The organism is Parasphingorhabdus marina DSM 22363 (assembly GCF_900128895.1).
GTDB lineage: Bacteria > Pseudomonadota > Alphaproteobacteria > Sphingomonadales > Sphingomonadaceae > Parasphingorhabdus > Parasphingorhabdus marina.
Genome location: NZ_FSQW01000001.1, coordinates 1,872,267 through 1,929,093, shown reverse-complemented (window position 1 = coordinate 1,929,093; position 56,827 = coordinate 1,872,267). Strand labels below are relative to the sequence as shown.

The 56,827-nt window shown below is 57.9% G+C and carries 55 protein-coding genes and 1 tRNA gene (1 of these 56 running past the window's edge); 23 read left to right on the top strand and 33 right to left on the bottom strand.

Annotation, left to right across the window (positions count from 1 at the left end; translation table 11 throughout):
- On the bottom strand, positions 1-534 hold the 5' portion of the coding sequence (locus tag BUQ90_RS09440) for a LysR family transcriptional regulator (protein WP_074204735.1). It extends 456 nt beyond the left edge of the window; 534 of the gene's 990 nt are visible here — the first part of the coding sequence; the start codon lies at positions 532-534; its stop codon lies off the left edge, out of view.
- Between the two features lie 118 nt (positions 535-652).
- On the opposite strand from BUQ90_RS09440, the gene BUQ90_RS09435 reads away from it, so the two are divergent.
- Positions 653-1,147: a hypothetical protein gene (locus BUQ90_RS09435; RefSeq protein WP_074204734.1), complete on the top strand. Its 495-nt coding sequence runs from the start codon at positions 653-655 to the stop codon at positions 1,145-1,147.
- A gap of 52 nt (positions 1,148-1,199) precedes the next feature.
- A complete protein-coding gene (locus BUQ90_RS09430; protein WP_159437082.1) occupies positions 1,200-2,042 on the top strand; it encodes an alpha/beta fold hydrolase in 843 nt (280 codons plus the stop codon).
- Positions 2,043-2,052: 10 nt separating this feature from the next.
- Here the strand turns inward: BUQ90_RS09430 and BUQ90_RS09425 are convergent, their stop codons facing one another.
- Positions 2,053-3,840, bottom strand: a complete 1,788-nt coding sequence (locus BUQ90_RS09425; protein ID WP_074204733.1) for a long-chain-acyl-CoA synthetase — start codon at positions 3,838-3,840, stop codon at positions 2,053-2,055.
- Positions 3,841-3,990: 150 nt separating this feature from the next.
- Between BUQ90_RS09425 and BUQ90_RS09420 the strand changes: the two genes are divergently transcribed.
- A complete protein-coding gene (locus BUQ90_RS09420; protein ID WP_074204732.1) occupies positions 3,991-4,989 on the top strand; it encodes a glutathione S-transferase N-terminal domain-containing protein in 999 nt (332 codons plus the stop codon).
- Positions 4,990-5,112: 123 nt separating this feature from the next.
- The gene (locus BUQ90_RS09415) at positions 5,113-5,901 is read left to right on the top strand and encodes an SDR family oxidoreductase (RefSeq protein WP_074204731.1); all 789 of its coding nucleotides are present in this window, start codon (positions 5,113-5,115) and stop codon (positions 5,899-5,901) included.
- A gap of 92 nt (positions 5,902-5,993) precedes the next feature.
- On the opposite strand, the gene BUQ90_RS09410 is transcribed toward BUQ90_RS09415, so the two are convergent.
- Positions 5,994-6,068, bottom strand: a tRNA-Gly gene (locus BUQ90_RS09410).
- Positions 6,069-6,290: 222 nt separating this feature from the next.
- On the opposite strand from BUQ90_RS09410, the gene BUQ90_RS09405 reads away from it, so the two are divergent.
- Genes BUQ90_RS09405 through BUQ90_RS09395 form a run of 3 tightly spaced genes read left to right on the top strand, consistent with a single transcriptional unit; the run spans position 6,291 to position 8,004 of the window.
- Positions 6,291-7,202 (top strand): tetratricopeptide repeat protein, encoded by a 912-nt coding sequence (locus BUQ90_RS09405; protein ID WP_074204730.1) that lies wholly within the window; start codon positions 6,291-6,293, stop codon positions 7,200-7,202.
- 2 nt (positions 7,203-7,204) lie between these two features.
- Complete coding sequence (locus tag BUQ90_RS09400) at positions 7,205-7,825, top strand: LON peptidase substrate-binding domain-containing protein (RefSeq protein ID WP_074204729.1); 621 nt, start codon at positions 7,205-7,207, stop codon at positions 7,823-7,825.
- Positions 7,822-8,004: a Trm112 family protein gene (locus tag BUQ90_RS09395; protein ID WP_074204728.1), complete on the top strand. Its 183-nt coding sequence runs from the start codon at positions 7,822-7,824 to the stop codon at positions 8,002-8,004. Before BUQ90_RS09400 ends, BUQ90_RS09395 begins: the two co-directional genes overlap by 4 nt.
- Here the strand turns inward: BUQ90_RS09395 and BUQ90_RS09390 are convergent.
- The 6 genes from BUQ90_RS09390 to mutS all read right to left on the bottom strand — a co-directional run bounded on the left by BUQ90_RS09390 (position 8,001) and on the right by mutS (position 14,241).
- Positions 8,001-8,618 (bottom strand): MarC family protein, encoded by a 618-nt coding sequence (locus BUQ90_RS09390; RefSeq protein WP_074204727.1) that lies wholly within the window; start codon positions 8,616-8,618, stop codon positions 8,001-8,003. The two genes, BUQ90_RS09395 and BUQ90_RS09390, sit on opposite strands and share 4 nt — an antisense overlap.
- Positions 8,615-9,334 carry an META domain-containing protein gene (locus tag BUQ90_RS09385; RefSeq protein WP_074204726.1) on the bottom strand — a complete coding sequence of 240 codons (720 nt, stop codon included), beginning with the start codon at positions 9,332-9,334 and terminating at the stop codon, positions 8,615-8,617. The genes BUQ90_RS09390 and BUQ90_RS09385 overlap by 4 nt, the downstream gene beginning before the upstream one ends.
- A 4-nt stretch (positions 9,335-9,338) precedes the next feature.
- Positions 9,339-10,253, bottom strand: coding sequence for a bifunctional methylenetetrahydrofolate dehydrogenase/methenyltetrahydrofolate cyclohydrolase FolD (gene folD, locus BUQ90_RS09380; protein ID WP_074204725.1), 915 nt, complete (start codon positions 10,251-10,253; stop codon positions 9,339-9,341).
- A 2-nt stretch (positions 10,254-10,255) separates the two neighbouring features.
- Positions 10,256-10,552 (bottom strand): YggT family protein, encoded by a 297-nt coding sequence (locus tag BUQ90_RS09375; RefSeq protein ID WP_074204724.1) that lies wholly within the window; start codon positions 10,550-10,552, stop codon positions 10,256-10,258.
- Positions 10,553-10,682: 130 nt separating this feature from the next.
- Positions 10,683-11,594, bottom strand: coding sequence for an acetylglutamate kinase (gene argB, locus BUQ90_RS09370; protein WP_074204723.1), 912 nt, complete (start codon positions 11,592-11,594; stop codon positions 10,683-10,685).
- Positions 11,595-11,658: 64 nt separating this feature from the next.
- A complete protein-coding gene (gene mutS / locus BUQ90_RS09365; protein ID WP_074205015.1) occupies positions 11,659-14,241 on the bottom strand; it encodes a DNA mismatch repair protein MutS in 2,583 nt (860 codons plus the stop codon).
- 275 nt (positions 14,242-14,516) lie between these two features.
- On the opposite strand from mutS, the gene BUQ90_RS09360 reads away from it, so the two are divergent.
- On the top strand, positions 14,517-16,787 hold the full coding sequence (locus BUQ90_RS09360; RefSeq protein WP_074204722.1) for an NADP-dependent malic enzyme: 2,271 nt from the start codon (positions 14,517-14,519) through the stop codon (positions 16,785-16,787).
- 38 nt (positions 16,788-16,825) lie between these two features.
- Here the strand turns inward: BUQ90_RS09360 and BUQ90_RS09355 are convergent, their stop codons facing one another.
- Positions 16,826-17,320 carry an outer membrane protein assembly factor BamE gene (locus BUQ90_RS09355; protein WP_074204721.1) on the bottom strand — a complete coding sequence of 165 codons (495 nt, stop codon included), beginning with the start codon at positions 17,318-17,320 and terminating at the stop codon, positions 16,826-16,828.
- A 198-nt stretch (positions 17,321-17,518) separates the two neighbouring features.
- Here BUQ90_RS09355 and BUQ90_RS09350 point away from each other — a divergent pair, with 198 nt between their 5' ends.
- Both BUQ90_RS09350 and BUQ90_RS09345 read left to right on the top strand, forming a co-directional pair.
- Entirely contained in the window at positions 17,519-18,049 is a 531-nt protein-coding gene (locus BUQ90_RS09350; RefSeq protein ID WP_074204720.1) for a ubiquinol-cytochrome C chaperone family protein, read from the top strand.
- Entirely contained in the window at positions 18,046-18,582 is a 537-nt protein-coding gene (locus BUQ90_RS09345; RefSeq protein WP_074204719.1) for a YceD family protein, read from the top strand. The genes BUQ90_RS09350 and BUQ90_RS09345 overlap by 4 nt, the downstream gene beginning before the upstream one ends.
- On the opposite strand, the gene BUQ90_RS09340 is transcribed toward BUQ90_RS09345, so the two are convergent.
- Both BUQ90_RS09340 and BUQ90_RS09335 read right to left on the bottom strand, forming a co-directional pair.
- Positions 18,579-21,362 (bottom strand): [protein-PII] uridylyltransferase, encoded by a 2,784-nt coding sequence (locus BUQ90_RS09340; protein WP_074204718.1) that lies wholly within the window; start codon positions 21,360-21,362, stop codon positions 18,579-18,581. The two genes, BUQ90_RS09345 and BUQ90_RS09340, sit on opposite strands and share 4 nt — an antisense overlap.
- Positions 21,359-23,065: a class I adenylate-forming enzyme family protein gene (locus BUQ90_RS09335; RefSeq protein WP_074204717.1), complete on the bottom strand. Its 1,707-nt coding sequence runs from the start codon at positions 23,063-23,065 to the stop codon at positions 21,359-21,361. The genes BUQ90_RS09340 and BUQ90_RS09335 overlap by 4 nt, the downstream gene beginning before the upstream one ends.
- A gap of 103 nt (positions 23,066-23,168) precedes the next feature.
- Between BUQ90_RS09335 and lgt the strand changes: the two genes are divergently transcribed.
- Both lgt and BUQ90_RS09325 read left to right on the top strand, forming a co-directional pair.
- On the top strand, positions 23,169-24,029 hold the full coding sequence (gene lgt / locus BUQ90_RS09330; protein WP_074204716.1) for a prolipoprotein diacylglyceryl transferase: 861 nt from the start codon (positions 23,169-23,171) through the stop codon (positions 24,027-24,029).
- Positions 24,022-25,098 (top strand): class I SAM-dependent methyltransferase, encoded by a 1,077-nt coding sequence (locus tag BUQ90_RS09325; RefSeq protein WP_074204715.1) that lies wholly within the window; start codon positions 24,022-24,024, stop codon positions 25,096-25,098. Before lgt ends, BUQ90_RS09325 begins: the two co-directional genes overlap by 8 nt.
- 6 nt (positions 25,099-25,104) lie before the next feature.
- On the opposite strand, the gene BUQ90_RS09320 is transcribed toward BUQ90_RS09325, so the two are convergent.
- The 4 genes from BUQ90_RS09320 to BUQ90_RS09305 all read right to left on the bottom strand — a co-directional run bounded on the left by BUQ90_RS09320 (position 25,105) and on the right by BUQ90_RS09305 (position 28,650).
- Positions 25,105-25,698, bottom strand: a complete 594-nt coding sequence (locus BUQ90_RS09320) for an ABC-type transport auxiliary lipoprotein family protein (RefSeq protein ID WP_074204714.1) — start codon at positions 25,696-25,698, stop codon at positions 25,105-25,107.
- A gap of 12 nt (positions 25,699-25,710) precedes the next feature.
- Entirely contained in the window at positions 25,711-26,658 is a 948-nt protein-coding gene (locus BUQ90_RS09315) for an MlaD family protein (protein ID WP_074204713.1), read from the bottom strand.
- A gap of 73 nt (positions 26,659-26,731) precedes the next feature.
- Positions 26,732-27,538, bottom strand: coding sequence for an ABC transporter ATP-binding protein (locus tag BUQ90_RS09310; protein ID WP_239447376.1), 807 nt, complete (start codon positions 27,536-27,538; stop codon positions 26,732-26,734).
- Positions 27,538-28,650, bottom strand: coding sequence for an ABC transporter permease (locus BUQ90_RS09305; protein WP_074205014.1), 1,113 nt, complete (start codon positions 28,648-28,650; stop codon positions 27,538-27,540). The genes BUQ90_RS09310 and BUQ90_RS09305 overlap by 1 nt, the downstream gene beginning before the upstream one ends.
- A 112-nt stretch (positions 28,651-28,762) precedes the next feature.
- Between BUQ90_RS09305 and BUQ90_RS09300 the strand changes: the two genes are divergently transcribed.
- Positions 28,763-29,458: an HAD family hydrolase gene (locus tag BUQ90_RS09300; RefSeq protein WP_239447375.1), complete on the top strand. Its 696-nt coding sequence runs from the start codon at positions 28,763-28,765 to the stop codon at positions 29,456-29,458.
- Here BUQ90_RS09300 and BUQ90_RS09295 read toward each other — a convergent pair.
- Genes BUQ90_RS09295 through pepN form a run of 4 tightly spaced genes read right to left on the bottom strand, consistent with a single transcriptional unit; the run spans position 29,437 to position 35,629 of the window.
- On the bottom strand, positions 29,437-30,762 hold the full coding sequence (locus tag BUQ90_RS09295; protein WP_074204711.1) for a cystathionine gamma-synthase family protein: 1,326 nt from the start codon (positions 30,760-30,762) through the stop codon (positions 29,437-29,439). The two genes, BUQ90_RS09300 and BUQ90_RS09295, sit on opposite strands and share 22 nt — an antisense overlap.
- Positions 30,763-30,809: 47 nt before the next feature.
- A complete protein-coding gene (locus BUQ90_RS09290) occupies positions 30,810-32,216 on the bottom strand; it encodes an SLC13 family permease (protein WP_074204710.1) in 1,407 nt (468 codons plus the stop codon).
- A gap of 7 nt (positions 32,217-32,223) precedes the next feature.
- Positions 32,224-32,973 (bottom strand): peptidoglycan editing factor PgeF, encoded by a 750-nt coding sequence (gene pgeF, locus BUQ90_RS09285; protein ID WP_074205012.1) that lies wholly within the window; start codon positions 32,971-32,973, stop codon positions 32,224-32,226.
- 25 nt (positions 32,974-32,998) lie between these two features.
- The gene (gene pepN / locus BUQ90_RS09280; RefSeq protein ID WP_074204709.1) at positions 32,999-35,629 is read right to left on the bottom strand and encodes an aminopeptidase N; all 2,631 of its coding nucleotides are present in this window, start codon (positions 35,627-35,629) and stop codon (positions 32,999-33,001) included.
- 58 nt (positions 35,630-35,687) lie between these two features.
- Between pepN and BUQ90_RS09275 the strand changes: the two genes are divergently transcribed.
- Positions 35,688-36,491, top strand: a complete 804-nt coding sequence (locus BUQ90_RS09275; RefSeq protein ID WP_074205011.1) for an SDR family oxidoreductase — start codon at positions 35,688-35,690, stop codon at positions 36,489-36,491.
- Here BUQ90_RS09275 and BUQ90_RS09270 read toward each other — a convergent pair.
- Complete coding sequence (locus tag BUQ90_RS09270) at positions 36,455-37,420, bottom strand: DMT family transporter (protein ID WP_074204708.1); 966 nt, start codon at positions 37,418-37,420, stop codon at positions 36,455-36,457. The two genes, BUQ90_RS09275 and BUQ90_RS09270, sit on opposite strands and share 37 nt — an antisense overlap.
- Positions 37,417-38,418, bottom strand: coding sequence for a threonine aldolase family protein (locus BUQ90_RS09265; protein WP_074204707.1), 1,002 nt, complete (start codon positions 38,416-38,418; stop codon positions 37,417-37,419). Before BUQ90_RS09265 ends, BUQ90_RS09270 begins: the two co-directional genes overlap by 4 nt.
- A 168-nt stretch (positions 38,419-38,586) precedes the next feature.
- Here BUQ90_RS09265 and BUQ90_RS09260 point away from each other — a divergent pair, with 168 nt between their 5' ends.
- Positions 38,587-38,982, top strand: coding sequence for a hypothetical protein (locus tag BUQ90_RS09260; RefSeq protein WP_084192588.1), 396 nt, complete (start codon positions 38,587-38,589; stop codon positions 38,980-38,982).
- Positions 38,983-39,136: 154 nt separating this feature from the next.
- On the opposite strand, the gene BUQ90_RS09255 is transcribed toward BUQ90_RS09260, so the two are convergent.
- The 3 genes from BUQ90_RS09255 to BUQ90_RS09245 form a co-directional block, all read right to left on the bottom strand.
- Entirely contained in the window at positions 39,137-39,706 is a 570-nt protein-coding gene (locus tag BUQ90_RS09255; RefSeq protein WP_074204706.1) for a hypothetical protein, read from the bottom strand.
- 98 nt (positions 39,707-39,804) lie between these two features.
- A complete protein-coding gene (locus BUQ90_RS09250; RefSeq protein ID WP_074204705.1) occupies positions 39,805-40,926 on the bottom strand; it encodes a hypothetical protein in 1,122 nt (373 codons plus the stop codon).
- Complete coding sequence (locus BUQ90_RS09245; RefSeq protein WP_074205009.1) at positions 40,923-41,510, bottom strand: sigma-70 family RNA polymerase sigma factor; 588 nt, start codon at positions 41,508-41,510, stop codon at positions 40,923-40,925. The genes BUQ90_RS09250 and BUQ90_RS09245 overlap by 4 nt, the downstream gene beginning before the upstream one ends.
- Before the next feature lie 158 nt (positions 41,511-41,668).
- Here BUQ90_RS09245 and BUQ90_RS09240 point away from each other — a divergent pair, with 158 nt between their 5' ends.
- The 5 genes from BUQ90_RS09240 to BUQ90_RS09220 all read left to right on the top strand — a co-directional run bounded on the left by BUQ90_RS09240 (position 41,669) and on the right by BUQ90_RS09220 (position 47,103).
- Complete coding sequence (locus BUQ90_RS09240; protein ID WP_074204704.1) at positions 41,669-42,535, top strand: autotransporter outer membrane beta-barrel domain-containing protein; 867 nt, start codon at positions 41,669-41,671, stop codon at positions 42,533-42,535.
- Between the two features lie 112 nt (positions 42,536-42,647).
- Positions 42,648-44,114, top strand: coding sequence for a sodium:solute symporter family transporter (locus tag BUQ90_RS09235; RefSeq protein WP_074204703.1), 1,467 nt, complete (start codon positions 42,648-42,650; stop codon positions 44,112-44,114).
- A gap of 4 nt (positions 44,115-44,118) precedes the next feature.
- Positions 44,119-45,162 (top strand): UDP-glucose--hexose-1-phosphate uridylyltransferase, encoded by a 1,044-nt coding sequence (locus tag BUQ90_RS09230; protein WP_074204702.1) that lies wholly within the window; start codon positions 44,119-44,121, stop codon positions 45,160-45,162.
- Positions 45,159-46,325, top strand: a complete 1,167-nt coding sequence (galK, locus tag BUQ90_RS09225; RefSeq protein WP_074204701.1) for a galactokinase — start codon at positions 45,159-45,161, stop codon at positions 46,323-46,325. Before BUQ90_RS09230 ends, galK begins: the two co-directional genes overlap by 4 nt.
- A 4-nt stretch (positions 46,326-46,329) precedes the next feature.
- Complete coding sequence (locus BUQ90_RS09220) at positions 46,330-47,103, top strand: NRDE family protein (protein WP_074204700.1); 774 nt, start codon at positions 46,330-46,332, stop codon at positions 47,101-47,103.
- On the opposite strand, the gene BUQ90_RS09215 is transcribed toward BUQ90_RS09220, so the two are convergent.
- The 7 genes from BUQ90_RS09215 to BUQ90_RS09185 form a co-directional block, all read right to left on the bottom strand.
- Positions 47,100-47,813 carry an SOS response-associated peptidase gene (locus BUQ90_RS09215; RefSeq protein ID WP_074204699.1) on the bottom strand — a complete coding sequence of 238 codons (714 nt, stop codon included), beginning with the start codon at positions 47,811-47,813 and terminating at the stop codon, positions 47,100-47,102. The two genes, BUQ90_RS09220 and BUQ90_RS09215, sit on opposite strands and share 4 nt — an antisense overlap.
- 77 nt (positions 47,814-47,890) lie before the next feature.
- The gene (locus tag BUQ90_RS09210) at positions 47,891-48,397 is read right to left on the bottom strand and encodes a DUF3617 domain-containing protein (protein ID WP_074204698.1); all 507 of its coding nucleotides are present in this window, start codon (positions 48,395-48,397) and stop codon (positions 47,891-47,893) included.
- A gap of 69 nt (positions 48,398-48,466) precedes the next feature.
- A complete protein-coding gene (locus tag BUQ90_RS09205; protein WP_074204697.1) occupies positions 48,467-49,261 on the bottom strand; it encodes a tetratricopeptide repeat protein in 795 nt (264 codons plus the stop codon).
- Positions 49,262-49,286: 25 nt separating this feature from the next.
- Entirely contained in the window at positions 49,287-50,033 is a 747-nt protein-coding gene (locus tag BUQ90_RS09200; RefSeq protein WP_074204696.1) for an alpha/beta hydrolase, read from the bottom strand.
- A 36-nt stretch (positions 50,034-50,069) separates the two neighbouring features.
- Positions 50,070-50,417: a hypothetical protein gene (locus BUQ90_RS09195; protein WP_074204695.1), complete on the bottom strand. Its 348-nt coding sequence runs from the start codon at positions 50,415-50,417 to the stop codon at positions 50,070-50,072.
- 53 nt (positions 50,418-50,470) lie between these two features.
- The gene (locus BUQ90_RS09190; RefSeq protein ID WP_074204694.1) at positions 50,471-50,662 is read right to left on the bottom strand and encodes a helix-turn-helix transcriptional regulator; all 192 of its coding nucleotides are present in this window, start codon (positions 50,660-50,662) and stop codon (positions 50,471-50,473) included.
- Positions 50,659-51,093, bottom strand: coding sequence for a hypothetical protein (locus BUQ90_RS09185; protein ID WP_074204693.1), 435 nt, complete (start codon positions 51,091-51,093; stop codon positions 50,659-50,661). Before BUQ90_RS09185 ends, BUQ90_RS09190 begins: the two co-directional genes overlap by 4 nt.
- A gap of 298 nt (positions 51,094-51,391) precedes the next feature.
- Between BUQ90_RS09185 and thrS the strand changes: the two genes are divergently transcribed.
- The 3 genes from thrS to infC all read left to right on the top strand — a co-directional run bounded on the left by thrS (position 51,392) and on the right by infC (position 54,512).
- Complete coding sequence (gene thrS, locus BUQ90_RS09180; RefSeq protein ID WP_074204692.1) at positions 51,392-53,395, top strand: threonine--tRNA ligase; 2,004 nt, start codon at positions 51,392-51,394, stop codon at positions 53,393-53,395.
- 2 nt (positions 53,396-53,397) lie between these two features.
- Complete coding sequence (gene copM / locus BUQ90_RS09175; RefSeq protein ID WP_074204691.1) at positions 53,398-53,874, top strand: CopM family metallochaperone; 477 nt, start codon at positions 53,398-53,400, stop codon at positions 53,872-53,874.
- Positions 53,875-53,972: 98 nt separating this feature from the next.
- Positions 53,973-54,512, top strand: coding sequence for a translation initiation factor IF-3 (gene infC, locus BUQ90_RS09170; RefSeq protein ID WP_074205008.1), 540 nt, complete (start codon positions 53,973-53,975; stop codon positions 54,510-54,512).
- A gap of 85 nt (positions 54,513-54,597) precedes the next feature.
- On the opposite strand, the gene BUQ90_RS09165 is transcribed toward infC, so the two are convergent.
- Positions 54,598-56,652 (bottom strand): alpha/beta hydrolase family protein, encoded by a 2,055-nt coding sequence (locus BUQ90_RS09165; protein WP_074204690.1) that lies wholly within the window; start codon positions 56,650-56,652, stop codon positions 54,598-54,600.
- Positions 56,653-56,827: the final 175 nt, after the last annotated feature.

Sequence of the window (56,827 nt, the reverse complement as noted above, 5' to 3'; positions counted from 1 at the left end):
GAACAGTTCCTCGGTCTCGATCGCGTCATCAATATTCATGTCGGCCGGCGGTGCGCTGGCGACAAATTCAACATCCCCCTGAAGGAGTTTCTGGTGGAGGGATTTGGAATCCCCTGATGTGATACTCAGCGTAATGCCCGGCTGCCGTTCGCTGAACCGGTCGATCAGCATAGGGGCGATTCGGGGCAGGAAAGACCAGCCCAGTCCGATCCGCACATAACCGCGGTCGGCACCGCGCAGCGCGCTGATCTCGGCAGCAGCGAGCCGGGCTTCCGCCGTAATCACCTTCGCACGGCGGGCCAGCGCATGGCCGAAACTGTTCGGCTCGGCACCAAAAGCGCCCCTTTCAAACAGCCGAACCGCCAGACTCTCTTCAAGTTTGGCCACGCTTTTCGACACCGCCTGCTGACTGACATTATTCAGGGCTGCGGCCCGGGAGAAACTCCCGGTGTCATAAACCGACAGGAAATGCTGCAGTTTCTGAGGATCCATGGAGGGTCTGATGAAACGCTGGCGCAAATTCGGGTCTTTCATGGTTTCTCCTCGCAGACTGCCCACAATCAATGGATGTGAATTAGGAATAATCGGTTGTTATTCGAATAATATCAAGTGATTTACGTCAGCCTCGTCACGCATTCACTGAGGAAACACCATGACAATCACGGACCAGCCGCTGCTTGCCGGGGTCATGCCCGCCATGCTGCGCCACCAGGGCAAATGGTCGGGAATCTACCGTCATGTGGATCCGGGGAACAATGAACTCGATCGCCACCGGGCCACCGTCGAATGTATTTTCCCGTCATCGGGCCCCTACGCCTATGTCCAGAAAAATCATTTCACCTGGCCGGACGGCCGCGAATATCAGGCGACGCTGAATGGTGTTCTGCGCGACGGAAAATTATGGTGGGATACCGAGACATTTGATGGATGCGGCTGGGAAACCGAATTTGGGCTGATATTGCTCAACCTCAATCGCAAGGACGAACCGGGAGCAAATTTCTATGAAATTATCTGCATGGGAGACGACGGCAACCACCGCGCACGTACCTGGCACTGGTTCAAGGATGGCCAGTTGATCAAGCGCACATTATGCGATGAACAGCGGGTGCAGCCCGTGACAGAACCGACAGTGGATGAAAAAGCATGATGGGCGTATCGCGACGGAACATTCAACGTCAGGCTCAGGAGATCGACAGAACATGATCACCCGCAGACACATGATTTCCGCCGCTGCCAGCATCTCCGCTGCGGTGCTTGCCAGCCCGGCATGGGCGAAGAGTGCCACCGGTGAAACGTCAGGCAAAGCGATGAGGAAGACTCGATTTCTGCTGGTCCATGGAGCCTGGCACGGAGGATGGTGCTGGCGCGATGTGGCTGCCGGCTTGCGTGAAGCCGGGCATGAGGTGTTCACACCCACGCTGACCGGCCTGGGCGAAAGAGCCCATTTGCTGTCACCCGAAATCGGCCTGCAGACACATGTGGACGACATTCTGGCCGTGATCCGGTTCAACGAACTGGAAGATTTCATTCTCGTCGGTCATTCCTATGGCGGCATGGTGATTTCGGGTGTGGCAGACAAGGTGCGGGACAAAATCCGGCATATTGTCTATCTCGACGCCGCCCTGCCCCGCGATGGCGAGACGATGATATCCCAGGGCGCTCCGCGATCGGCGGACATGCTGGCCGCCACCGAGCAGCAACTCCGGGCGCTCGCCCCTGAAGGCATTGCGATGCAGGCCTTCCCGCCAGAATTTCTGGGCATTCCAAAGAACCATCCCGGCTATCGATGGGTCGCGCGTCACATGACGCCGCATCCGCTCAAGACCTGGCTCGATCCGATTGCCTTGCCAAACGGCGGATCAGCGGGTTTGCCGCGGACCTATATCCACTGCAATGCGCCGGTCCTGCCCAATAGCAGTTTTGGCTGGCATTATGACCAGACCAGCAAGGATATCGAATGGACCAGCCTGACGCTGGCGACCGGTCATGACGCCATGGTTACGGCCCCGCACGCATTGACCAGGATTCTGCGGTCGCTCTGAACCTTTCGGATCAGAACTGAATGGACCGGTCCCGGATCTGACCGTGCTGTTCCAAAGTCAGCTCTTCATAAGCGTCCTGACCGGACCGGACAAACCAGATGGTATCGCTGATCTGCGACACGTCAAAACCCTGTTTGACCAGATCCACCTTCCGGTATTTGAACGTTCCGGTCGTTTCCGCTTCCGGTTGATGGCGAATGAAAACCGGAATGGCATAGGGCGGCAGGTTTTCAGACAGAAAGCTCCTCAGTCCCGCTATGTCAAAACCATCCTTGAGGGTGACGGAGGCCATGCCTGCACGCCCGTCGGTGCCGGGAATTTCGACCCCGTAGACGTTGGCGGTCGCGATACCGGGATATTGTGAGAGCGCTTCCGCAACTTCATTTGTCGCGACATTTTCGCCTTTCCAGCGGAACGTGTCCCCGATCCGGTCCTTGAAATAGATATAGCCTTCGCGGTCCCGGCTCATCAGGTCACCGCTGCGGAACCAGGCATCCCCTTTTTCAAAGACATCGCGCAGGATTTTTTTCTCGGTAGCTTCCTTGTCGTGATAGCCGGAAAAATCCGATGGTCCATTCTCGTCAATCTTCCCAAGCAATTCCCCGGCTTCGTCAAATTCAGCGGCAATGCAAAATCCGTCCGATCCGCGTATCGGGGCTTCGGAAACGATGTCAAACTTGACGATCCGCACATCCCCGAATTTTTTCTCGAGATATTTGGGGATCCGGCCGACGGCACCGATTTTGCCATCGAAATTCATCAGGAAGACATTGCCTTCGGTCGAACCGTAAATCTCGAGCAATTTGCCAATGCGGAACCGCTCGACAAACTCCTGCCAGATATCCGGACGCAAACCATTGCCAATGCCGACACGAATACGATGCTCGTTCTGGCGCGGGTGATCGGGCTGGTTCAGCAAATAGCGGCACAATTCGCCAATATAGACCACCGCTGTCGCCTGATAGTCGGCGGCGTCATCCCAGAAATGCGACGCCGAGAATTTCTTGCGCAAAATCGTCGAGGCCCCGCTGAGCAGCGCGCCACCGAGCCCCAGGAATCCGCCGGTGACATGATAGAGCGGCAGCACATTGTAGATCCGGTCGGCGGGTGTCAGGTCACAGGTGGTGATGGCGATACGAAAGCTCCGGCGTGCGCGCGTATGAGAAATCCGCGCTGCTTTGGGAAGCCCTGTCGTTCCCGAGGTATAAACATAAAACAGGATATCCGCGCCTCTCAGGTCCTGACGATGTTCTCTCGAAGGGCGCTCCGCTGACTGTGCAGACAGAGCCTCGTTGAGATTTGCGCCAACCGTGCCGTCCCAGTCCCACAGCGCCGGTTCACCGTTCAGCATCGCTTCGACCGCTTTCACGCGATCGGCAAGATGCGAACTGGCAATAATCGCCTTTGCCGACCCGATATTCAGGCAATGGGCGAGTCCCTTGCCTTCGAGATTATTGTTGATCAGCGCCGCGATGATGCCGACTTTCGACAGTCCGAACCAGGCCGCGACAAAATCGGGATGGTTTTCCATGACCAGCGCGACCGCATCGCCGCTTTTCAGCCCCTGAGCCAGCGCCCAGTTTGCGATGCGATTGGCGCGTTCATCGAACTCCCCATAGCTCACGGATTCCCCTTCGAACCAGAATACGGGGCGGTCCCGATAGGCGTCGACGCTGGCCTCGATATCGTCCGTCAGCAGGGTCGGGGCTTCCTTGTCGATCCCCTCCATCTGGTTCATCAGCCGCTTGAGCGAACGGGTAAACCCGACCTCGCGCTTGATCACTTGCAACAGACCCACGTCGCACCTCTTCCTGAATTGTTGTTTGACCGCACATTAGCGCGATTTCGCTGATGCGCAAATGCTCAAACCGGCTTTGGCGCGATAGAATTAATCACTTCTTTATCACCCTATTCTGACCTAGGCTGCACGAGCAGGAGGAAATTGCACATGTACACCATATATGGCGCGCTCGGATCACCCTATTCGATGAAATTGCGCGCGGTGATGCGCTACCGCCGGATCACCCATATCTGGCAACATGGCATGACTGCACAGGCCGCCGCACTCGCAAATGTCAAGGCGCCTGTCATTCCGGTGGTGGAATATCCTGACGGAAGTTTTCACAATGACTCCACACCGGTGGTGCTTGATCTCGAAGACAAGCACACCGGCCGCCACATTGTTCCCCCTCGGTCAGGTCCCGCGTTTCTCGCCCATTTGATCGAGGATTTTGCCGACGAATGGCTGACCAAGGCGATGTTCGGATATCGCTGGCTGGCCGAAGTCGATCAGATTCAGATGAGCCGATGGCTCGCCTTCGATGCGGCCAAGGGCGGCGGCCGTGACCAAAGCGAGAGCTTTGCCGAACAATTTCGCGCGCGGCAGGTGGGCCGAATGGCAATTGTCGGATGTACCGAAGAAAATTTTCCGCTGATCGAAAAATCGACCCGCGCCATTTTGCAGGCGCTGGAAGAGCATGTCGTCAACCGCCACTTCCTGTTTGGCTCGCGACCATCGCTGGCCGAGTTTGCGATTTATGGCCAGCTGTCCCAGCTCGGGGTCGATCCCACACCGCAGGCCATGATGCGCGCCGATTATCCCTACAGTTTCCGGTGGCTGGCCCATATTGATGACCTGTCCGGCATTGATGGTCAGTGGGACAACCCTGATCAACCACTTGCTCCGGTCATTTCCGTGATTCTCGGCCAGATTGGCAGGATCTACGCCCCATTCCTCCTCGCCAACGCTGCCGCCCTGGCGGCTGGGAAAGACAGTTTTGCGTTCGAAGCGGGCGGGCTGCCCTATTCCCAGGGCACTTTCAAATATCAGGCCAGGTGCCTGGCGGAACTGCGCCACCGATATGAGGGACTGGATGCGGAGGCGCGGCAGTTTGTGGACCCGGTTCTGGCGGCACATGACTGCCTCGCATTTCTGCAGCCCAGCTAGGCGAAAAAGGACTTTTGGCGGGCCACGGCGCAGCAAATCGCACGGCACCTAGCGCAATAGTGAGGGGATTCTGCCCCCCGTTGGCTTTAGACTTTTGCCCCCGATCATAAAACGGAGGCGGACATGGATCTCGGCATCAGGGGACGAAAAGCATTGGTGAACGGCGGCAGCGCCGGCATGGGTCGCAGTTCTGCGCTGGCTCTGGCCCGCGAAGGGGCAGAGCTGTTCATTTCCGCCCGCGGTGCGGAACGGCTCGAAGCCACATGCCACTCAATCGCCCAGGAAACCGGGGCGAATGTGCATCCGATCGTGGCTGATCACAGCAGCGACGAAGGACGGGACAAGATTTTGAGTGTCTGCCCCGATCCCGATATTCTGGTGGCGACCTGCGCACCCCCACCATTTACGGAAGATTTTCGCGATGTGCCGCGAGAAGAAATGGAAACAGCATTGCGCGTCGCGCTGCTCAGCCCGATCGACTATATCAAGGCCGTGATCGATCCGATGGTCGAGCGCAAATGGGGCCGCATCGTGAACATCAGCACCGGTGCGGCCAAATATCCCGCTGCGATGCGGGTACTGTCCGGCCCACCCCGGGCAGCCCTGGCCAATTACTGCCATGCCATCGCGAAAGATGTGGCCAAATACAATGTCACCATCAACTCGGTTTTGCCCGGGATGCACCACACACCGGGAATCGAGGAAGCCTTCGCTCCGCGCGCCGCTGCCGAAGGGCGCAGCTATGACGAAGAAGTAGCCGCCTTTGTCAAAGCCATCCGCATCCCCGCTGGACGTTTTGGCGAAGCAGATGATCTCGGTGCCCTCGTCGCCATGTTCTGTAGCGACATGGCCAGCTATGTGACGGGCCAGTCCCTGGTTGTCGACGGCGGAATCGGGACCTCGACATTCTGAGTGTGGGCGAGAATCTGGCGGTTGAATTTCGATCGGGCGCATGACCTTCGCCACCGCGAAGGCACCGTACCAGTCATTGTTGTCGAAAAAACTGGAGCGGGCGAAGAGATTCGAACTCTCGACCCCAACCTTGGCAAGGTTGTGCTCTACCCCTGAGCTACGCCCGCTCGGCGGCTGTGACATGGGTATCGTCATCAGCAGGTGAGGCGCGCGGTTAGCATGGGATATACACCCCCGCAAGCCCCATTTTCATATCTCTGGCATCTAAAAGTAAAAATAAGCTTGGCTTTGCCGCACCCATCCCCACATAAAGTCCCGAGACAAGGGCAAACAGGGTCCGATTCCCCTTTTCGGGCAGATTATCGGACCGGTGTTTACAGGAGCAGAAATTGGCAACAGCAGGACTAACCGTAGACGAACAGAAGGCGGTTGAAGAATTCCAGCAAAGCGTGGTCGCGCCCAGCATGGACAAGCTGGTCATTCTGGATTTCTGGGCAGAATGGTGCGGTCCATGCAAAGCCCTGACGCCAATACTCGAGAAGGTTGCCGCAGCCTATGCCGACAAGGGCGTGATGCTGGCCAAAATCAACGTCGATGAAAACCGGTTCATTGCCTCGCAATTCCAGGTCCAGTCGATTCCGACCGTCTATGCCATTTTCCAGGGCAAACCGGTGGCGGATCTGACCAGCGCGCGGACCGAGAGCCAGTTGTCGGGAGCGCTCGACCAGTTGCTCGAAAAACTTCCCGTCGGTCAGGGCGGTGAACAGCCGGAACAGGATATCGCGCCCTTGCTCGCCATGGGCGAAGAAGTTCTGGGCGAAGGCGATGCGGAACGCGCGGCGGGCATTTTTGCGCAAATTGCCGACATGGCGCCCGACAATGTCGAGGCCGTCGGCGGTCTGATCCGGGCAATGGTTGCGGCTGGACATCATGACAAGGCCGACGAAATGATGGCCCAGCTGCCCGAGGAACTGGCAAATGATCCGGCGATCGAGCGGGCGCGATCGACCCTGCAGCTCGCAAGAGACAAGCCCGATGACAGCGAGTTTGAGAGTCTGAAAGCTGCGGTCGAAGCAGATCCTGCCAATCATCAGGCCCGACTTGACCTGGCCAGCGCGCAGATTGCATCGGGCGATAATGACGGCGCAGCCGACAATCTGCTCGCAATCATCGCTGCAGACAAGGAGTGGAACGACGGGGCAGCCCGGGAAAAACTGCTGTCCCTGTTTGAAATGATCGGGCTGGAGGACGAGTGGGTCGCCAATACCCGGCGCAAGCTGTCCGCGGTCCTGTTCGGATAGACATGTCAGAAGGCAAACGCATATCGATCTTCCCGCTGGCCGGAGCTTTGCTGTTTCCGGGCATGCATCTGCCGCTGCACATCTTTGAGGAACGCTACAAGGCGCTGATCAACGATGCGATGGCGCGTGATCGCCAGATCGGCATGATCCAGCCGAAGACAGCGGGAGACGTGCCGGAGCTGTTCAGTGTCGGTTGCCTTGGCAAGATTATCGATATCGAAGCGATGGATGATGGCCGCTTCAACGTGGTTCTTGAAGGTGTCGCCCGGTTCCGGGTGCTCGAAGAGCTGGATGCAACCACCGCCTTTCGTCAGGTCCGTGCCGAGATCGAGGACAATCTGGAAGCCGATGAGGTCCTGGCGAGCGCTGAACGTGCTGCGCTGGAGATTGAGTCCCGGAAATTTGCGGACTTGCAAGGTTATCAGGTCGACTGGGACTCGATTGGCCGACTCGACGACAATTCCTTCGTCAACGGCATTGCCCAGATCGCGCCGTTTGACGCGGCTTCAAAACAGGCCTTGCTGGAAGTTGACGGATTGTCGAACCGGTCCGAACTGATCATTCAGTTGCTCCAGTTTTTTGGACGTCAGGACGGCGACGAAGGTCGAGTCACACTGCAGTGACTGATACGAGTTCGACTGTAGATCCCCGGCTTATCGAGATCCTGGTCTGTCCGGTTTCCCGCACCAGACTGGAATATGACGAAAGCGCGCAGGAACTGATTTCCAAAGCTGCGGGCGTGGCCTATCCCGTGCGGGATGGTGTGCCGGTCATGCTGATCGAAGAAGCGCGAAAACTCTAGAAACTGCCCTTCAGACCATCGACGACGAACTGGACGGCAAGCGCGCCAAGCAGGACGCCCAGCACGCGGGTGATTACCTGTTCCACCTTGTGGCCGAGTATGCGCATCAGCGGTCCTGCCAGCAACAATCCGACCAGGGTCAAAAGCAGGACACTACCCATCGCTGCCACGATTACGAGGCTTCGATCCAGACCCTCATTCTGCGACATCAGCAGCATCAGAGCGGCAATCGAACCCGGGCCGGCAATCATCGGCATGGCCATCGGGAAAATCGACACATCCTCGATTTCCGGCTGGTCCATGATATCCTGCGCCCGCCCCTCGCGGCGCTGCGTGCGCTTTTCGAATACCATTTCCAGCGCGATGATGAACAACATGATACCGCCAGCAATCCGGAATGCATCAAGGCTGATCCCGAGGGCACCCAGAAGCTGTTCGCCAAAAGCGGCAAATATCGCGAGTATGATGGATGCGACGACAATCGCCCGAAATGCCATGATCCGGCGATCGCGCGGTGGCGCATCGCCGGTCAGGCTGGCGTAGATCGGCGCGCAGCCCGGCGGGTCAATCACCACGAAAAAGGTGATGAAGGCGGAAACGAAAAGCTCAATCATGGCTGCGGAACACCGAAATCTTCATCAACGACCGGGCGATAGGCCTCGCCGTTCCAGAGAAGCACGGTTAGCCCCCGCTTGCCATCGGCTGCCTGCGTGGCGGACCACTGAAACGTCTTGTCCAATGATTGACCACCAATTTTCTTGCCGTTTTCGGGCGCGGGGATGTTTGGCGGGACCGGGCCGCCCTTGCAGGACGCCACCTCGGTTTCGACAAAATCCGGTTCGGGAAGCGGAGTGTCGACGGGAACCCCATGATCAAACACCCATTTCCATTCCTCCTCCTGGCCGCGCAAACGCCGTTCGCGTGCATCCTGCTTTTCCCAGATGGTCACAAAAGAGCCGGTGCTGCCATTGGCCGCCTGCCACGCACCGGTGACAACACCCATGATGCCATCGCAGGACATGTGAATCTTGTGCGGTTGCCAGTCCACCGCCTGCGCCGGATCGGCCTTGCCTTTCAGCCAGACCTGCGCACTGGACAAGTTCGGCACGAACATGACCGCATCGGCCGTCGCGGTTTCGCGAAACGCCGTCCACTGGCCTTCTTCCCTTGCAAGCCGTGCAAAGGCGAGCTCGGCCTTCACCAGCGCACTGGGATTGGCCACGGGTTTGCCCGCGGCCCGAAAAAAGCGTTCCCGTTCGGAGGAAGAGCCCCCGCTGGCGCAACCGGCCAGCAGCAATGACATGGCAAAAGCAGCGGCCAGTTTTTTCATCAGCCTAAATTCCTTCAGGTTCTGCCAGACCCGCTCTTCGTGAAGCCGCGACCAGCGTATTGCGCAGAAGGACCGCAATCGTCATCGGTCCGACACCACCGGGCACCGGGGTGATCGCCCGTACATGCCCCATGGCTTCGGATGTTGCAACATCACCGACCAGCCGGCCGCGTTCCTTGCCCGGTTCGGGCGCCAGCCGGTTTATCCCGACATCGATGACAACGGCACCCTCTTTCAGCCAGTCGCCTTTGACAATTTCGGCTCTACCGACCGCAGCAACGACGATATCCGCACCCCGCACAACATTCGGCAAATCGCGCGTGCGGCTATGGGCCATGGTGACCGTGCAGTTTTCGGCCAGCAGCAGCTGGGCCATCGGTTTTCCGACCAGAATCGAACGTCCAACCACAACCGCATTCAGGCCAGACAGATCGCCCAGCTGATCCTTGAGCAACATCAGGCTGCCCAGTGGAGTACACGGTGTGAGGGCTTCCTCCCCATTGGCCAGCCGGCCGGCATTGATGACATGCAGGCCATCCACATCCTTGTCTGGATCAATCGCCATCACGACGGCTTTTTCATCGAGGTCACCGGGCAAAGGCAGTTGCACCAGGATGCCATCGACGCTGTCGTCTTCATTGAGCGAGCGGACCAGCGCGATCAGCTCCTCCTGCGACGTATCTGCAGGAAGCCTGTGTTCAAAACTTTCCATTCCCGCCGCGACGGTCGCCTTGTGCTTCGAGGCGACATAAACCTGACTGGCAGGGTCCTCGCCCACCAGCACGACGGCAAGGCCTGGCGTCCTGCCCGTCTGCTCATGGAATTTCGGAACAGCCTGCCGGATGCGTTCGCGCAGTTCCGCTGCGAAGGCTTTCCCGTCTATCAGCTGTGCGCCGGTGGCCACTCCCCCTTCGCTCATCTTCAGGTCAGCAGCGCCATGGCGATCGGCGGCAGGATAGCATCCTGCAAAATGATGATACCGATAATGACAACCATGGGTGTGAGGTCAATCGATCCAAAATCCGGCATGATCTTGCGGATCGGATTATATATGGGTGCGGTCAGCGCATCCAGCGTCGTCCAGATCGCGCGGGCAATGTCATTTTGCAGATTGATAACGTTGAACGCCAGCAACCAGCTCATGATCGCCTGCACGATAATGACGGTGAGCGCCACCTGCAGCAAGATACCGATAATCTGAAAAATCGCGAAACCCATGAAACATGACCTTTTTTGTCTGTATGACGGCCCATAACCAGCCAGACCGTCGCTGCCAAGAAAATGATGGCAGCTATTTAGTGTACCATAGATATAATACAGCCGGATGTTTTCTGCAAGCTTGCCCTGTTCAGGCCTTGATCAGCGTTCCCGCGCCCTTGCTGGTGAATATTTCCAGCAGCATGGCATGCGGGACCCGGCCATCCAGCACAACGGCTGCATCCACCTTGTTCCGAACCGCGTTCACGCAGGTTTCCAGCTTCGGGATCATGCCGCCGGAGATGGTGCCATCGTCAGACAAACTGGCAATCGCATCGGGATCGAGGTCGGTCAAAAGCGAGCCGTCTTTCCCCAGCACACCTGCGACATCGGTCAGCAGGAACAGCCGTGATGCCCGCAGGGCAGAAGCAACTGCACCTGCCATCGTGTCCGCGTTGATATTATAGGTATGGCCATCTTCGCCCACGCCGATTGGTGCAATGACCGGGATCATCCCGGCGGTCGAGATCGTATCAATCACGCTGCGATCAATGTCTCTCGGTTCTCCGACAAAGCCGAGATCAATGATGCGTTCGATATTGCTGTCCGGATCGCGAGCAGTGCGCCGCATTTTCACAGCCTTGACGAATCCCCCGTCTTTTCCGGAAATCCCGATAGCGCTGCCACCGGCCTGTTCAATCCAGCTGACCAGTTCCTTGTTGATCGCACCGGACAGCACCATTTCCGCGATTTCTGCGGTCTCCTTGGTTGTGACACGCAAACCGTCCACAAATTTTGACTCCACGCCAACGCGTTCGAGCATCGCTCCGATTTGCGGACCACCGCCATGAACCACCACCGGATTGATACCGACCGCCTTCAGCAGCACGACATCTTCGGCAAAATTTCGGGCCAGCGCCGGGTCTCCCATGGCATGGCCGCCATATTTCACCACAAAGGTCTTGCCGGCATAGCGCTGCAAATAGGGCAAAGCCTCAGTGAGCGTTTCGGCTTTGGCCAGCATCGCCGGATCCGGTGCGTGATTTTCAGGTTGCTCGGTCATGACTGCCTTTCAGTCCAGCCGGACCGGAAATGCAACAGAAATGTGCAATTGCCGGCGGCGATCATCACTCTCCGGACTCGAGCAGGGCTTTCAGCGCATAGAGCTGTTCGAGGGCATCCCGCGGACTCAGCGCGTCGATATCGAGCTGTTCCAGCTGCTCGCGGAGAGCATCGGACGGTTCCTCGCCGTCTTCCAGGCTGGCCGCAAACAGCGGCAGGTCACCCAGCCCGGCAGCCAGCCCCCCGGTTTCCGCTTTTCCGGCTTCCAGCTTGTCCAGAACCGACTTGGCACGTTTGAGAACCGGTTTCGGTATTCCGGCCAGTTTGGCGACGGCCAGACCATAGCTGCGGTCTGCCGGGCCTTTTGCCAGTTCATGCAGCAAGACCAGATCTCCCTTCCATTCCCGCGCCCGGACGTGATGCAGCGACAGCGCATCCAGCCGATCCGCCAGACGGGTCAGCTCATGATAATGGGTGGCGAACAGACATCGGCACTGATTGGTTTCATGTACCGCTTCCACCACTGCCCAGGCCAGTGCCAGCCCGTCATAAGTGGACGTCCCGCGCCCGACTTCGTCCAGAATGACAAAGCTTTTCTCGGTTGCCTGCGACAATATCGTCGCGGTTTCGACCATCTCGACCATGAAGGTGGAGCGCCCCTGGGCCAGATTGTCGGAAGCCCCCACCCGGCTGAACAGGCGATCGACAAGGCTGAGCCGGGCCGACGCGGCCGGAACGAAGCTGCCGGCCTGTGCCAAAATGACGATCAGTGCGTTTTGCCGCAGAAAGGTTGATTTACCGCCCATATTGGGGCCAGACACCAGCCACAGGCGTTCCGCATGACTGAGCGCGCAGTCATTGGCGACAAATGGATCGCCCGTTAGCGACAGCGCTTGCTCCACTACCGGATGGCGGCCGCCCGTGATTTCCAGCAAGTTGCCGTCACAGAAAGACGGACGGCACCATTGCCCTTCCGCTGCCCGTTCCGCCAGAGCCGCCCCCACATCGATCCGGGCCAGTGCCTCCGCGCTCGCCCGGATGGCATCCTTGCGTTCGAGAACCCGATCGATCAGCTGCGCAAAATGCTCTGCCTCGGCGGCCAGGGCATGTGCGCCCGCCTGGGTCACACGCAAGGCTTCCTCGTGCAGTTCGGTGGAATTGAAGCGCACCGCGCCGGCCAGCGTCTGACGATGGGTGAAGCCCGAATTCTCGGTCATCAAGGCGTCACCATGCCGTGCCGGTACTTCCACAAAATAGCCGAGCACGGCATTATGCTTGATCTTCAGCGTGTTGATACCGGTTGCCTCGCGGTACCGGCTTTCAAGCGCTGCAATCGCCTGACGGCCGTCAGACCCGGCGTTACGCAAATCATCCAGCGCGGGATCAAATCCCTGTGCAATGTAACCACCGCTGGAAGATTCGGTAGGCGGGGTTTCCACCAGAGCGCGCTCCAGCAGGTCCACCATCTCGCCATGTCCGTCAAGCGACGGGAGCAGCGCGTCCAGCATTTCGGGCAGCGCCAGATCGCGGGCCAGTTGCTCGCGCATGATCCGGGCGCCGGCAAGACCGTCGCGGATTTGCCCCAGGTCCCGGGGACTCCCGCGTCCACTCGACAACCGCCCCAGAGCCCGGCTGATATCCGGCAGGCTTTTCAGTGCACTCCGGACCGCCTCCCGTATCGCCGGACCGTCATGAAACCACTGCACCAGGCCCAGTCGCGTGTTGATCGGACTTTCGTCAAAAAGGGGAGCTGCAAGATCGCGGGCGAGCAATCGGGCGCCGCCGGGCGTGACCGTGCGGTCAATCGTTTCGAGCAGGCTGCCCTTGCGCTCGCCGGCAAGCGTCCGTTCGATCTCGAGGCTGGCGCGAGTCGCACTGTCGATCAGCAAATATTCGCCCGGATGACGCTGGACTGGCGGTTGGAGAAAGGGCGTATCATCCTGTGCTGCATGTTCAACATAGCGGACCAGGCCACCTGCAGCCGCCAGCTCGCATCGGGAAAAATCGCCAAATCCGTCCAGTGTGGAAACACCATAAAGTGTTTTCAGCCGCTTCTCGGCGCGCTGGCTGTCAAAATCCTCTCTGGGCCATTCCGTGGACTTGTCGAGCTTTCCCGCCAGATCCGGAGAGCAAATAATTTCGGATGGTGCAATCCTGGAAATCTCGGCATGCAAAGCGTTTTCGGGAATCATCTGCAGTTCGAACGCACCCGTCGAGATATCCGCAGCCGCCAGTCCGATTTGTCCCTGCACTTCGGCAACCGCGACCAGCATGTTGTCAGAACGGGCGTCAAGCAGCGTATCTTCTGTCAGTGTCCCGGCAGTGACGAAGCGGATAATGTCGCGGGCCACCAGCGCCTTGTACCCGCCCCGCTCTTTCGCTTCGGCCGGGGTTTCGGTCTGCTCCGCAATCGCCACCTTGAACCCGGCGCGGATCAGTTTGGCGAGATAGCTTTCCGCGGCATGGACCGGAACACCGCACATAGGAACCGATTCTCCGGCATTTTTCCCGCGGCTCGTCAGGGCAATGTCCAGCGCCGCAGAAGCCAGTTTCGCATCTTCGAAGAACAGTTCGAAAAAGTCGCCCATGCGATAAAAAAGCAAGCAGTCCTGCGCCTTTTCCTTGAGCGCGAAATATTGCTTCATCATCGGAGTCTGTTTGGGGTCAGCAGTATTTTTTGCCGCGGCCTTTTTGGGCTTCGGTTTTGGGGCCGGTGGTTTCTGCTGAGTCTGTGTCGACATGTGACTGCGATAGCCGAGTGTGCGGGCCGGGAAAAGGCCCCGACTGCCATTATTGCATGGCATTATTCCGATTCAGCAACGCGGCAAGTCTTGCCCTCTCCCCTGCATCCAGAGTAGGGCAGTGAAAGGGAAGCGCAGGATATCCGCGCCCAAAGCGGGGCGCGATTCAGGGGAGACAGATTTTGGCCGACAAGAATGAAAGCAATGTGGAATTTTCCGAGCGCGAAGCCCTGCTTTTCCACTCCCATGGACGCCCCGGCAAAATCGAGATTGTTGCATCCAAACCAATGGCCACGCAACGCGACCTGAGTCTGGCCTATTCACCCGGTGTTGCCGTACCGGTTCGGGCTATCGCCGACGATCCATCCACAGCTTATGACTATACCGCAAAGGGCAACCTGGTTGCGGTTATCTCCAATGGCTCTGCCATTCTTGGCCTCGGCAATCTCGGCGCGCTGGCATCGAAGCCGGTGATGGAAGGAAAAGCTGTACTTTTCAAACGCTTCGCCGATGTCGACTCGATCGACCTGGAACTCAACACCGAAGACACGGATGCCTTCATCAATGCGGTCGAACTGATGGAACCGAGCTTTGGCGGCATCAATCTGGAAGATATCGGGGCACCAGCCTGCTTCATCATTGAGCAGACCCTGCGCGACCGGATGAATATTCCGGTATTCCATGATGACCAGCATGGGACCGCGATCATTGCCGCCGCCGGTATCATCAATGCCTGCCTGCTGACCAATCGCAAGGTCGAGGACATCAAGGTGGTGGTCAATGGTGCAGGCGCCGCCGCCATTGCTTGCGCTTCGCTAATCAAGGCGATGGGTGTTCCGCACGAGAATCTGACCATGTGTGACCGCAGCGGCGTCATCTATCGTGGCCGCGACAATGTCGACCAGTGGAAATCGGCCCACGCCATCGACACTGATGCGCGAGATCTGACCGAAGCACTGAAGGGTGCGGATGCCTTTCTCGGACTCTCCGCGGCCGGCGCGCTCAAACCGGACATGGTCCGGGACATGGCGGACAAGCCGATCATTTTTGCCATGGCCAATCCCGATCCCGAAATCACACCGCCGGATGCCAAGGCCGCCCGCCCCGACGCGATTGTCGCTACCGGCAGGTCGGACTATCCCAACCAGGTCAACAATGTTCTCGGCTTCCCCTTCATATTCCGCGGCGCACTGGATGTCCGGGCCACAAGGATCAATGACGAAATGAAAGTGGCTGCCGCCCGCGCAATTGCCGAACTGGCCCGCGAACAGGTCCCGGAAGAAGTCGCTGCGGCCTATGGCGGTGAGGCACCGACATTTGGTGTCGACTATATCATCCCGGCGCCCTTTGATCCGCGTTTGATGGAGGTGGTTTCCGCAGCGGTTGCCAAGGCGGCCATGGACAGTGGTGTGGCCCAGAAACCGATTGAAGATCTCGACGCCTATCGTGTCGACCTGAAGAGCCGTCTCAATCCGACAACCTCCGTGCTGACCCAGGCCTATGATGCGTGTCGCCAGTCACCCAAGCGCGTCATTTTTGCCGAAGCCGAAGAGGATGTGGTGCTGCGTGCCGCGATTCAGTTCCAGGACGGCGGCTATGGCACACCGGTTCTGGTCGGTCGTGACGACCGGGTGCGTCAGAAACTGCAGGAGCTGGGTGTCGGGGATGCCGACCGGTTCGAAATTCACAATTCACGCAACAGCCCGCTGGTTCCGGACATGGTCAATATGCTGCATCAGCGGCTGGGACGGCGCGGTCACATGGAACGCGACATCAAGCGAATGGTGAACCAGGACCGGAATATATTCGGCTCCGCGCTGCTTGCCATGGATCAGGGCGAAGCGATGATTACCGGGGTCACCCGGCCTTATGCCCAGACGTTCAAGGACATTGCCAAGGTCATTGATGTCGAGAAAGGCCGAACGGCATTCGGGATCCACGTGATGGTCGGGCAAAGCCACACGGTGTTCATGGCGGATACCACGGTCAACGAACGCCCGTCATCCGAAGAGCTGGCCGACATTGCCGAACAGACTGCAGCAGTGGCCCGGAAAATGGGCCACGAACCGCGCGTCGCATTTTTGAGTTATTCCACCTTCGGCAATCCGGAGGGCCGCTGGCTCGAAAATATCCGGGACGCGGTTGCCATTCTCGACGAGCGACGGGTCAGTTTCGAATATGAAGGTGAAATGGCACCCGATGTCGCACTGAACCCGAAACTGATGGGCAATTATCCGTTCTGCCGCCTGTCCAGCCCGGCCAACGTCCTGGTCATGCCCGGTCTGCAATCGGCCAATCTGTCTGCCAAGCTGCTGCGCGAAATGGGCGGCGATGCGGTTATCGGTCCGATGCTTGTCGGCCTCGACAAGTCGGTTCAGATCGCGACCATGGCATCGGCGGCATCCGAACTGGTCACACTGGCCGTGCTGGCCGCGAGCGGCATCGCAAAATAGATGAATTGAACTTAGGCCAGCCTTCCGGCGAGCAATGATTACGGACGGGTTCGGTCGTTGCTCTGACCGGTTGCTCCCGGTGCGCCCACAGCACCAATATTGCCAAACAGCTCCTGGAAAAAGGACCGCTCACGTCCGAGCGTCGGAGTTGTGTCTCCATCAGGCGTAATATTGACAGCCAGTTCCAGACCTGTCCGGTCAACGGATGTGACATTGCCGGCTTCATCAAACTGCACACGCATCACCAGCTGATCCTTGGGCCGTGGCGAGTTGAACGCATATTGCCGGGTATCGCGGGACACATAATACCAGACGCGATCTTCAAACTGGCCAGCGAACGTCGGGCGACCCAGTGTTGCCTCCACCGATTGGCGATTGTCGACACCCGGCTGAATCGCCGAGGTCAGTACCGGATCAACGATATAGCCCTGATGCCCGCGCACCTGCGAGCAGCCGGCAAGCGCCAGGCTTCCGGCAACAAGTCCGACCAGCGTCAGGCGGGCTTTCAAAGTTCCGGCAGTTTGGCTATTCATCAGTCATATTCTCCAGCAGAGACAAATTGCATTTCCGGGCATACGGATCAATTTCCCAAAAGCCCATTGCATCTCGCACGACAAATATCAATATGCCCTGTACACAGACTTAACACGATCCGTCACATTTTGTCCGTCAACCGGGGCATTTCTCCGGAAATACAGACCGCAACAGCTTTTGAAAGCCCGTTTGAAAACATGTCCCTGCTGACCAGATTATTCTCCCGCGAAAACCCGAATATCGTGATGCAGCCGCTCTACGAGGCGATCATCGGCGAAGGCCGTCGACCCGGATGGTACGAAAACGGCGGTGTACCGGACTCGCTGGACGGGCGGTTTGACATGATCGCCGCCATTTTCAGCCTGGTCCTGCTTCGTCTTGAAAAGGACAGTGATACGGAACAGCAAACCGCCTGGCTGACCGAGCATTTCGTCCGGGACATGGACGGTCAGCTGCGTCAGATCGGCATTGGGGACATGGTCGTGGGCAAGCATGTCGGCAAGATGATGGGCGCTCTCGGCGGGCGACTGGGTGCTTATCGCGATGCCTTTGCCGGCCGGCAGCAGCTGGAAGAGGTACTGACCCGAAATCTTTATCGTGACGAAGCTCCCGGTGCGGAAGAATTGGCCTTCACAATCGCCGGATTGCGCCAGTTTCATGACCAGCTCGCGACCCGTCAGATCAACAGTGTTCTGGCTGGCGACATTCCCGAGGCCTTGCCCGCATGACCGAACATCCGCCTGAATTCTCCCGAATTGTGAAGCTTTCTGACCTTGGGGATGCCCCCATCTCGGCGCAAGTATCTGCGAGTGAAGAAGAATGTGCCGCTTTGGCCCGGCGGTTTGATTTGCCCGGGATCAAGTCTCTCGAAGCCACTTATGACCTTCGTGCCGAGTCGGATCAACTGAGCCTCACCGGAGCACTTCAATCTCGCCTGACACAGTCTTGCGCCATCAGCGGAGAAGATTTCCCCGTTACCATATCCGAAGACTTTGCCATCTCGTTTGTCCCGGCAAAAGGAGACGATGGCGGAGAAGAAGAACCGGAAGTGGAGCTGGAGTCGGATGACTGCGACATTCTCGAATATTCGGATAACCGTATCGATATTGGCGAAGCGCTGGCGCAAACGCTTTATCTGGCGCTTGATCCCTATCCCGAGGGGCCCAATGCCGACAAGGTTCGCGGCTCCCGTGATCTCAAAACGGAAGAGGAAGCCGGCCCGTTTGCCGCGCTTGCCGCGCTCAAGGACAAGCTCGGCTAACTCGCCTTCTTCATGCTCTTTTCGCTCTGTGCAGCAGCAGTCAGTTTCTTTTTGAGATTGTTGAGCCGCGTGGTGTTGGTGATTTTCCCACCGAGCAGGTCGGTAATGTAAAAGGTATCAACAGCTCGCTCGCCATAGGTCGCGATATGGGCGCTGTGCACCGTCACTTTTGACTCAAACAGGGCGTAGGCGAGCTCGTTCAGCAGCGCTGGCCGGTCCTGGGCATTGACTTCGATCACGGTGAACCGGTTGGATGCGTCATTGTCCACCATCGCCACCGGTGTGATCTTGAATGCCCCGGCGCGGGAATGGGCCATTGGCCGGGCATCCAGCTTGACCGACAATTTGTTGCGGTTCGCCAGCGCATCCTCGACCGCCTTTTGCAGTCGTTCCAGCTGGCGCTCATCCGCAAATGGCTTGCCGTTCTGATCCTGGACCAGGAAATTGTCCAGCGCCATGCCGTCGCGGGTGGTGTGGATCCGCGCGTCGATAATATTGCCGCCGGCAACATGGATCCCGCCGGCAATGCGATAGAACAGGCCGGGATGATCCGCCGCATAGATTGTCACCAGCGTGGCGCCCCGTTCGGGATAGGCTTCTGCAGCAATGGCAAGATTGTCCTCACCCGCCTTCAGCATCAGTCGCGCATTGTGAGCGATGATGTCGTCCGGTTCCGCGATCCAGTAGGGATCCGGCAAGCGTTTGGAAAGTTTGGTAAATTTCGCTTTGCTCAGTTTCAAACCATCTTGAAGCGCGGTCTTTTTCTCGAGGATGCGTTCATCCCGGCCGCGCTGTTTGTGACCCAGTCTCAGCATCTCCTCCGAAGATTCGAAAAGATCGGTCAGCAACTGGCGTTTCCAGCTGTTCCAGACACCTGGACCGACGGCTCGAATATCCACCACTGTCAGGACCGTCAGCAACCGCAGCCGTTCGATGCTTTTAACCTGACTGACGAAATCCTGAATGGTCTTGAAATCGGACAGGTCCCGCTTGAAAGCCATGGCGGACATCAGCAAATGATGACGAACCAGCCAGGATACCAGTTCGGTTTCATGCGGCTGCAAGCCGAGGCGCGGGCACAGTTTCAATGCGACTTCGGCGCCGAGAACACTGTGATCACCGCCCCTGCCCTTGGCAATGTCGTGCAACAAGGTCGCCACAAACAAAACGCGGCGATTCTGCAACTTCTTCATGGTCTCGGTCGAGTTCGGATGATCGTCCGCCAACGCACCCGCACCGATTTTGGCGAGCAGGCCGATCGCCCGAATACTGTGCTCGTCCACCGTATAGTGATGATACATGTCGAACTGCATCTGGGCCACGACGCGGCCGAAATCGGGAATGAAGCGGCCAAAAATCGAGGCTTCGTTCATCCAGCGCAGCACCAGTTCCGGATCGCGGGGAGAGCAGAGCACATCGAGAAACAGCTGATTGGCGCGCCGGTCCTTGCGCACCTTGTTGGTGATCAGCTTGGCATCCCGCCGCGCGGCACGCATTGCCAGCGGATGAATCTCCAGCTCATGCTTGTCGGCCAGCGCGAACATCTCGATCAGACGGACCGGATCACGGGAGAAAAATTCCTCGTCAGGCAGCGCCAGCCGCCCCCGATCAAGGGTGAAACCTTTCAGTTTTTTCGGACGCCGGGTGATATTGGGAATGAACCGGCGCACACCGGCATTGTGCGTTTCATCCAGATGGGCGAGAAACACGCCGGTCAGATTCCCGACCACCTTCGCGTTGAGAAAATAATATTGCATGAACCGCTCGACGGCGGACTTGCCGGTCCGTTCGGCAAAGCGCATTCGGCGGGCAATTTCGGGCTGCAGGTCAAAAGTCAGACGGTCTTCGCACCGGCCGGTTATATCGTGCATGTGACAGCGAACGGCCCAGAGAAAATTGGCGGCCTTGCGGAACCGTTTGAATTCGTCCGTAGTCAGCAGGCCGACATCGACCAGCTCCTCGGCAGAGGACACCCGGTGAATATATTTGCCGATCCAGTAGAGCGTCTGCAGATCCCTGAGACCGCCCTTGCCTTCCTTGACATTGGGTTCCACAACATAGCGGCTGTCCCCCATCCGCAGGTGCCGCGCATCCCGTTCGGCCAGCTTTTCCGCGACAAAGCTGCTCTGGGTTCCGGAAACCACATCCGCATAGAAGCGCATTTTCGCTTCTTCATAAACGTCGGTATCCCCCCAGATATAACGCCCTTCAAGAAGCGCGGTGCGGATGGACAAATCTTCCTTGGCCATCCGGACCATTTCATCGATCGACCGGCTGCTCTGGCCAACCTTAAAGCCCAGATCCCAGAGCCAGTAGAGCATGGCTTCAATAGCCTGCTCGGTCCAGCTGGTCTGTTTGAATGGCGTGATGAAGGCGATGTCGACGTCACTGTGCGGCGCCATTTCGCCGCGGCCATAGCCACCAACGGCCATCACCGTGATCCGCTCGCCGGCAGAGGGATTGTTTACCGGATATTGGTGGCGCACCGCGATATCATGGATCAGCCGGACCAGCTGGTCGACCAGAAAGGACTGCGCCGCCGCGGCTTCATGGCCTGCCGAGGGCTTTTCCAGTAACCGCCGGCTGATTTCCGCCCGACCGCTCGCAAGCGCCTCCTGCAAAAGCGGAAGGATTTTGCTGCGCGCCTTTGCGATACCGTCTTCGGCGATCAGGTCTTCAATCGTGTCCGCCAGGGCCCGGCGATTGATGACATCCCTTTGCCGTACAACCCGGGTGCCAGGTTCTGCGACGGGTTTGGGGATATCAGCGCGTATGTTCATCCGGTTTCTGCAAGCATTTCACGGTGCTTTTTGGCAAGCACGATCTTGGCGATTTTCGCCGTTCCAAGCTTCGGCAGCGGCTCGTCATATTGCCAGATATGTACTGGCATCTTGAACGGTGCGAGCTTGTCTTTCAGATAGTCGAGCAGCTCGTCCTGCGACAGGCTGTGACCATCCTTTACATGATAGACCAGCGCCGGCACTTCGCCAAATCGTTCGTCTTCCACGCCGAAAATACAGGCTTCCGCGATCGATTTGTTGGAATAGATGGCATCTTCCACTTCCTGGCAGCTGATATTCTCGCCGCCGCGGATGATGATCTCTTTCTTGCGATCGACAATGTAGAGATAGGCCTCTTCGTCGAAATAGCCGATATCACCTGTGCGGAAATAGCCATCGTCAGTGAAGGCCTCTTTTGTCGCCTGTTCGTTATTCCAGTAGCCGGTGAAATTGGCAGCCGTCCGGATGCACACCTCGCCGCGCTCGCCCTTCGGCATCTGGTTGCCGTCATCATCCAGGATCGCAACGTCGACGATCGGCGGCGTGGCCCGTCCGGTGCTGTCGGGATGCGCCAGATAATTTTCATTCTGGTTGGAACAGCCCACTCCGTTGGTTTCGGTCAGACCATATCCAATGATCGGGAACCCTTCCCCCATCGCTTCCTTGATTCGTTTCACATGTTCGACCGGACGCGGCGCCCCGCCGGCGGCCATCGAGACACAGGTGCTGAGATCATAATCCTTGAGATTGGGATGCGAATAAATTTCCATGCTCATCAGTGGCACACCAACGAAATAGGTGACTTTTTCCTTTTCGATCAGCTTCATCGCCGCTTCGGCATCCCATTTGTTGAGCATCACCAGCTTGCGGCCGATGGCATAGCTGACCAGCACCAGTGGCACCGATGCGGTGACATGAAACAATGGCACAGCCACCATGGCGGTTGGCTGGATATCCGGCATGGTTCCGGCTTCTTCCATGATTTGTACCATCACGGCAAAGGCACCCACAAAGCTCATCGCGCCCTGAACAACTGCGCGGTGTTCGGCATAGGCCCCCTTGGAGCGACCGGTTGAACCTGAGGTAAAGAGGATGGTTGCATTGTCCTCCGGAGTAATTTCCGGCATCGGCGTTTCGGCGCTACCGCCATTGGCCATTACAACTTTCAACCCCTCAAGCGGCATCTGATCATGTTCGAAGATGAGCAGTTTCGCACCGGTATCGCGGTCAAGATCGCTCAGCCGGGCGGCACGTTGCGGATCAGCGAAGACCAGCGAACAGGAAACATCCTCAATCCCGTCGGCGAGTTCGTCACCCTGCCACCAGCCGTTGAGTTTGGTGCTAATCCCGCCGGCCAAGGTGATGGCCATGTCGAGAATGATCCAGTTGGCTGAATTGCGGGCCGCGATGCCGATCCGGTCCCCCTTCTTCACACCATAACCTTCGACAAGACCGCCTGCGAGCGTGCGGGCCGCAGCATAGGTTTCCCCGAATGTCAGGCGGATATCACCATCAACGAGAAACTCCTTGTCGGCATGCTGGTGGCAGAAATAGGTTAGAAAATCCGCGACATTTTGCGGGGCGTTCTTGAAGATCGGAAGATCCACGCCAAATTTCTCGACGCTGTCCAGCTCCAGCAACTGTCCAGGCGCCGTCAGCGCGGTCAGTGTTTCGCGTATCTTCAGATCCAGTTCCGATGGCATTTCCGCATTCTCCCGTAGTCTTCTGTGTCATTCCCTCTTGGTATAGGGGAATTTCCCTTTATATGCCTATGCCATATACGACGAAACCGAACGGGGAAAAGAGTTGATTGACATTATTCTGTCCAGCGCCAGCCAATTTGTGCGATTTGAGGAGCTGGGCCTGTCTCCGAACGCTCTCGATCTCGGATTTTTCCAGCTGAAATGGTATTCCCTCGCCTATCTCGCCGGTATCATCATCGGCTATTGGTACATGACGAAACTCATCGTCCAGCCGGGAGCCCCGCTGGCCCGCCGGCATGCGGATGACATGATCTTCTGGGCCACATTGGGCATCATCATCGGCGGCCGGCTGGGCTATGTGTTCTTCTATCAACCGTCCATATTGTCCAGTCCGGCCGACATCTTCAAAGTCTGGCAGGGCGGCATGTCACTCCATGGAGGCGTTCTTGGTGTCGTACTCGCGATCTGGTGGATTTCGCGCAAGGAGAAGCTCAGTTTTCTCCGCGTTTGCGACTATGTCGCCTGCGTCATTCCGTTCGGCCTGTTGTTTGGACGGCTGGCCAATTTCGTCAATGGCGAGCTCTGGGGCCGGGCTACCGAAGTTCCCTGGGCAATCATTTTCCCGATGGGCGGCGAAGTTGCGCGCCACCCCAGTCAGCTTTACGAAGCGGGTCTGGAAGGCATTCTCTATTTCATCATCACCTCGCTGTTATTCTGGAAAACCGATGCCCGTTATCATCCGGGCAAGCTGGTTGGCACCGGTCTCCTGGTCTATGGACTGAGCCGGTTCACGGTCGAGTTTTTCCGCCAGCCGGATGCCGGACTGGAAGATCTCAGCTGGGGCCTGACCATGGGGCAGACACTGACCGTACCCATGATCCTGCTCGGTACCTGGCTGGTGATCACCGCCAGGGGCCGCCGGGTGCGTATCGAACCGGAAGGCGGAGACAAATCCGTTGCCTGACGGCGACACGGCAGCCCATATTCTGGCGGTCCGGATCGCCCAAAACGGTCCGATTTCGCTGGGCGAATATATGGCTGTTGCCAATGCCCACTATTACGGTTCGCGCGATCCGCTGGGAGAAGCCGGTGACTTTGTCACAGCGCCGGAAATCAGCCAGATGTTCGGTGAGCTGATTGGTATCTGGCTGGCAGACAGCTGGTTACGTGCCGGGAAACCTGACCCGATCCACTATGTTGAACTGGGCCCTGGACGCGGCACGCTGGCCGCTGACGCAAGACGAGCCATGGCCAGATTTGGATTACAGCCGGACATGCATCTGGTGGAAACGAGCCCTGCCCTGAAAACAAAACAGGCAGAGCTGGTACCCGAAGCGCACTGGCATGAAGATCTGGCGAACCTGCCTGACACCGGCCCGCTGTTTGTTGTCGCCAATGAGTTTTTTGATGCCCTGCCGATCGAGCAGCATGTTCTCACCGAGCATGGCTGGCGTCAGAACATGGTCGCGCGCGACCGCAACAAATTTGTGGCCGTTCCTGGCAAACTGATCGCGGAAAGCCCTGTTGCCACATCAAAAAAGCAGTTTCCTGCCGGTACCATCCTGGAATCCTCTCCCGAAAGCGTTCGGGTGCTGGGGGAATTGTCCGGCCGACTGGCCACACAGGGCGGCGCGATGCTGATCATCGACTATGGCCATGATCGGCCCGGAACCGGCAGCACGTTGCAGGCAGTCAAAGGGCATATGCCCGTCAGCCCGTTCGACAGTCCTGGCGAAAGCGATCTGACGGCGCATGTCGACTTTCATGTCCTCGCCAATATCGCCCGCACGCGCCTGCTTTCTGTGCACGGGCCGGCGGAACAGGGTCAATGGCTGAAATCCTTGGGTATTGAACAGCGGGCCAGGGCGTTGATCGATGCCCGACCGGACCAGAAGGAAGCGGTCGAGGCCGCGTGCCACCGTCTGACCCATGTCGATGAAATGGGACGGCTTTTCCGGGTAATGGCCGCGACTTCAATGAACTGGCCTGATCCCGAGGGTTTTGTTTATGGAAACGAACCGCCCGCAGGCTGAGCTGCGCTAACCGACCCAGTCCGCGACCTCGTCAACCACCTTGTTGGCCGCCTTGTTGAGCGCATCGCCCACAGGTTCGGCCTCGGCCGCAAAAACCGGCTCGCGCGCTTCAAACCGGCGCTTGCCGACGGCTTCCCCTGATTTCATCTTGACCGCATCATAGGTCACCACGACTTCCAGTGCCGGCCCGTCGAGCCCGAAATTCACCAGTTCACCCGACAGATAATGTTCGGCTTTCCCGCTCGCCTGCGCCGCAGTGAGGATCAGGCGATTATTCTTGGCGGCGATGGTTTCCGTGAGCAGGCCGTGAAACAGACGTGCCGGCTTGTCCACCCAGACGGCTTCTTTCAGATAGGCAATGCCCGTCGTGCGTGTTTGCACCGGCACGCGCAGCGTATTGAGCTTTTGCGGCGATGTCGGCAACCGGACGACCAGCGCCTGCTCCTGCATGCCGGTGCGCTCTGCCCCGCCAACATCCTTCGCGTCCGGGGTCAGCGACAGCAGATAGGGCGGCGGATCGGCCGCCCCGAAACTCACGCATGCGCTGAGCGAACCGGCCGCCATGAGCACAATCAGGGATCGCAATTTGCTGATGGTCATAATCCTCTTCCCCTATTTGCCCGGCTCGTAATCCGGCAAAGCTGGTGCCGATATCAGTGATCCAGCGCCGCCCTGATCGAGACGTTCAGTCACCGAAGTCAGGGACTTGGTGAGCGCCTGCATGTCCTCCACGAGCTGATCGACTTCCGGCAGGGTCTTGGTCCCCAGCCGCTGCATCCCCGGCCGGACATCCTCGAGAACGGTATTGAGCGCAATCATGCTTTGCTCCGCCGCCTGGAGGGTCTTGCCCAGATCCCGTGCCAGCGGCTGCCCGTTATTGTCGAGCAACGCATTGGCATTGTCCGCCACCGCAGAAAGCTTGGCCGCAGTTTCTCCGGCATTGCGAATGGTAATCTCCGATTCAGCGATCAGCGCTTCGAGTCCAGGCGCAGACTTGGCGAGTGACCCTGTCAAATTGTCAGTGTTTCGCAAAATACCGGTGATAGACTCCTGATTTTGATCGGACAGCAGGAGTGTCAGCCGGTCAGTCAGCGTCGCCAGGCGTTCAATCACCAGCGGGGCACTGTTCAATATCTCGCCGAGCGCACCAGGTTTGGTCGGAATGACTGGCACACCCTCGGGGCCCAGTTCGGAAATCGGCGGCGCATCCTTGACCGCGCCGTCGAGCTGAATATTCGGTGGAGCAGTGAAGCTGATACTCTGGATGGTCGCCGTCGTACCCTGTAAAATCGGGGTCTCTTCACTGACCGCGATCCGGACCCGGACAAAATCGGGATCTTTTTCCCAGAGCTCAACCTTCAGCACCTGCCCCGAAGGAACACCCGCAAATGTGACACCCGTGCCCTGTGCCAGTCCACCGACGGACTGGGCGAAGAAAATGTCATATTCTTTGGTTGCACCGTCCCCGAAGCGTACGATCCAGACCAGAAATGCCGCCACCAGAGCGAGCAACAACAGGGTGATCGCCCCGACAAGGATATGATTTGACCGTGTTTCCATCTATGCCACCATTATGAAGGCAGGCAGGGAGGCCTGCAAGAAAACTCTGGAATGTCTGCTCTCTATCATCCGATCATCCCTGTTTTGGTGCCGCCATCCGGCCGCGCGGACCGTTGAAATATTCCTGGATCCATGGGTGATCCATGGCGAGCAGTTCGTCGATCGTGCCCACCGCAATAACCTTCCTGTCGGCCAGAACCGCGACCCTGTCACAAATCGCGTGGAGCGTATCGAGATCATGGGTGATCAAGAACACCGTCAGCCCCAGCGTTTGCTGCAGTTCGCGGGTCAGGCTGTCAAAAGCCGCGGCACCAATCGGATCCAGACCGGCCGTGGGCTCGTCGAGAAACAGCAGTTCCGGATCCAGTGCCAGTGCCCGGGCAATACCGGCGCGTTTTTTCATGCCACCGGAGAGTTCCGACGGGTATTTGGGAGCCGCATCCGGCGGCAATCCGGACAGACAGACCTTGTATTTGGCCACTTCCCGCCGGAACTCACGGTCCATCTTGGGATAGAATTCCCGGATCGGCACCATGACATTTTCGGCAACGGTCAATGTGGAAAACAGCGCACCGCCCTGGAACAGCACCCCCCAGCGCTTGCGGATTTCGACCGTTTCCGCATCAGAGCGGCCAAGCAGGGATTCGCCAAACACCTTGACGTCCCCTTCATCCGGTTTCTGCAGCCCGATGATCGAACGCATCAGCACCGACTTGCCGGTACCTGATCCGCCAACCACACCCAGAATCTCGCCTTTGCGCACGTCGAGATCCAGATCTTCATGGACAACAAAATCGCCAAAACTGTTGCGCAAGCCTTTCACGCAAATAATCGGGCCTTCAAACTGGGGATCATAGGCAAGAGGCGTTTCTCCGATCATCAGCTCCATCCAATCCAGGTAAAGAAGACGGCGAAAAAGGCATCGAGAACGATAACGAGGAAAATCGCCTGGACCACGGCCGCGGTGGTCCGGCGGCCGACATCTTCCGCGCTGCCCTTGACCTGCATCCCCTGATAGCATCCGCAAATGGCGATGATTGCACCGAAAACCGGCGCTTTAGCGAGGCCCACATAGACATCGGTGATCGGAACCACTTCGCGGATCCGGGAGAAGAACGTCGCCGGCGGGATATCGAGCTCGACCCAGCTCAGCAGGCCACCACCGATAATCGCAACCACCGAAGCGTAAAAGCCGAGCAACGGCAGCATGATGATGGCGGCCAGAAAACGGGGCAGGACCAGTGCCTCGACCGGCGACACGCCAATTGTGCGCATCGCATCGATTTCTTCGGTCAGCCGCATGGTTCCGATCTGCGCCGCAAAGGCTGAACCCGACCGCCCGGCGACCATGATCGCCGTCATCAGCACGCCCAGTTCGCGCAAGGTCAGCCGACCCACCAGATTGACAGTGAACACCTCCGCGCCAAATTGCCGGAGCTGGACCGCGCCCTGTTGTGCGATGACGAGACCGATCAGAAAACTCATCAGCCCGACAATGCCGAGAGCCCTGACGCCCACCACGTCAAATCGCTGGATCACCGCATTCCAGCGGATCTGTCCTGGATGACGCAACAGATTGAACAGCGCCAACATGATGGATCCGAAAAACCCGACAAGACCGGCCAAAGTGGTGAAAGCCAGTGTCGTGGCCTCGCCGATTTCGTTGAGCACGCGCAGCACCGGATTGGGCGGGTCCGGACGAACGTCCGCCGCCGGATCAACGGAGCTGACCGCGGCGATAAGGCGGGTCGCTTCGTCATCGCCACCCACAATTTCTGCACCCATATTCCGGGCCGTGCGATGGATCAGCCAGGCACCGACGGTATCAATATATCCGACATCGGCCAGATTGAGCTGCTGAATCCCGCCGGGATATTCACTCAGTCGCTCGGGCACATTGCCAATAGATGCAATCGACAAATCGCCGGAAAAGCGCAGTGCCGTCACCCCGTCTGCGGTGGTCTCCTCAACAAAGTCACTGGCATTTGTCATTACCTGCATAGGTGACCGAAAACCGCTGAAAGCTCAAGCCATTATCACAGGTCATTTTTTTGGCGCATCCCGCAAAGCGCTGCTAAGAGCCCCGAAACGGAAACAGGATTTTATGCAAAAGCTCGCCATTTATGACATGGACCGCACGATCACCCGAAGCGGAACCTACACGCCTTTTCTCCTGCAAATGGTTCTGGCACGGGCGCCGTGGCGCCTGTTGCTGGCTCCGTTCACGCTGCTGGGTTTTGCCGCTTATGGGCTCAAACTGACGGGTCGCAAGGGGTTGAAGACGTGGAACCAGCGGCTGTTGCTGGGCAGCAGTCCGTCGCTCGAAAAATTACAACCGCATATAGAGAGATTTGCCGACCGGACGCTCCGGGACAACAGCCTCGCATCTGCCATCTCGCAGCTGGAAGAAGATCGCAAGGAAGGGCGAACACTGGTTCTGGCGACGGCGTCCTACGAGCTATATGTCGAAGCCATCGCTCGCAGGCTGGACATTCCGCATGTGATAGCCACCCGTCTCAAAATCACCGAATCCGGCGCAGTCCTGCCCCGCATCATTGGCGAGAATTGCTATGACTCCGCCAAGCTCGAGCGGATCACAGCATGGCTAGAAGAGCAAGGGCTGAACCGGACCGAACTGCACATCCGTGCCTATTCCGATCATGTCAGCGACGCGCCCATGCTCCAATTTGCCGATGAAGCGGTTGCGACAACGCCCAGCCCGGCGCTGCGCCGGCTGGCAACAGAACGCGGCTGGAAAATTGTCGACTGGAGCCAGAGTCAGACTTCGCCCAGCGCCTGATCGAAGTCCGCGATCAGGTCATCCGGATCTTCGACTCCGATGGAAATCCGGACAAGATTATCGGTGATACCGAGCGCGGCGCGGCGTTCGTCCGGTACCGACAAATGGGTCATCGCCGCTGGCAGGCTGGCCAGCGTTTCGGTGCCGCCCAGACTGACCGCCAGTTTCGCAATCTTCAGAGCATCCAGGAAACGGAAGGCTTCCGCCTCCCCGCCCTTGATGAACAGAGAGAAAGTCGATCCGGCACCACTGCAGTGGCGGTCATATATGTCCTGCTGCGACGCATCGTCGATAAAGCCAAGATAGCCCAGACCTTCCACCTGCGGATGATCACGCAGAAAGGCGCAAACCTTGGCAGCATTTTCGCCTGCCCGGCTCATCCGGAGTTCCAGAGTTTCCAGGCTCCGCAGCAACATCCACGCGGTATTGGGATCGCAAATGGTCCCGATCGTATTGCGGATCGCGCGGATCGGATCCATGTGCGCCTTGCTCCCCAAGACGCCGCCTGCGACGAGGTCGCTATGTCCGCCGGCATATTTGGTCAGGCTGTAGATCACGATATCCGCGCCATGGTTCAGCGGCTGCTGCCAGAGCGGTCCGAGAAACGTATTGTCGATGGCAATCGGCGGAACGGAGGCATCATCTCCAAATACCTGGTTCCGCGCCTCGGTAATGCCCTCGATATCCACCAGGGCATTGGTGGGATTGGCCGGGCTTTCGAGATAGACAATCGCGACCTTCCCGCCATTCTCGCTGGCCTGCGCCCTGGCCTGTTCCAGAATTCCGGCGACTTCATCAGGGCTGGCCCCGGCCGGAAAGTCGATAAAGGTAACGCCGAAACGCCCGAGGATCTTGTTTATCAGCGTTTCGGTGGCGGCATAGAGCGGGCCGCTGTGGACCACGACATCGCCCTGATTGACATTGGCGAGCAGGACAGTGGCAATGGCCGACATGCCGCTGGAGAATACCAGAGCGTCTTCGGCCTCATCCCAGATGCTGAGCCGGTCTTCCAGAATCTCCTGGTTGGGACCGTTAAAGCGCGAATAGACCAGGCCATCCGCACCGCCTGGTCGCTTGCCAGTAATGCCCTCAAAGAAGCGCTTGCCGGCTGCTGCGCTTTCGAACGCAAAGGTTGATGTCAGAAAAATCGGGGGCTTCAACGAGCCTTCGGACAGAACCGGATCAAATCCGTGGCCCATCATCAGGGTCGATGGCTTCAGCTTGCGTCCCTTGATTTCTTCAATGGGGGTTTTTGGCATGCGTCGCGGGGCAACCGGAACGCCGCTTTCGTCCTGATCCGACATCGTCAATCTCCAGATATTGTCATTCCGGAGAGCCTATGCATCAGCACTCAACTAATTACAAATGAAACCATCCATATGCCGCCGATGATGATCGGAATGCCGGCGAGATCAAGCAGGAATCCGGATTTCAGCATCCGCGGCAAGGCAATGTGGTTGGTCGACCAGGCGATTGCGTTCGGACCGGTGCCGGATGGCAACATGAAGCCCCAGCTGGCCGCCATGGCCGCCGGCATGGCGAGCAGCACCGGATCGACGCCGGTCGCCAGTATGAGGCTCGCAACGACCGGCATGATCCCGCTCGCCGTTGCGACATTCGACGCGAATTCTGTCACGAGAATCACCAGTGCAACCAGCGCGATGGCAATGACAATCACCGGAACTGTCTGGAGTGGTGACAAGGCCTGCCCGAGCCAGTCCGCCAGACCGGATTCGATAATCCCGGCAGCCAGCGCGAGGCCGCCGCCAAACATCATGATCACGCCCCATGGCGCGCGATCCGCTTCGTCCCAGTTGAGCAGCGGCCGCCCGGTGCCATCCGGGAGAATGAAGAGCAAAAGCCCGCCAATAATGGCTATGGTGCCATCTGTAGCAGCACCGTCCGGAAGCACGGACTTGATCAGCGGCAGGCTGAGCCAGCCCAGCACAACCAGCGCCACGACCGGCACGAGACGTTTTTCCGCTATGCTCCAGGGCCCGGGAGACCCGATAGCAGCTTGCGCATCCTTGCCGTCAAAACTGTGGCGGCCGACTTTCTGAACCATCACCAGGATTGCGGCACAAACCGGAATGCCGATGATTACGATCGGCATGCCAAACATCAGCCAGCGAACAAAATCAATGTCCATCGACAGGGTTTTATTGATCAGTCCGGCAGCAATCGCATTGGTCGGACTGCCGACCAGCGTGCCCAGGCCGCCGATCGAGGCCGCAAAGGCCACCCCCATAATCAATGCCCCGGCAAAGCCATCGGTCTCGCGTTCCCTGACGCCGCCGGCCGCGAGAACCGCCAGTGCAATGGGAATCATGATCAGGCTGGAACTGGTATTGGAGATCAGCATGCTGAGAATGGCGGTGGCGATCATGAACGCCAGCAAGATCCCCCAGGCGCTTTTGCCCGCCATGCCGATGATCGCAAGAGCAAGCCTCCGGTGGAGTCCCACCCTTTCAATCGCCAGTGCCAGAAACGCCCCGCCCAGTATCAGAAACAGAATCGGGGAATAATATTGCCCCGCTGCTTCCTTCGCAGTCATCACATCCATCACCGGAAGCGCAAGGAAGGGCAGCAGGGCCGTTGCCGTGAGTGGCACGGCCTGCGTCATCCACCAGGTCGCCATCAGCAATGTCAAAGCCGCGACATGCCAGGCCTGAGTCCCCATCGACTCCGGAGCCGGGATCAGCAGCATCGCCACAAATACCGTCAGTCCGGCGATCAGTCCGGCGCGTTGCGCATTCATGCCGCCACTATTCCCCCAGACCAATTAGCGATATCTGCCGACCATAGCCGGGCTCGCCGCGATGACAAGAGCGACGATAGCTATAGTAGCGATCGGCGGCGGCATAGGTGTCCAGCCCCAGCTTGTGAATTTGCGTCACACCAGCCTGCTCCAGCCGCATCGCGACATAAGACTCGATATCAAACTGGAAGTGCCCCGGTTTTCCGGTCAGGAAAAACTCTGCGTTATCCCGGCTAACCTCCAGAAATTTCTGCCGAAATCCCGCGTCTATCTCATAGCTGTCCTGCGCGATGCATGGCCCGATCGCACAGGCGATGTTCGCCCGTTGTGCACCCAGTTTTTCCATTGCGGTCAGCGTGTTATCGGTGACACCTGCAATCGCCCCTTTCCAGCCGGCATGGGCCGCTCCGACCACCCGCGCAGCAGCATCATGGAACAGGACCGGCACGCAATCGGCAGTCAAAATCCCCAGCAGCAATCCCGGTTTGCTCGTCACCATGGCGTCGGCATGAGGTCGATCGGAAATGTCAAAAGTCTGATCGACTGTGACCACGTCAGCACTGTGCACCTGATGCAGCGTGACCAGTTCGCTGCCCTTGAGGATGGTGTTTTTCGCACGCTGCCGATTTTTCAAAATGGCCTCGCGATCGTCATCGCTGCCGAGGCCGACATTCAATCCGGCATAGATCCCTTTGGAAAAACCACCATCACGTCCCAGAAAACCGTGGGGTGTTCCCAGCAACAGCGGCGACGTCATCACGTCGACAGCCAGTTCCGTCTGATCAGGCAAGGCTCTTGCTCACCTGTTCCATCACGTCTTTGGACAGGTCCGGTGTGGCAGCGATTTTCTCGAGCGCCGTTCGCATCAGCTCGGCCCGGCCCCGTTCATAGCGGCGCCAGCGACCGAGTGGCGGGATGAAACGTGCTGCGGTCTGCGGGTTCTGGGCATCAAGGTGGATCACCATATCCGCAATCAGGCGGTATCCCTCGCCAGACGCATCATGAAACCGCACAGGGTTAGCCGTGAAGCTGCCATATAGCGCGCGAACACGATTGGGGTTGGACATGGTGAAATCCGGATGTCCGGCCAGGGCCTTTACACGCTTGACGGTGTCGCCGCGCTGCGAAAGCGACTGCAGGGTGAACCATTTGTCGAGCACCAGGGCATTGTCACGATAGGTGTTGTAAAAATCGTCAAACGCCCAGCCGCGATCTTTGTCTTCCATATGTGACAGCACCGAAAGCGCGCCCTGTTTCGCAGTCATGTTATCGGCATCCGCAAATTGATCGGACGCCAAGGCGGCCGCATCGTCGGCTTGGGAACCGGCAATATAGGCCAGGCAGACATTACGCAATTTGCGGTTGGCGCGGGCTTCGGCCGACAGCGAAAATTCGCCGGGCGTACACTGTGCGTAGAGCCGGCGGAACTTGCGCTCAAACTGGACCGCGATCTTCCCACGCAGCTTTTCGCGCGCCTCATGGATCGCTTCCGGATCAACGACGACCATCTGATCCCCCAGGAAAGCCTCGCTCGGCAACAGGATCAATTCCGCCAGAAAAGCCCGGTCGATGGACTCGTCCGACAGGGCCGCACCAACCGCCTGCAGGACGATATCCCGATCCGCTGGCGTGCCAGTTACACGTGCCGTGAGATAGTTGGTCATCAGCTGCTGCATCGCCTCGAACCGGGCGAAGGGATCATCGTCATGCGTGGACAGAAAAGCGAGCTCTTCCGGCGTCTGGCTGCTTTCCATGATGATCGGTGCGGAAAACCCGCGATTGATCGACAGGATCGGATGTTCTGTCTGACCTTCGAATTGGAAGCTCTGTTCCGGCTTGTCGAGAACCAGCAATTCTTCTCCCTCATGCTCGCCGCTATCCGGATCAAGCAAGGCGGTCCGGAGCGGGATCACCATTTGCGATGGCTCCGGCTTTTCACCTGTTCGGGCGACCTGCTGCGACAGGTTCAAGGTCGCGGTGCCACTTTGTGGATCGTGTGACAGCCGCGCGGAAACTTTTGGTGTTCCGGGTGTTTCATACCAGGAGCGGAATTGCCTGAGATCAGCGTCGCCACCATCTTCCATCGCCACGACAAAATCCTCGCACGTCGCCGCCTCGCCATCGTGGCGGTCGAAATACAGATCCGTGCCTTTGCGGAACCGGTCCGCACCCATCAGGCTGTGCATCATCCGGATCACTTCCGCGCCCTTGTTATACACAGTGGCGGTGTAGAAGTTGGAAATCTCCTGGTAGCTTTCCGGCCGGATCGGATGGGCCAGTGGTCCGGCATCTTCCGGGAACTGGGCCGCGCGCAATATTCGGACATCCTCAATCCGCTTCAACGCCTGGGATCCCATATCGGCCGAGAAGCTCTGGTCCCGGAAAACCGTAAAGCCCTCTTTCAGGGACAGCTGAAACCAGTCGCGGCAGGTGACCCGGTTACCCGACCAGTTGTGGAAATATTCATGGGCCACGACACCTTCGATGCCATCGAAATCGGCATCGGTGGCGACCTCAGGATCGGCTAAAATGTAGCGCGAATTGAATATGTTAAGACCCTTATTTTCCATCGCACCCATGTTAAAATCGCTGACCGCAACAATGTTGAACAGCTGCAGATCATATTCGCGACCATAGACCTGTTCGTCCCAGCGCATCGAGTCTTTCAGCGCTTTCATGGCATGCCCGGTGCGTGGCAAATCACCGTCGCGCACCCAGATATTGAGTTCCACTTCCTTGCCCGAGCGGGTGGTAAAGCTGTCATTATTGGCCACGAGGTCTCCGGCGACAAGCGCAAAGAGATAGCTCGGCTTGGGCCAGGGATCGACCCACTCGGCCCAGTGCCGGCCACCATCCGCATCACCGGCATCCGTCTTGTCGCCGTTGCACAGCAGAACCGGATAATCCGCCTTTGAGCCTTCCATACGTACGGTGTAACGGCTCAGAATATCGGGACGGTCAGGGAAAAAGGTGATGCGGCGAAACCCCTGGGCTTCACACTGGGTGCACAGCATCCCGCCGGACGCATAGAGACCCATCAGCTGGGTGTTGGTTGAAGGGTCGATCTCGACAGTGATTTCGACAATATGGGAAGCACCAGTCAATGGCAGGTGCAGCGCTCCCTCAACAAGCGTCCAGTCGGTCCAGCTTTCGCCATCGACCCTTACTGAAACCGGTAAAAGATCATCGCCATCAAGGATCAGTGGTTCTTGATATTTCGCGCTTTTCGATCGGCGGACATCGAGCCGCGATTTCACCACGGTTTGTTCGGCACCCAGCTGAAAATCCAGATGGACTTCGGGAACAAACCAGGCTGGCGGGCGATAGTCTTCGCGCCTGATTGTCCGGGCTTCCTGGGGATGAGGCGCGGCGTCTGCCATTTCATTATTGGCAGTTTTCTGAACATCTAGCATGGCTCAAGCCATAAGAGCCATTTGCACACAGCGCAATTGCGATTATGCGGAGCGGGACATGACAAAAATGCTGATCTTTGGAATGGGATATACTGCCAGCCGGCTGGCCCGCCAGCTGCGCATGACAGGCTGGGAGGTCACCGGCACTCGCCGCGAAGCAAGCAATGGTTCTCTCGCCTTTGGTGACACCGCTGCAATCCTGGCTGCGCTGGATGACGCCACACACATCCTGTCTTCGGTCCCACCGTCCCGGGATGGCTCCGAACCAGTCCTCGCGCAATATGGCGAGGCCATCGCTTCGGCCGATCTGCAATGGAGCGGGTATCTATCGTCCACCGGCGTTTACGGTGATGCCGGTGGTGCCTGGGTCGATGAAAGCGCTCAAATCGGCACCGGCCGGCGTAAAGCGCGCAGCGAGGCGGACCGAAACTGGCAGGACCTGCGACCGGACATGCGGGTGTTTCGCCTGCCCGGGATCTACGGTCCCGGCCGCAGCCCGCTGGATCGGGTGCGCAGCGGCAAGGCCCGCCGGATCGACGTTCCCGGACAGGTTTTCAGCCGGATTCATGCCGATGACATTGTCGGTGCTGTTCTGGCCTCATTCGACCGGCCGGCCGGTGTCTTCAACATTGCCGATGATCTTCCGGCCGCCCAGTCCGACGTGCTGGCCCATGCCGCCAGGCTGATGGGCATGGAACCTCCTCCGCTGATGACTTTGGAAGAAGCGGACCTGTCTGCCGCAGCCAGATCATTTTATGACGAAAACCGGCGCGTGGCGAATGGTCGTGCCAAACGGCTGCTTGGCTGGGAACCCCGATATCCCGACTATAAATCCGGACTGGCCGCCTTGCTGGAGTCCTGAATCACTTGCCCGCGCGGTCGGGCGGAGCGCAATGCGATTATCAGCCCGACCATGGCGAGGATTGACCCGCCAATGGCAATGGGCGTCCAGACATAGCCTTCAAACAGCATCGACAGAATCATCGCGACAACTGGCACCAGCACACTGGAATAGGCGGCTTTTCCCGCGCCGATTTCCCGAACGAGCGAGAAGTATAGCGGGAAGGTGACAACCGATCCGACAATCGCGAGATAGACGATCCCGCCGATATAGGCGGGCCGGGTTTCAAAGACCGGTGGTCCGACGGTGAACAGGGAAACCAGCATGTTGAAAAATGCTCCCCAAAGCATCGCCCAGGCGAGCAGGGTAATGATCGGGTATCTTTTGGGTTGCGGCAAAGCCTGCATGATGTTCGCGACCGATGCCGAGAGGATTCCGCCGATGGTCAGGATAATCCCCAGAATAACCTGAGCCGGTGGGACTGGAGATGACCGGTATTCGTGCACAAAAAGCATAGCAACGCCCATTGCAGCAATCCCGGAACCGGCGAGAAAACTGGCCTTTATGCGCTGACCAAGAAATATCCGCCCCAATATCGCATTGGGCACCATCAGCAGCGCAAAAAGCACCGCCACCAGACCGGAGGTGATGTAGAGTTCGGCATTGTAGACAAAATTGAAGTTGAACGAGAATTGAAACAGCCCCAGCAATATCGCCCAGAAATGCCCTCGCCTGTCGATGCCGAATGGCAGACGACGAATGGTGACCAGCACGAACATCGCTGCGGCGGCAATAATGAACCGGTAGGTTACCGACCAAATGGGCGGGACTTCCGATACCTGGTCGCGGATCACCAGCCAGGTTGAACCCCAGATCAGGGAAACCAGCAGGAACGGGATCAGAATGCGCGGTGCGAGCAGACTGGGCTCACTGCTGTCCGGGCCGCTCATAAAGCCGTGATGGCTTCGGCCAGCGGCGCAATGTCCTCCGCGCTCTGGTTCCAGCTTGTCACGAGCCGCGCCTGGCCTTCGCCCCAGTCGTAAAAGTCAAAACCCTGATCGCGCAACGACTGCGCTTCCGCCGCGGACAGTCTGATGAAGACCTCATTGGCTTCCACGGGATGAATCAAGCGATCCGCCGCCGCATCCGCGATCAGCCGGGCGCCGGCATTGGCCGCCCGGGCATTGGCGAGCCAGAGATCGTTGTCGAGCATCGCCAGTATCTGGGCGGCAAGATAACGTCCTTTGGATTGCAAATGACCCGCCCGCTTGCGACGGTAATGCGTAGCCTTCGCCAGATCCGGATCAAAAAAGACCAACGCTTCGGCCCCCATTCCCCCGTTTTTGACAAAGCCGAAACTGAGGATGTCGACACCGGATTTCCAGGTCACGTCAGCCGGCGAACAGTCAAGAGTGGCCAGAGCATTGGCAAATCGTGCACCATCCATGTGCAAGCCAAGGTTCCGTTTTTTGCAGACTTCGGATATCGCGGCAACTTCAGCCGGTGTGTATACCCGCCCATATTCCGTGGCATTGGTGATCGATACTGCCGATGGCTGGACCTGATGCACGTCATCGCGAATGGCTGCACAATGTGCATCCACCGCATCACCCGAAATTTTTGCGCCGGATCCCTCGAGCAACATCAGTTTCGCACCGCCAGTGTAAAAGCCCGGTGCCCCGGCCTCATCCTCCTCGATATGCGCTTCGCGATGGCAGATTATGCCCTGATGCGGCTCGCACAGTGCGGCCAGTGCGAGAGAATTGGCGGCGGTTCCGGTGGCGACCCACATTGCCTCCACTTGCGTTTCGAACAGGTTGGAGAAAGCAGCATTGAGCTGACCACTCAGGACATCACCGTCATAGGCCGTATCCTGATGATTGGCCTCTGTCAGAGCTTCCATCACTCGCGGATGCACAGAAGCTGCATTGTCGGAAAAAAAACGCATGGGCAGCGCATGGATCGCGCACTGGCATTCGTCAAGATGCTTGCATACCGTTTCCCGAAAAACTCCACGTCTTGCGAGCAGATACAGTTTGCGACACTTTTTCCCGTGCCATTCCAGCCTATTGTGTCTAGCTGTGATTGCGGGGCAGAAAACTGATCGAGGTGCGATATGGCCGTTGCCCGCATTCCCCATTTGCTATTGCTGACTGCGTTCATGGTCGGAGCAGAGGCACCTGTACAGGCTGCTGAAGGCGACACCCCGGAACGCTTCTCGGTTTTGTTGACTTATGGTGACGACAAATGTCCCGAACCGGAAGGCGATGAGATCGTTGTCTGCGCGCGGGAACCGGAGTCGGAGAGATACCGGATACCCAAGCCTTTGCGAAAGACGGAAGAAGAGCTGGCGGCTGATCGGTCGTGGACATCAAGGGTTGAACAGCAAGACGAGATTTCGCGAACCACGCGTCCGGGAAGCTGCTCGGTCGTAGGGACGTTTGGATTTTCGGGCTGCACGTCAGCGGCCATCCGGCGATGGTTTGAAGAACGCCGCAACGCCGCAGAATAGCAACTGCCAAAACAAAACCGGGAAGCTGAACCGTTTAGGGGGTTCAGCTTCCCAGGATGGTCTTCCTGCCACCACGTCATTTGCGGCAGAAAAAGACCGGGATACGTCCGCACGGGGGGAGGACGGACATATGGGGCCGGCCGGTCAGGACCGGTCAGGGACGACGCGGCCGAAGGTTCTTGGGACGCAGCGGCTTGATACGCTTCGGTTTGAACCCGGCAGCGCGATTGGTCTTGACGGTCCGGCTTACACCATTTTCGGTCCGCTTCGCCTTGACCCGCCTGCTGTACAGCGTGTCTCCATCGCTATTCTGCAAACGGCGCCCGGCAACATAGCCGTTTTCCGTCCGACGGCGACCGGCGTCATAATTGTAGGTTTCGCCATTCCGCCCGGTGGCGGTGCCGTTGGCGCGAAATCCGTTTTCCGTCCGTTCGCGCTCATAGTCAAAGCTCCGCGTCCGTCCCTGAAAATCGGTCTGGGCACCACTGGCGACCCACCCATTTTCAGTCCGCGTCCGGTTGTAATCGCTCGTCGCGGTTGCTCCGTCACTTTTGCGGGTGAGTTCGGAATTTCTGTCGAGCGTTCCAGCCTCACGATCCCGTGTAATGATTCTCTCGCCTTCGACCCGGGGGGTATCAATGGTGACCGTTCGGGTCTGTTCCTGTGCGGTCACCGGTGCGGCAACCGCTATCGCCAGAAGCGGCAAAAGCATTGCATGTTTCATGTCATTCTCCTTTACGCGTTTACTTGTCCGGAGCGTTTTCTGTCGCTCTCAATGACCTAAACGCAGCAAATGAGAATTCCCTTCGCTGGCAATCAAAATTATCTGCCGGACCGGCGCATGTCCCGCAATCGCTGGCGGATCTCGCGCATCGATTGGCCATTCTGCCGGCGCGACCGGATTTCGCGCAATATCCGTCGCCGCTCGGCCGGAGTTGCATTGCGCAGCCGCTCCCTGAGTGCCGTCGGCAACTTGTCCCGCAATTCGCTACCCAAGGACTCTGTTGATAGAGTATCTTCGGGCTGCGCGCTTTCCGGATCACCGTCCTCCGCTTCCACCACCAGCATATCAGGCTCGGCCTCTGCGGGCAGCTGAGCTTCGACAGGTTCATCCATGACTTCCGGAGTCGCTGCCGTCGGAGCCGACTCCGCGATTGGGGGGCCATCGGTCAAAACCGGTTCGGACATGTTGTCAGAAAGTCCATCCGGAGCGTCGCCGCTTGCCGCAGGGGCCCTAACATCCCCAAGCGCAGGATCACGGGATTGCCTCCCTTCAAAGCCTTGCCCTTCCCGGACAAAGGCCGCCCTGCGCAGGGCGCGACGCACAGCGGGCCGGGATATATCGCCATTCCTGATCGCCTTGCGGATCATGATCCGCCGGTTGCGCAATTGTGTATCACTCAACGGCGGCAAACCGCGAGCTGCGCGGCGTTGCTGCACGCGTTCCTCATTTTGCGCGATCCGCTGCCTGACAACTGCGATCTTTTCTGCCCTTTCCATATCCCGCCAGCGCGGTCTTGTGGTTTCGTCCGTCGCAGCATCCTCCTGTCCTGCTTCAGCTGATGGAGCGGGTCCAACACCAACAGCAGGCTGCCTGTTCTCGACCAGCTTTGCCGGTTCGGGGCGCGGGATGACCTGTTCAACCAGATCGCTGACGACCGGGATCCGATAGGGAATGTCTGCCAGCGAGAGTGCTGCGGCTGCGGCGGTGCTCAACATGGCCATCCCTGCTATGCCGGATGCATAAAAGCGGGTTCGCTTCCACGGGCTGTTCCCATGGCCGGTGCGGATCCGGGACCAGGGCCGTCGCTGAACCGGATGAGGCTCCACCGATTTCTGACCAACTGCTGCAGCCACAACCCGATCCGTGAAATCTTCCGGGAGATCAGGGACGACAAACTGATCAAGAAGCCGGGCTATTTGAGGAGAGAAAACGGCGGTCATGCGGCATCTCCCTCTTGATTGTTCAAAACATACGGGCTGTTTTCAAGGCAGTGTTTCAAAGCCGCGCGCGCACGGAACAAAAGGGATTCAAAGCCCTTGAGTTTCATGTCCATGGTCCCTGCGGCATCCAGATTGGACTGTTCCTCGTAATAAGTCAGCACGACTGCTGCCCGCTGGCGATCACCCAGTTTTCCGATGCAATGCTTGACCGCCAGCGCCTGGCGCGAATTGTCCACCACGGCATCTGCCGTCGGTGCATCATCAACCTGCTCAGGCACGTCTTCATCTGACATCCGTTTCCTTTTTCGCAACCGGTCCAGACACAGATTGACTGCGACACGCCTGAGCCAGGCTTCGACTCCCGCACCACCGCTGGTCCACTTTTCGGCATTGTTCCAGAGTCTCAGCATCGCTTCCTGTGCAATATCCTCGGCTTCAGCCGGGTCCTTGACCATCCGGCAACCAATGGCAAAGGGGATCCGGGCGTGCCGGTCCACCAGTGTCCGAAAGGCCTCAGCGTCCTTGTCGGCGACACGCAGCATCAGGGCATCATCGCCCTGTTCGACGACGGGTTTGTCCGGCATTACCATTTGCTTTTCAAATCCGATGGTGCCTCCCCCGACACTGTAAACCATTTCTAGAGCATATAACGCGCGGGGTAAAAAAACCCTTCGCCGCAAACGAAGGATTTTCCCTCTCTATGCGTTATTGATGGGAACAATTGACAGAAACGGGGAAAGTTATGCCAGTCAAACCATTGATATTCGGTATTTTGTGCGTCACATGCACTGCAAATGCCCATGCCAAAGAAATTGCAGAGAACCGTTGGACCATTGGTATATCCGGTGGGTTGACGGCGCTGGAAAATGCCAGCGACCAGCATTTTGGCAGCGCCTCGCTATCCCGGGATTTTGGTGACAGCTATGTCGGGCTTTCGATCACCTATGTGGATAGCGGGGACGTTCCCGGTCTGATCAACGCTATTCCTGCTTCCACGACCGAATTGGCACTCAGCGCCGGCACAGCGTTCGATGCACTCGCGTTCGACGGGTTTGTATCTTTCGGCAAACGGGATTTTGAAGTGGAAGCCATCGAACGAAACGGCCAGGCGGCGAGCATCTCATCGGACGGTAATGCCTTCGGGATCGGTGTTGCGGCAAGCTATGATATCGCGATTGACGAACGCACTTTTATCACGCCGAGCATCGGGATCGATTACAACGAACTCGATATTGCCAGAATCGTCCAGGGGCCAACAGGTCAATCAGTCACGATCGGCAACACGGAAGACGGCGTGACCGGAACCTTCGGTGTCACGGGGCAGAAAATATTCGGATCACAGAATAATCATGTCATTGCGATCATTGCCAATGTCGTAACCACATCCAATACCACGTCTTTCAATCCCGGAACCAGTCAGTCCGCTGTTCTGAGAGCCCTGGCCACGCGAAACCGGCCCGGTCAGAGCGACAGCTGGGGAGAGGTCGGTGGCGCCCTCTCCCTCGGTTTGGCTGATAATCTCCGACTGGACTTATCCGCCCTGCAAACCCTGGGATTTGTGGATAGCGATGCAACATCCGTTTCTGCCGGCCTGCGCTTTTCCTTTTGAGCACCCGCCCGGTACAGACCAACCGGCTGACAAGGGTGCTTGCGTTTGCATGACAGCCCTTTAGGTTGCCCGCTGTTTCAAAAAGTAAAAACAAATAGTACCGGGGTGCCACATGTTAGCGAATTTACCGACCGCCAGTGGCGTTCAGATACTTGTCTGTGTCGTGCTCACCGCGCTGATTGGTCTCGCCACCTGGGCCAAGGTCCGGCAAGCCAAATCCCATGACGGTTCCAGCAAAGATGTTTTTCTGGCCGGTGGCGGACTGAGCTGGCTGTTCGTCGCCGGATCGATCACCCTGACCAACCTGTCGACGGATCAGCTGGTTGGGATGAACGGCAATCAGATGCTGTTGCTGGCCTGGTGGGAAATCTGCGGTTTTTTTGGTTTGCTCATTCTCGCTTTCGTATTTGTTCCGATCTACTATAAAAACAATTGCACAACGGTGACGGAACTTCTGGAAAAACGATACAAAGGGAAAAGCATCCGGACTTTGATTTCGGCACTTTTCCTCTTTGGCAATATACTGATTTATCTGCCTGCCGCGCTCTATTCCGGCGGGCTCTTCATGCAATCGCTGTTTGGCAGCACACTCCCGATCCTTTGGTTTGCAGGCGTTCTTGCGGCGATTTCGGCCGCTTATACCATATTCGGTGGCCTCCGTGCGGTGGCGGTCATGGATACATATTCCGGCATCGGTGTCCTTGGTCTCGCCCTGCTTATCGTCATTCTGGCTGTGGCGGCAGTGGACTGGGATATTGTCACCGATGTTCCGGCGGAACGTCTGTCGATGATCGGCGGTCCGGACTCGCCGATTCCCTTCCACACGCTGTTTACCGGCATGATTTTTATCCAGATATTCTACTGGTCGACCAATCAGAACATCACCCAGCGCGCGATGGCTGCTCCGACGGTGAAGGAAGCCCAGAAAGGCGTGATGGCTGCCGCCCTCATCCGTATCCTGATCGTGCCGCCGATTGTCGTCATCCCGGGAATAGTGGCCTACAAGATGTTCGGTGATATCGGTGATGCCGCCTATGGAAGACTGGTCGCCGAAGTTCTGCCCGGCTGGTTGTCGGGTGCGTTTGCTGCAATGGTTGCCGCAGCGGTAATCACGACGTTCAGTGCGGTATTGAACAGCTCCGTCGCGCTTTACTCTGTCGATTTTCACGAGCAATTTATCGGTCCGGTCAACGACCACTGGAAACTGGCCGCTGCCATGTCGGTTCTGCTGACGGTCGTCGCGATCATGTTGGTGCCGCTTTATCAGAATGCGGAAAGCATCATCAATCTGTTGCAGCAACTGAACGGCCTGTCGAGCATGCCCATCCTTTCGGCGTTCATCGCCGGATTGCTGTTCCGCGGGGTTGCAGCTCCCGCCGCGGTATGTGGAGTCATCTGGGGTGTGTTGCTATATGGTCTTTACACATTCCGGCTGGAGCCGGCGGGCATCATCTCGATGCACTATATCGATTTCATGGTCGTCACGCTGGTGACATCGGTCATGGCTGCCCTGTTCACCAACCGGTTTGTCATGGGCAATCGCGCCAGATTTGCCGGATTTCGGGGAGCATTGACCTGACACCATGTTCGACAGCCCGCACCGACGCTTCAATCCGCTGAATGGCCGCTGGGTTCTGATTTCCCCCCAGCGACTGTCGCGGCCATGGCAAGGTCAGGCTGATGAAATCGAACCCCGCCCACCATCCTTTGACCCGGAATGCTATTTGTGCCCAGGAAACACGCGCATCACCGGCGCCGTAAATCCTGACTATGATGGTGTTTATCTGTTCCAAAACGACTTCGCTGCGTTGATGACAGATATCCCGAAAAACGTTTCCGGAGACCCGCTTTTCCGGGCGGAGACAACTGCCGGCGAATGCCACGTCATCTGCTTTTCACCGGATCATGGAAAGTCCTTGCCCGAACTCGAGCAAAATCAGATCCGCGATGTGGTTGATCAGTGGTGCGATTGGTCGGGGCGGCTGGGAATCAAATATCGCTCGGTGCAGATATTCGAAAACAAGGGCGCGATGATGGGATGTTCCAATCCCCATCCGCATGGCCAGATCTGGGCAACCCGGCACGTCCCGGATGAAGTCGCCATCGAAGAACTGCCGCAGCGAGAATATCACGACCGACTTGGCTCACCGCTGTTGCTGGATGTGGCCAGACAGGAAATCGAGCGTGCCGAGAGGGTTGTGGTCGAAACCGAGCACTGGCTGGCCATAGTTCCCTACTGGGCAAGCTGGCCGTTCGAGACATTGTTGTTACCGCGCTTTGCTGCCCAGCGCCTGCCTGATCTTGACGAAGCACAACGCGATGATCTCGCGCGGGCCATTCGTGAACTGACCATCAGATATGACAATCTTTTCCAGTGCAGCTTCCCCTATTCCATGGGATGGCACGGTGCGCCCTTTGTGCCCGATGGTGGAGACAAAGACGCTCCTCACTGGCAATTGCACGCCCATTTTTATCCGCCGCTGTTGCGCTCGGCCACAGTGCGAAAATTCATGGTCGGCTATGAGATGCTGGCGGAAGCACAACGCGATCTGACACCGGAGAAGGCCGCGGAAATGTTGCGTTCGGTGAGCGACGTGCATTACCGGGAAACGCGAGCAACCGCATGACCCGCCGTGATCAGTTGCTCGCCCGGTTGCTGTCCGGTTATGAAAATGCATTTGAAAAGGGTCCGGAAATCGTCGTGGCCGCCCCCGGCCGGGTCAACCTGATTGGCGAGCATACCGACTATAATGACGGATTCGTTTTGCCCTGTGCCATCAATTATGAGACCATGATTGCCATCGGACCGCGCAGCGATGGCGAATTCCGCGTTTTGGCGTGCGACCAGAATGATGCGCAGGACCGGTTTGACCCTCGCGCCAAATTCTCGTCGCAAAGCGATGAATGGAAAAACCATGTGCGCGGCATTGCAGCAAGTTTTCTTGAGCGCGGCATGGATTTGACTGGTGCAAATATCGCCATAGCCGGCAATGTCCCGCAAGGGGCTGGTCTCTCATCCTCCGCTTCTCTGGGCGTCGCCCTGGGCAAGGCGCTGGCCGAGCTGAACGGACTGACACATATGAGCCCGACCGATTTCGCCCTTATCGCGCAGCAGGCGGAGAATGACTTTGTCGGCTGCGCCTGCGGGATCATGGATCAACTGGCTTCTGCCCGCTCCCGGGAAGGCACGGCGATGCTGCTCGATTGCCGGTCGCTCGAAAGCAAGGCGATCCCGATCAACCCGAAACTCGGATTGCTGGTGATACATTCGGGTATCCGGCGCGGGCTGGTGGACAGCGCCTATAATGAACGGCGCGTGCAATGCGAAGAGGCGGCAGCCCATTGTCAGGTGCCCGCCTTGCGGGACCTGACGCTGGACCAACTGGACGCTTGTTCTCCGGGTCTGGATCCTGTGTCCTGCAGGCGTGCGCGCCATGTCGTGTTGGAGAATGCCCGCGTGCTGGCTGCTGCCGATGCTCTTGAGAACGGTGACGTCGCGATGATTTCCAGGCTGATGGAACAGTCCCACGCATCGATGCGCGATGATTTCGAGATCACCTTGCCCGCCATTGACGGACTGGTCGAACGGGTTTCCGGCCTGCTCGGCAACCGGGGCGGCGTGCGCATGACCGGAGGCGGTTTTGGCGGGTGCATTGTGGTTCTGGCCGAAACACCAATGCTCGGTCAGGTCGAGAATCTGGTTTCTGAAAAATATCGGGCGCCCGACGGCACGGCCCCCCAATTCTATCCCTGCCAGCCCAGTGCCGGCGTGGCCCGGCTGGAGCTCTGATCCGATGTGCGTGGTGGCCCTCGCCTGGCGTGCGCATCCGGACTGGAAATTCATTGCGATCGGCAATCGGGACGAACTGCACGCCCGGCCTGCGCTTCCCCTCGCCCGGTGGGAAGATTCCGCACATGTCATCGCGGGTCGGGATGTTCAGGCTGGCGGCACCTGGCTGGGGGTATCCGCCAGGCCCGATCGTCAGAGCCGATTTGCCGTTGTCACCAATATTGCCGGATTCGGATTGCCCGATCCGAACAGAGAATCACGCGGCGATCTCATTCGCAATTTTCTCGAAAACGGAGAAACAACAAGCCAGGCAAACACCCCGCCGCTGGACAATTTCAATCCCTTCAGCCTCATCACGATCGAGGGTGACGAAGCCCGTGTACGCGCCAACCGGCCTGAACTTGTTCAACAGACCCTGACTCCCGGTCTGCACGGTCTTTCCAACGGCCCGGTTGACAATGCCTGGCCCAAGACCGGCTGGCTGAAAACGCAGCTGGAGCTATGGATGTCCGTTGGCAGTGGTGACCCGGACCGTCTGCTCTCGTTGCTCAAGGACGAAAATCCGCCTGCTGCTGCCAGCGACTTCACCCCGATGCCAGACCTGCCCCGGGACCCCCAGACCGTTCCTGTGTTCATCCGCAATCCTGTCTATGGCACGCGGTGCAGCACGGTTGTTCTGGTGAATGCCGCCGGTCAGGGCCGGATCCAGGAAAGAAGTTATGATGCAGCGGGCGATGTGACGGGAGAACAGTCTGTCACTTTTGACTGGCGAGCCTAATTCTCTTCGGGAAACAGGCTGTCTTGTGCCAGAGGGTTCAGCAATTCCGGGCCATTGTTGCGCACATTCCCGACATCATTTGATATTTTCACCGGCGAAATTTCCGCCTCTGCAGGGTGAATCAGGCTCTTCGCATTATCCCAGTCCCCATCCAGCCAGCAATCCACCGCATCCTCCTCCAAAATCAGCGGCAGCCGGTGATGAATGGGTTCGAATGCCGGCGTTGCCGCCGTGGTGATGACACTGTAGCTGCGGATTTCAAATCCGGGATGGGCTGTCCAGAGGCCGCCGAGCAGCATCGGTTTGCCATCGCTCCGGGGGATTTTATACGCCTGTTTTTCTGCGGACTTTCCACTTCCGCTGCGCTGCCATTCATAGAATCCGGACACCGGAATGATACAGCGGTTGTCCTTGACCAAGGGTGCGAAACTGGGTTTTTCAGTCAAGGTCTCGCTGCGTGCATTGATCATTTTCGCACCAATTTTCAGGTCCTTTGCCCAGTGGGGAATGAGGCCCCACCGCATCCGTTCCAGCACCCTGTAACGGCGCCCCGTCTCATCCGACCGGCTGAAACCGACCGGCACTTCGATTGTCGGTGCGATATTGTAATTTGGCGGAAAATTGTCCTGCGGTGCTGGCGATATGATGCTCAATGCCTCGCGATATTCAGCCCAGTTCAGATCTTCATCGGCATATTTTCGGCCGCACATATTCTTGTTGCCCCCGTTCAAAACGAACAGGTTCTCTATGCCGCTGAATGTCCGAAAATGTCAAAGCTTGGGAGCGATCAACCCGGGCAGTCGCCAATACGTTCGCCGGTGCTGGTCATCGCCAGGCGCGCGCTATCCTCGCTGTTCGGATCGCGCATCAAAAACGCGATTTTGCTCTCATAACCCTGGGTATGAGAAGCGCCCGTCATGGTAATCTCGACATTTCCCTGCGCTGTGCCCTCGCACCGCAACCTGGTGTCAATGCGTGTCTCCGAGCCGTCGTCTTTCAGCGTCTCGCACTGTCCGCCCATCATATTCGCCATCTGCGATGCCGCCTGTTTCCATTGTGCGCCGTGATTGGCCTGATCGAGACAGAAAAGCGCACTCTCCTCGACATTTGCCGCCGACTCCATCTGCGAAACGGTCTGTTGTCTTTGTTCCTCCGTCATGCCCGGAAAATCAATGTCCGTAATGGTTACGGTCTGTCTATACTGACCGGCCTCCGGGCTGCCTTCGCTCTGTCCGCTGCACGCTGTGACAAAGAGTGCCAGAGCCGAAGCTAGTAAAACGCGGTTCTTTTGCATGGAACGTGATCCTGTAGTGATAAGCCGGTGAAAACTATCGGCAATGCGGAATGATGCAAGTCCTGTTGTTCAGGATTGCGGCGCCGGTTGCGCTTCCGGGATCTCACCGGTCCCCTGCCCGGCTTCTTCCAGCTTGCCCAAATAAATGGCCGCCGCTTTCGCCGGTCGGCTTTCCGCGTCGATCTCGATGGCCTGCTGCCAATGCGCCTTTGCATTTTCGATATTCCCTGCCTTGTAGGAAATATTTCCGGCTTCGAGCGCAATCGCCGGATCGCGGGGAGCCAGCTGGGCTGCGACGGCGATGTCGGACGTCGCCAGCGCCAGATCGTCCATTCGCCGGGCAAGTGTCGCCGAAAGCAACCAGCCAAGTGGATCTTGCGGTGCCAGCTTGTGTGCTTCGGCCAGTTCTTTTTTCGCGGCAGGATAATCATTCAGCGCGACATGGGCCCGGGCAAGGTCGAGATGGACTTCGCCCTTATACAGGCCTTCCAGCGTTCCCTGGACCAGCGCGGCATTGAGATATTCGAGCGCCTTGTCGGCCTTTCCGCTCGCAAGAGCAGCATTGCCGGCCTGGGCCCAGAAATTCGCGGTCCGGGAATATTTTGCCAGCTCCGCTTCCCTCGCAGCCTCCACAAAAGCGGTGGTTGCCTGCTCCCATTGAAACTGCTCGGCATAGGCGAAACCAAGACAGTGACGGGCGAGGAATCCCCCGCCTTCGATGCGCCAGCTATTGGCCTCCAGGATACCGCTCGCCGGATCATCAATCGCGAGATCAACACATTCGTTAAAGCGCACTTCGCTCATCGTCATTGGAGCCGCCAGTTCTGCCGGGGCTGTGGAAAGCAGTATCAGGGAAAGCAACATGGTCTTTGTCCGGGCTGGATGGAATTCAGGGCAATCGCGCCACGATATCGATCAGCAACGCTATGTCCTGATCTCGCGACAACCGGTGATCGCCATCCTTTACCAGATGGACCTGCACATCCGCTGAACGCATCTGTTTCGCGATTTCCAGGCTGTACATCCACGGCACATCCGCGTCATTCTGTCCATGAAGAAGTCTCACGGCGCCATCAAAGGCGATCACTTTTTGCAACAGGCGATTGGCCTCGCCGGACTGCCAGAAGGTTCGGGTGGTGACATAGGGTTCATCGCTATATTCGCTGTCTTCTTCCAGCTTCCCGTCTCGCAAAATGGTCATTTTCTGGTCCTGCGAAAAACCCCAGTCGGTGAAATCTGGTGCAGCGGCTATTCCGACAAGGTTTTTCACCCGCATCGGCCGCGACAAAGCGACCAGCAGCATCAGCCAGCCACCCATGGATGATCCCACCAGAGTGATGGCCCCTTCGGTGACCTTGTCGATCAGGAACAGCACGTCGTCGCGCCAGTCGACCAGGCTCTGATCCTCAAATTCTCCGCCACTGGCACCACAGCCGGCATAATCCAGCCGCAAGATCGCCCGGCCCTGTTCCTTGGCCCAGCTATCCAGGGCCAGCGCCTTGCCGCCCTCCATGTCGGACATGTAGCCCGGCAAAAACACGAGCGTCGTTCCGGTTACGCCGGGTTTCGGCGGCGTATAGCAATGGGCCAGAGAAGTGCCGCCGGGGCGGTCAAGGTACAGGATATCTTCTTCCATCAGGCTGGTCTTCCTCGTCTGCGCGGCGCTTTAGCTTCAAGTACCGACCATATAGACGATGGCAAGACAAATCGCGGCGATCAGGATCATGCCGATATTGCTGATCAGCGGTGGTTTGTGTTCAGGCAGCAGATCAGACAGCTCGGGCGGCAGCTTGCCCTTGAAACCGATTTGCCATTTCGGCCGCTTTTTGATTCCGTCATTCAAACCGAAAACATGCGACTGTCCCTGTTTGCCCTTGTAGACCAGATCACCGAAATAATAGACCTCGCTGCGCCACATCTGTTCGTACAGCGCAAAGGTCTTGCCAACGATCTCAATCCGGACGCGCCTTTTCAGGGCGCTGTCGCCATCAATATGCCAGATCGAATATTCTTCGCTCATGGACGCAAGCTAAATCATCGCGGGGTTAATTGCACCCCGCAAAACATGCTTAATCAGTCGCGCAGGAAAATCTCCTCGATTGGCATCTCAAACAGGTCGGCAATCTTGAACGCCAGCGGCAGGGACGGATCATATTTGCCGGTTTCGATGGCGTTTACCGACTGGCGCGAAACCGCCAGTCGGGAAGCCAGATCTGCCTGGGACCAGTCCCGTTCGGCGCGGAGAACCTTGAGCCGGTTCTTCATTGGCCAAACCCCCGCCAGCGGTAGAAAAAGTAACCCAGGCCCCAGGCAAACAGCAAAATGGCAATCATGATCTGTACCGACATTGTTCCCAGCCGGGGTTCGGCGAGGTTCCACACCATATGAACAAAAATCGCCGTAATATTGGCAATGATCGCGCTGTTGGCCATGATCTGGAAGTGATAGTCATCGGTCTTCTTGCGGTCGAGCGCGGCCACAACCGTCGCCAGAAGCGCGATAATGAGAGTGAGCACAATGGCTGCCGCGGCTACCGCCGAAGCGGACCATTTCGCCGCCACGTACTGCGCAGGGTCCTGCACCTCCAGAACGAGCAACCCCAGGCCGACGATCAGGACGAACCCGAATGCCCAGTCCGGTTTCAGCGATTTGTATATCCGGCTACGCAGGCCTGGCGTCTGATTGTGCTCGCTCATATCATTGCCACCAGAATCAGAAATGCACTGGACCAGATCACAATATTTTCCACAGGAGTCGCACGGCGACAAAAACGGGTTTTCAGTCTCATCAGATTTCCCTTCAAGTATCCATGACACTTTGTCATGCTTCCTTGACATAAATGTGTGATTCGCCTGCTGATGTCAAGCTTCCATTACTTTTAGACAATGTTCCTCTACTAATCCGGGCGTTTCCCCATCCTTCCATTGACAGCACTCCTTGCTTATCTAAGGAGCGGGTGAGCCTTTTCGCCCTGATTCCGGAGTTCAGATTTCCATGTCCGAAATGATCAAGATTACCCTTCCCGACGGCAGTGCGCGTGAAGTGGAATCGGGCACTACTCCGGCCCAGATCGCTGCCGATATCGGTCCGGGACTGGCCAAGGCCGCGCTGGCCGCAAAAATTGACGGCGAAATTCGCGATATCATGCGGCCGCTGGAAGCGGATACGGACCTTGCACTCATCACCTCGCGCGACGAGGAAGAGGCGCTTGAGCTGGCCCGCCACGACTATGCGCATGTTCTCGCCGAGGCGGTCCAGAAACTCTATCCTGGTACGCAGATCACTTTTGGCCCCTCGACGGATGACGGGTTCTACTATGACTTCGCGCCTGCCGGCGATCCGTTTACCGACGAAGATCTGCCCAAGATAGAAGAGGAAATGAAACGTATTATCGCGGCGGACAAACCGCTGCACCGGGAAGTATGGGAACGGGATGACCTTATCGCTCGCTGGGAAAAAGACGGCGAGAAATTCAAGGCCGAATGGGCCGCAGAACTGCCGGAAGGCGATGAAATCAGTGTCTATTGGTCGGGTGATGACTGGATGGACATGTGCCGCGGGCCGCATCTTGCCTCGACCGGAAAACTGGATCCCAAAGCCTTCAAGCTGATGCGGGTCTCCGGCGCCTATTGGCGCGGTGACCAGCGCAATCCGCAGCTTTCGCGTATCTATGGCACCGGCTGGCTGAACAAAAAGCAGCTCAATGCCCACCTGGTTCGGCTCGAAGAAGCCGCAAAACGTGATCATCGCAAGCTCGGTCAGGAAATGGATCTGTTCCATATCCAGGCGGAAGCCATGGGCAGCATTTTCTGGCACCCCAAGGGCTTTGTCATGTGGCGCGAGCTGGAAGCCTACATGCGCCGCGCGATTGACGGGGCCGGCTATGAAGAGGTCAAGACGCCGCAGATCATGGATGCCAAACAGTGGGAACAATCGGGCCACTGGGGCAAATATCGCGAGAACATGTTCGTGGTCCCGGACGAGATTCCGAGCACCGAAGACGATGCCCCGCTGGTTTCCTCGGATGCCGACATGATGGCGATCAAGCCAATGAACTGCCCGGCCCATGTTCTGATCTTTCGTCAGGGCATCAAAAGCTATCGCGACATGCCCCTGCGCCTGTTCGAGCATGGCTGTTGTCACCGCAATGAGCCGCACGGCGCGCTGCACGGGTTGATGCGGGTCCGGCAATTCACCCAGGATGACGCCCATATCTTCTGCCGGGAAGACCAGATTGTCGAGGAAGTCCGGGCCTTTTGTGCTTTGGCCGACCGGGTTTATCGCGACATGGGCTTTGAAAGCTATGCGATCAAGCTCGCGCTGCGGCCGGAGCAGCGATATGGCTCTGATGCTGACTGGGACAAGGCCGAGGATGAGTTGCGCCAGGCGGTTGTCGACGCCGGCATGGCGACCGAGGAATATGGCTGGGAAGAGCTGCCTGGCGAAGGCGCTTTCTATGCCCCGAAACTGGAATGGCATCTGACCGACGCCATCGGACGGACGTGGCAGGTCGGCACGATTCAGTCGGACCGGGTTTTACCCGAGCGGCTCGATGCGAGTTATGTCGCCGAGGATGGCGCGCGCCATCGCCCGGTTATGCTGCACCGGGCGATATTCGGATCCTATGAGCGGTTCATTGGCATTCTGATCGAAAATTACGCCGGGAAAATGCCGCTCTGGCTGGCACCGACCCAGGCTGTGGTGGCAACGATTGTGACCGATGCCAATGACTATGCAAAGGAAGTCGCCGGAAAGCTGAAGGCAGCAGGCCTCAGAGTGGAAGCCGATCTGCGCAACGAGAAGATCAACTACAAGGTTCGTGAACATTCCGTCGGCAAAACGCCGAACATCCTGGTGGTCGGCATGCGGGAAGCCGAAGAGGGCAAGGTTGCGCTCCGCCGGCTCGGCCAGAAGGAACAGCAGATATTGCCGGTCGACGAAGCTGTTGCGATGCTCCAGGCCGAAGCGAGGGCTCCGGATATGAAAAGCGAGGATTGAAAATGCTGAAGACACTCTCAGCCTTGGTTGGCGCTAGCCTGCTTTTGGCTTCTTGCCAGCAAGCACCGCAAGAAAATTCCGCAACCCCCTCGAATACAACCGAAAACACCGAGAAATCGGAAGCGGTTGTCGCCTATGAAGAAGCCAATGCCCGCATGCATGCCGGGATGGGAAATATCCACCCCGATCCGGACATAGCGTTTATGCAAGGCATGATTCCCCATCATGAAGGCGCAGTGGAAATGGCGGAGATTGTCCTGAAACATGGCAAGGACCCGGAAGTCCAGGCGCTCGCCAGGACGGTCATCGCCGCGCAAACCGAGGAAATAGCGCAGATGCGTGCCTGGTTGAAAGAGCGGGACGCATTGCTCGACAAACCGGCTGATGATGAGTCAGGAGCGGAAGGCTCTGATGACCTGAAAGCGATTTCGGTGCCCAACATCACGGAAGCGGAAGATCCGGATCATTCCGGCCATTGATAGAACCGGTTCGTCATATTACATGAATATAAGAATTTGCGGCCTTGGCGGATTCCCGCTATTGCCCGTCCATATTTTGCAAAACAGGAGTATTTAACATAGCTGCACCACCACGCCGCCCCACACCGCCAGTCAAAGGCGGTCCGCGATTCAACGAACTTATTATTTCTGACAAGGTCCGGGTGATCGACGACAAGGGCGAGAATCTCGGTGTCATGAACACCAGTGAAGCGATTGAACGCGCCAAGGATGTCGGACTGGACCTCGTTGAGGTCTCCCCCAACGCCCAGCCACCGGTGGCGAAATATCTGGATGTTGGCAAATTCAAATATGAGGCTCAGAAAAAGGCCAACGCAGCTCGGAAAACCCAGAAGGTGCAGGACGTCAAGGAAATCAAGATGCGTCCCAACATCGACAACCATGACTACATGGTCAAGATGAAGAACGTGAACAAGTTCATTGACAATGGCGACAAGGTAAAGGTCACCCTGCGTTTTCGTGGCCGCGAAATGTCGCACCAGCAGCTCGGCATGCAGCTGCTCGAGCGGGTCCAGGAAGACATGAAGGAAACCGCAAAAGTCGAAGCTTACCCCAAGCTTGAAGGCCGCCAGATGCTGATGGTACTCAGTCCCAAATAGACTTTGGGTCGGTCAGCACCGGTCACATTATCAAATTCCAGGAAAATGGCGTCATCCGCTTTCAAACAGGGATGACGCCATTTTTCTATTCTTCGGCTTTCGCTTCGCTGGCGCCGGAGAAACCTTCCGGAAGATCAAATCTCGGTGGTGGCATTTCGCGACCATCACCTTTGAGATAGGTATCCATCCAGCGCATCATCCGGACGTTATAGTCATAACGCGCTGCCGCCTTGCGGTTGCCATGACCCTCGCCAGGATAGAGCACCAGGCGTACCGGCGTGTCGGTCCTGACCTTGATGTTGCGGTACAGTTCGTAACTCTGGCTAGGTGCCACCCGGGTATCATTCTCTCCATGAAGGATCAGGATCGGTGTTTTGGCCTTGTCTACATGCGCGATCGGGCTGACGTCGAGCATCCCCTGCCAGTCCTCCCAGGGCCATTTGCGGGAATGGACGAGGAACATCTCGTTCGGGATATCCGTTGTTCCGAATTTCGAGATCTGGTTGGAGATTCCGACAAACATGACCGACGCCGCGAAATGCTCGCTCAGTGCAGTTGCACCCCAGGCCGAGGCATATCCGCCATAGGATCCGCCCGTGATTCCGACCTTCTTGCGATCGGTCAGGCCTGCAGACTCGAGCGCTCCGATCGCATCAACCAAATCGTTGAATTCCTTGCCGGCATAGTCGTTCTGATGCTGTTTGGAAAAGGCTGTGCCATAAGCGGTTGATCCGCGATAATTGGGATAGAAGACCGTATATCCGGCCCCTGCCCCGACCTGACCCGGGCCACTGTAGTTGGTCAGCCAACCATTGGAATCATGCGCTTCCGGTCCACCATGCACGCGGAAGATTGTCGGCGCGCCACCACGAGGCGCACCGCCGACGGGTTCGATCACGATCCCTTCGACTTCCTGTCCATCGCGCGCGGTATAGCGGATCGTCCGCTGTGTGCCCATGTCGATGTCCTTCAGCCAGCTGTTATGATCCGACCAGCGTGTAAATCTGTCACCATCGAGAACGAACAGCTCCCGGGGATGCTCGGGTGCATCTGCTATCGCCGCCAGCCGGTTGCCGCTGGTATCGATGTCCCGCAGGATCAGGCCGCCGGGATTGACACTTCGCAACAGCGCGCCTGATGCATCATAGAACCGCAATTCGCTCTGGGCACCAACATGCATGAGAACCGCCAGCTCGCCATTGGCCATCCATTCCGTATCCGTGGCTGCATTGGCCTGGCCTTCGGTCACAGGCCGAAAGCTTCCATTTGCCGGATCGACCAGATACAGCGTGGTTGCGGCCGGATCATGCTTGTCCACGCCAGCAATCAGTGAGAGCGTTTTGCCGTCCGGGCTGATTTCAAAATCGCCGATCTTGCCGGGTGTCTCAACCAGCGCCCTGCGATTCCCGGATGCCGCATCCAGGATCTGTACACGGGTCTTCATCAGACTGTCATCCACTTGTGTGGTGGGCGCAGCAGCAGCAGCCAGCCATCGGCCATCGGCCGACACCTCGAGCGCGCTGATCTGCCCTTCGAAAGGAATCTCCCGTGGCTCGGCATCCGGCCCCGCCGAAATATCCGTGGCAAACAAACGCTTGAACTTCTGCTCTTCCTCGTAAATTTTGGCGTTGAAACCGGCCTTGCTCTCTTTCTTTCGTGCCTTGTCAGCGGCAGGGGCCGCCATCAGGTAGACCGTCCGGGAATCTGGTCCCCAGACATATCCGGTGATATTGCCATCGGAGAGCGCTGCCAGTTTGCGATGGCCACCGCCATTTACCGGAATGGCGTAGAGACCGCGTTTCGCGTCATCTCCGTCCGGTTTCCACAGAAAGCTGATCATCCTGCCGTCCGGAGAATATTGGATGGCGCTGACATGCATGTCGGCCGGCAAAAAATCCTGCACATTGCCGGCAGCCGTGACCACTCTTAGCTGGCGCTCGGAAGTGCCATTTTTGGCGCCGCCCGAAATGTCCGGCAACTGCGATACGCCGATGGCAATTCCGCTACCCAGTGGCGAGACTGAAACATCAGTGACGTCCTTTACTTTTAGAACGTCTTCAGGCGTCATCGGCCGGGCCATGGCAGGTGTTGCAGCCGTGACGGCCAGCAAGGTGACACTGGCGAGCAATTGCGTTTTCATGTGGATTATCCCCTTTGAAGTTCGGCGCAGTCTGCGCCTGATTGCATCAGCGAATCAGGATGGCAGACAGGCCGCATCTGTTTGCTGTTAGGGGGAAGCTAGACCAAATACGGGATCGTTGAAAATGCAATTTTCGCATGGGATGTTATGGACGAACTCAATGGACGAGCTGCCC

Coding starts and splice junctions, on each gene's coding strand:
- BUQ90_RS09165 (WP_074204690.1), bottom strand. CDS start 56,652: ATGAAAACGCAATTGCTCGCCAGTGTCACCTTGCTGGCCGTCACGGCT.
- BUQ90_RS09230 (WP_074204702.1), top strand. CDS start 44,119: ATGTTCGACAGCCCGCACCGACGCTTCAATCCGCTGAATGGCCGCTGG.
- BUQ90_RS09260 (WP_084192588.1), top strand. CDS start 38,587: ATGGCCGTTGCCCGCATTCCCCATTTGCTATTGCTGACTGCGTTCATG.
- BUQ90_RS09275 (WP_074205011.1), top strand. CDS start 35,688: ATGACAAAAATGCTGATCTTTGGAATGGGATATACTGCCAGCCGGCTG.
- BUQ90_RS09210 (WP_074204698.1), bottom strand. CDS start 48,397: ATGCAAAAGAACCGCGTTTTACTAGCTTCGGCTCTGGCACTCTTTGTC.
- BUQ90_RS09240 (WP_074204704.1), top strand. CDS start 41,669: ATGCCAGTCAAACCATTGATATTCGGTATTTTGTGCGTCACATGCACT.
- BUQ90_RS09345 (WP_074204719.1), top strand. CDS start 18,046: ATGACCGAACATCCGCCTGAATTCTCCCGAATTGTGAAGCTTTCTGAC.
- BUQ90_RS09350 (WP_074204720.1), top strand. CDS start 17,519: ATGTCCCTGCTGACCAGATTATTCTCCCGCGAAAACCCGAATATCGTG.
- copM (WP_074204691.1), top strand. CDS start 53,398: ATGCTGAAGACACTCTCAGCCTTGGTTGGCGCTAGCCTGCTTTTGGCT.
- BUQ90_RS09265 (WP_074204707.1), bottom strand. CDS start 38,418: ATGCGTTTTTTTTCCGACAATGCAGCTTCTGTGCATCCGCGAGTGATG.
- BUQ90_RS09185 (WP_074204693.1), bottom strand. CDS start 51,093: ATGAGCGAGCACAATCAGACGCCAGGCCTGCGTAGCCGGATATACAAA.
- argB (WP_074204723.1), bottom strand. CDS start 11,594: ATGACCGAGCAACCTGAAAATCACGCACCGGATCCGGCGATGCTGGCC.
- BUQ90_RS09245 (WP_074205009.1), bottom strand. CDS start 41,510: ATGCCGGACAAACCCGTCGTCGAACAGGGCGATGATGCCCTGATGCTG.
- BUQ90_RS09270 (WP_074204708.1), bottom strand. CDS start 37,420: ATGAGCGGCCCGGACAGCAGTGAGCCCAGTCTGCTCGCACCGCGCATT.
- BUQ90_RS09310 (WP_239447376.1), bottom strand. CDS start 27,538: ATGATCGGAGAAACGCCTCTTGCCTATGATCCCCAGTTTGAAGGCCCG.
- BUQ90_RS09190 (WP_074204694.1), bottom strand. CDS start 50,662: ATGAAGAACCGGCTCAAGGTTCTCCGCGCCGAACGGGACTGGTCCCAG.
- BUQ90_RS09385 (WP_074204726.1), bottom strand. CDS start 9,334: ATGAAAAAACTGGCCGCTGCTTTTGCCATGTCATTGCTGCTGGCCGGT.
- BUQ90_RS09215 (WP_074204699.1), bottom strand. CDS start 47,813: ATGTGCGGCCGAAAATATGCCGATGAAGATCTGAACTGGGCTGAATAT.
- BUQ90_RS09390 (WP_074204727.1), bottom strand. CDS start 8,618: ATGATTGAGCTTTTCGTTTCCGCCTTCATCACCTTTTTCGTGGTGATT.
- galK (WP_074204701.1), top strand. CDS start 45,159: ATGACCCGCCGTGATCAGTTGCTCGCCCGGTTGCTGTCCGGTTATGAA.
- BUQ90_RS09435 (WP_074204734.1), top strand. CDS start 653: ATGACAATCACGGACCAGCCGCTGCTTGCCGGGGTCATGCCCGCCATG.
- BUQ90_RS09375 (WP_074204724.1), bottom strand. CDS start 10,552: ATGGGTTTCGCGATTTTTCAGATTATCGGTATCTTGCTGCAGGTGGCG.
- BUQ90_RS09255 (WP_074204706.1), bottom strand. CDS start 39,706: ATGAAACATGCAATGCTTTTGCCGCTTCTGGCGATAGCGGTTGCCGCA.
- pgeF (WP_074205012.1), bottom strand. CDS start 32,973: ATGACGTCGCCGCTGTTGCTGGGAACACCCCACGGTTTTCTGGGACGT.
- BUQ90_RS09290 (WP_074204710.1), bottom strand. CDS start 32,216: ATGAATGCGCAACGCGCCGGACTGATCGCCGGACTGACGGTATTTGTG.
- BUQ90_RS09415 (WP_074204731.1), top strand. CDS start 5,113: ATGGATCTCGGCATCAGGGGACGAAAAGCATTGGTGAACGGCGGCAGC.
- BUQ90_RS09200 (WP_074204696.1), bottom strand. CDS start 50,033: ATGGAAGAAGATATCCTGTACCTTGACCGCCCCGGCGGCACTTCTCTG.
- BUQ90_RS09320 (WP_074204714.1), bottom strand. CDS start 25,698: ATGACCATCAGCAAATTGCGATCCCTGATTGTGCTCATGGCGGCCGGT.
- thrS (WP_074204692.1), top strand. CDS start 51,392: ATGTCCGAAATGATCAAGATTACCCTTCCCGACGGCAGTGCGCGTGAA.
- BUQ90_RS09295 (WP_074204711.1), bottom strand. CDS start 30,762: ATGTCGGATCAGGACGAAAGCGGCGTTCCGGTTGCCCCGCGACGCATG.
- BUQ90_RS09420 (WP_074204732.1), top strand. CDS start 3,991: ATGTACACCATATATGGCGCGCTCGGATCACCCTATTCGATGAAATTG.
- BUQ90_RS09355 (WP_074204721.1), bottom strand. CDS start 17,320: ATGAATAGCCAAACTGCCGGAACTTTGAAAGCCCGCCTGACGCTGGTC.
- BUQ90_RS09195 (WP_074204695.1), bottom strand. CDS start 50,417: ATGAGCGAAGAATATTCGATCTGGCATATTGATGGCGACAGCGCCCTG.
- folD (WP_074204725.1), bottom strand. CDS start 10,253: ATGAGCGAAGGGGGAGTGGCCACCGGCGCACAGCTGATAGACGGGAAA.
- BUQ90_RS09205 (WP_074204697.1), bottom strand. CDS start 49,261: ATGTTGCTTTCCCTGATACTGCTTTCCACAGCCCCGGCAGAACTGGCG.
- BUQ90_RS09235 (WP_074204703.1), top strand. CDS start 42,648: ATGTTAGCGAATTTACCGACCGCCAGTGGCGTTCAGATACTTGTCTGT.
- mutS (WP_074205015.1), bottom strand. CDS start 14,241: ATGATGAAGCAATATTTCGCGCTCAAGGAAAAGGCGCAGGACTGCTTG.
- BUQ90_RS09335 (WP_074204717.1), bottom strand. CDS start 23,065: ATGCCATCGGAACTGGATCTGAAGATACGCGAAACACTGACCGCGCTG.
- BUQ90_RS09305 (WP_074205014.1), bottom strand. CDS start 28,650: ATGACAAATGCCAGTGACTTTGTTGAGGAGACCACCGCAGACGGGGTG.
- BUQ90_RS09430 (WP_159437082.1), top strand. CDS start 1,200: ATGATCACCCGCAGACACATGATTTCCGCCGCTGCCAGCATCTCCGCT.
- BUQ90_RS09315 (WP_074204713.1), bottom strand. CDS start 26,658: ATGGAAACACGGTCAAATCATATCCTTGTCGGGGCGATCACCCTGTTG.
- BUQ90_RS09300 (WP_239447375.1), top strand. CDS start 28,763: ATGCAAAAGCTCGCCATTTATGACATGGACCGCACGATCACCCGAAGC.
- BUQ90_RS09340 (WP_074204718.1), bottom strand. CDS start 21,362: ATGAACATACGCGCTGATATCCCCAAACCCGTCGCAGAACCTGGCACC.
- BUQ90_RS09250 (WP_074204705.1), bottom strand. CDS start 40,926: ATGACCGCCGTTTTCTCTCCTCAAATAGCCCGGCTTCTTGATCAGTTT.
- BUQ90_RS09220 (WP_074204700.1), top strand. CDS start 46,330: ATGTGCGTGGTGGCCCTCGCCTGGCGTGCGCATCCGGACTGGAAATTC.
- BUQ90_RS09400 (WP_074204729.1), top strand. CDS start 7,205: ATGTCAGAAGGCAAACGCATATCGATCTTCCCGCTGGCCGGAGCTTTG.
- pepN (WP_074204709.1), bottom strand. CDS start 35,629: ATGCTAGATGTTCAGAAAACTGCCAATAATGAAATGGCAGACGCCGCG.